Genomic DNA, 51,318 nt, shown 5'->3' on the forward strand with positions numbered 1-51,318 from the left:
GACACCAGTATAAAAACGAGAGACAAAGAAAGCGCGGTGCTAACGTCCTAGTGATGTTAGTCATAAGACCATAAAACGATGGCACCTTTCGCCTGATATTTCACATCAGAAATGTTTCTAACAGGATGAATATTTGGGCTTCGGCATCAATTATTCAGAAACCCAGCCCTTTAGGGCTGGGAGGTTCATTGCCCCAAAGATATGGTGTGCAAATCAATCCATAAGCACCCGAGCGATTTAAATGAAATGAGTAGGGAAGACATGCAAAAGCGCATGTTTGATCGAATTGATGCTAATGGCGATGGCGCTATTACATTTGATGAGTTTAAAGATGCCAAACCACCGAAAGGAAAGCACCACAAACGTCACGAGGCGAATTCTGAACGCCCTGGCAAGCACGAGAGGGCTGATAGTCAGGACAAGCGCATGAGACCGAATCCTGATAAGTTTTTTGATATGATTGATGCAAATGGTGATGGTCAAGTTTCAAAGGATGAATTTAAGAGCTTCGCTGAGAATCATAAAAGACCACCTCGCGATTAATCATTTCCATTCTTAAAACCATGTTACGGCGATGTAGTTCGCCGTTTATTTATCTTTGAAAAATCATGTTTTTATTGTATTCTTTCGTAAATTAACAAATAAATGTGAACCTTATGATTTACGAAGAAATAAAAGAGCATTACATAAACCATGATCTAGTCAGAGGAAATATGTCAATTCTTTTGAATTTTGCTCATATAAAGATGCTGTTTGACTCTCAGCCACCCCATTTAGATAAGTACGCTTTATTATCACCTCTTTTTAGAAGAGCAATTAAAGGTTCTTTAGCCCCTAATTTTGCTGAAGCAGGTATTAAACGAAACCGACCAACTCTAGACGAAAAAAAATCTATATTGAGCCTCTGTGCTAAGGAAAATATTTTCGAACTAGAAATTGAATTTACCTATCAAGGTGAAAAACTAATGATTAATAATACTGATAAATCAGATCAGTATTTTGAACATAATTACACTATGCTTTTCCGATTTTTAGAGTTGGAAGAACAGCTTGATTGGGAAAAAATTACTTGCGAGCAAGCCCATGAGCTTATTAGTAAAGACGCAAAAGAACCGATTTTTTTACTTAGCGATGAAATCAAGGGTAATCTGTTTTTTTGCGACATTACAGCAATTAAGCTCAACGCATTGTGGAAAAAACCGACAGAACTAGATAAGCGCCTAATCGAGTCCTCACCAGAAAGCGTCATACAAGCAATGCGTGAAATTTGTAATGTGGAAACCTTGAAACGCATTATTGCGCGAGCTGAATCCATTGAGTGCGAAAGCAGACTTAAGCGTTAAATGATAAAGAGAAGCCAACGCTTCTCTTTATCAAACTAATCATTCAGACCAAGACTCAGTTTTTTCACTGATTTTGTTAATCCCTCAAATATTTTATCTCGAACATTCTCATTGATATCATCTGGAAGATTGTTCCCAACTAGATCGATAACCTGTCCACAATCAGCAATAAACTCATCCAGAATATTTCTCATAGAGTCCGATAAATACTTCACTAGCCTCGCTGTACCGATAAAATGTCTAGGCTGTATCTGATGCCACTTACGTTTGTATCCGCTACTTGCCTTTATCCCATTGCCAGCTTGATTTTTCTTTCATGAAGTCCTCTACCACCCATAAGAGGGTAGGCTGACATAATGTAGTACAAAGGCGTTAATCGGTACTTACCATGAGGCTCTATGAATAGCGAAAAGTTTTTGAGTGACCATCTATTGCAGCAGTTTTAGTTTTACCCGCAGTCAAGGGTAAAACGTATTTTACCCCCTGTAGAGGGTAAAACACAGCAAGCTGTGAACTTCAATTGGCTTTTCTTCGCTCTCTTTATAAGTGCAGTATATGTGACTTTTAGAGAAAAAAGTCGCACTCAACGACTAAAAGGTTATTATTATGCACTTTTAACCGTGCATCTCTTCAATGATTGCTTTAGTGTGTTCATCAATTAGCTTTGATTCTTCAGGCGTAAGAATGCGGTCAAAGGCATCAAGATAAAACGGACATCGCTTCATCATATCTGATAAGAATGCACGGTACGACTCATCTTTGTTTAACTTAAGCCAGCGACTCTTAGCCGTAACAGCTTCCTCGGTTTCCTTTGTTAGTTCACCGAATTGCGCAATCTCGCTAATTTGAAGTTTGTATAGAGCATCGATTTCACGGTGGTTTACCGTCTTAAGTCGGTACTTTTCGCCATTATCGCGAGTCCAGAATGGTTTTGAATAGAAACTCTTAATGCTATCGCCCATTAAGGTTCCCAGAAGCTCTAACGTTTCATCGCTGGTGTCTTTCTTCAGAATGAACACGTACATATTTTCGACTTCCTCAACCGCCACTGAGCGGAATGCACAGTGATGCTCAAAATCGAATGTTAACTCATTTAAATCAATAACCGAGATGATTGCTGTACGTGATACTTGCTCAGGACTCTCATCAGCAAAAAGAAGATTGTCACGACCAATAGCCACACCACCAAATTCTTTAGACTCAGTTGATTCGAACTTTCGCCAAATATCGTTCATTGGCAATTCTGATAAGCACTGGTCTTTAAATTGCTGGTTGTACGGATCTCGGATTTCAATTTCCTGCTTGTCGATGAATACTGCGATAGTATCTTCATCTAGCTTGTTACCGATTAGTTGGAAACCCATAAAGTCACCCGCTTTAAAGCTATCAGTGACCATCACACCTGTAATGACCAGGTTGCTATGAATTTTACGGATAACAAGTTCAAGTTTAGGAGTCATGATAAATTCCGATTTAATTATTTAATTTATGCTCTTATTATACATACTAACATCTCATAGTCAATAATTATGCGGTATTTTATTTATTTAATTAATCTGTATAATGCTTGTTATCAACAATAAAGGAAAAAAATATGAAAGTTTTAGGAAAAATATCTGATGCAGGCATAAGACCAGAACAAGAAAAGCTGATCCGTGAAGTTCTTAACGAATGCGTTGGTATTTTCATCGTTGCTAGCCCTGGTCACGCTCAAGGTACAGCTCAAGAAACAATTCAATTTCTACTTAATAACTGTTTCTCAGGTGAAAATATCAACATCGAGAAGGTTCAGGGAAGAGACCAAGATGAGTTTGACCGCTCATTCCTAAATTCATTGCGCAATGACCCAGATATTGTCGTGCTTGATGAAATCAAAGGAAGTCAGGAGTTGAAAGCGATGACTGATTCTGCCCTAAGTGGTCATCAAGTATTAACCACTGTTTCGTCAGCTAGTGCATTTTCAGTATTTAAGCGATTGGAAACGCTAGGGGTTGATCGAGAGCTGCTTGGCAATCCACATTTTATCAATGGCATTTTATACCAAATTCCCGTTGATAAGTTGACCCCAGAAAACTCCATTACATTTGAAGAATATCAGAAACGTCCTGAAGCAAAGCAAAAGGTTATTGATTGCGTCAATGAGGTTTTCATGCCTGATGAAATCGCAAACATTCGATTTAGAAAGTCGGACGAAAACAGTTTCAGCAACGAAACATTTTTGATTGCAGAGTATCTTAAGGTAACGCCGAAATTACGAGAAATGATTGCTAACAACAAATTCGATGAGGCTTTAGAACACCATATACAAAACGGCGCTGTATCGATTGATATTGATGGAAAAATGATTTACTCAGGTCTGGAAAACATAAATATCAGTGCGCTTGAAGCAATTAAAAACGGTTTCTGTGATATTCGAGAAATCAATAAAAAACTATCTATTTTTGGCGATCTGGAAAGTGAAGATTAAAAACGGTTTTAATACTGGTGGTTTTGAAGGTGTGCTCTTGTGCATTGGCATTATGCTGTCCTGCACTGTGGGCGCGACAACATTCATAAAATCAGATAGTGAAGCTCAGAATAACAATGAAATTATTCAATCTGTTTCGAATCCAATTGAGTTTGGCTATACGCAAATAGCTCATTCTGATGGATGGGATGAGCAAAACAAGTGGATTGGTGTTAATGTGTATCGAATTGTTCTCAAGCAGGGCGATAAGGTAGCTGTAGGTGATTTTGGTATTCAAGGTATGCCAAACGTACCGAAAGGCTCTGAGAGCGTCGTATGGCGTAGCAAGAGCGATGGATTCCTGGATGATGTAGCCAAACTTTCAGACTTGCCAGAAGCATTCAACATGCTTTCCAAAGGTGAACGGTTCTACAACCTTGATTTCTTGAAGTCGAGCAAATAAAAGTCAAAATGAAAGCGGGGTAGTTAGCCCCGTTTCTTCATCAAGTTTTCGATTGAGAAATTCGGCTTAATGGCATAACACATTGACTCAATATGATTGCACCCCAAATTGTATGCAGCGGCATATCTTGCGCATCTGTTCACATCCTGAAAAACAATCGCTTTGCTTTTTTCGCTATCCAATTCCTGGAATGAACTCATATCAATACCATCGTATGAGACCTTACCCATGATGGTACACATTCCGCCCTTAACCATGCCACCAGAACGCTTTCCCTGACCGCGACTCAATCCCCAATCAATCGTTTTTCTGATAATCGGCAACTGCCCTTGGTTTTTTAGAATGTAGTCAGAATGCTTCTCCACAAATTGCATGGCTTCTTGTCTATTTTTCGATAAACCTAGCACTGGAATTTCATCTGTATTCATTATAATACCGTTACTTCAATCAATAATAAGCCCCACGAGGGGGCTTACTAATCAGTTAGATTTGCTCTTGTTTGTACTCAACCGTGATTTCGTACATTCCGTATGTAAGATCAGGGATCATGTCAACCAACATATTTGGTCGTCCATTCTCACATAGCCATTCAACAATCTGATCGAAGTCTTTAGATTCAAGCTCTTCATCGTCAATACCCGCATCACTCATAACGTCCTGTGTAACGCTATGCGCAATCAGATCATCTTTTTCAAATGACGCATTCTCTTCCGCATACTGACGGAAGAATTCAAGCAACTGATGGTCATGATCTTCTGCGCTTAATGTGTTGTAAACTGAGATGTTATCAATGCCTTCATCTTGACCTTCTGCCTTGTCGGTCTTGATGATAGTGTGAATCGTCACAAAGCGTTTCTCTGGCTCTTGAACTGGCTCTGGCAGAGCCTTAGGCGCGGTTTTGCATTCAACTTCAGTGATGGTGTGATTACCCTCAACACAGCTTAACGACACCACATGCTCAAAAATTGCTTCTTGAACCTCAAGCTCTGAGTTAGAAGAATACTCCAAAAGCTCTGCCACATCTTCATCAGTCAATTCATCAACTGATTTACCTGCCTCATCCAAGAATCGTTCTGCGTAATCAGAGCCTGTCTCATCAATCGCTTCGATAAGCATAGATGCATTAATTGCAAGCGACACGGTATCAGCAAGGTAGCTCAATACGTTAGAGTAGAGTTGTCTCTTAACCTCATCTTCGCTTGATCCTGTTACGGTTGAGCTATCGTCTTCATAAGTGTTCTCATGGCGATAGTTTTCAGTGCCAACCCACATGAACGAAGCGGTTTCAGATTGAGACTCTTCTTTCCAGAACTGTTCTAAATTGTGTTCGTGCTGACCATCAGATCTACCGCCGTGTAAGATCTGTACCATTGCCGCATTTAAGATTTGAGTTCGCTTCTTTTTCAGCGGTGATTGCATTGCGCCTTCAATAGCTGACGCTAGGCGGTTTTCGAATTCTTCTTTAGAAACGTTTAAGATTAGCTTTGACATAATATTAATCCTTATATCGTGACCAGATTTTTATTTCGTGTCTATCTCGTTCCACTTTCAATCCAGTCACTTTAAGAGACTAATATTAAGATTGAATTTGGTAATCAATCGAATTCGCCATTACAGACAATCTGTATGAGATAAAACCAGGCTCGATAAACCTCGACTTCCAACCAGTCAGTGTACAAGCACTGCCAACCAGAAGATGTATATAGTTATACATGGATTAGGCTTGAGAGTCAATATTTATTTTAGTTAAGAGGCGATAAATCGCCTCAGAAACAATGTTTCTTTTCTTCTTGGGCTTTTTCTTTATCTGAAACGCAAAAACCCCGCCGAAGCAGGGTCGTTTTTTCAACTTCACACTTATGGTAGTGACTCTCCAATACCAATATTCTATTGATTCGTAAGCATCTCTGTCAATGATATTTATCAAATAAAAAAAAGAGACGGGGTTAACCGTCTCTCTTTAATTTCTGGTGTCTTATGCTGCGATTTCTAGCTTTTCTTCTGATTTTTCTTCAAGAACAACACCTTCTTTTTCGTCTTGCTTCGCTTTCACTGCAAGCTCTTTCATCATCTGGTCAGCTTTAGCGTTGTGAGTTTCAATCTCGTCAAGCTCAGCAGCCAGTGACAGCAGCTTTTTAGCCATTTCAGCATTCATGGTTAGTTTAACTTCTTGTTCTTCTTCAAGAGCTTCTAGCGTTACCTGTGAAGCCAGAGAAGACACGATATCACCCATGCTGTTTACTTTCTTTGGTGCCAGCTTGATTTTTTTCAGAGCTGATGTGCCAGTTGATTTAGCTGGTTTTTCACCTTTCTGTTTTGCTGCTTTCTTTTCAGATTTAGCGCGAACTTCTTCTTTTGCCATTGCCAGGGCAATATCAGCACCGTGCTTACGAATGTTGTTCCAAGCGTTAGTTGCTGAGTAGTCGCCTGCCTGAATCATTGCTTTAAGCTCCTGAGGGGCTTTTAGCAGTAGCAGGTAGTTGTTTACTTGTGCAGGGGTAGTGGCTAGCTCTTCCGCTACTTGAGTTTGGTTTAGACCCATACCCATCATGCGGTTGTAAGCGTTAGCAAGCTCAATTGCTGTTAGAGGGCGACCTTCCGCAGACTTAATCATGCGAGCAAGCTGGTCTACTTCGTTGCCTGTTACTTCGATAACAGATACCGCTTTCAGATCCACGCCACTTTCAATAGCTTTGTAGATTGCAACAGTACGGTGATGACCTTCTACCACCTTCAAGCGTTGAACGCCATCCACTTCCACAACTACTACTTCGATTGGCGGAACGTACTTACCGTCAGTGTAAGAGCGTACAAAGCCTTCTACGTGTTCAGCATCGATATCACGAACGTTGAAACCTTCTTCAATCCAAAGCATACGAGGATCAGCGTTGAAGCCGTTTACGCGCTTAACATCGATATCTTTGTTGCCACTTAGCTTACGCAGACCGTCTTTAGAAGCCAGTGCTACACCAGTAGCGGTTGCAGTTGCTGTTGCGATTGCTTTTTGAATGTTAGTAGTAGTCATGGTGTGTTCCTTCTTTGCTATTCTTTAATTTAACGCCTTGTGCGTCTTGATGTGTTTAATAATACATTAGTTGGCGGCAGAGTCAAGCATATTTTTAATTATTTAATTAATTTATGCAATAAAAAATAAAAAGTGCCTACACCAGGTTATTAACCATAAAAAAGAGGCAGTGAAATCACTACCTCTTGTCTTTGTTGTAACCGTTTATGCTGCGATTTCTAGCTGTTCTTCTGATTTTTCTTCAAGAACAACACCATCTTTTTCTTCTTGCTTCGCTTTCACCGCAAGCTCTTTCATCATCTGATCAGCTTTAGCGTTGTGAGTCTCAATCTCGTCAAGCTCAGCAGCCAGAGACAGCAGCTTTTTAGCCATTTCAGCAGTCATGGTTAGCTTAACTTCTTTCTCTTCTTCAAGAGACTCTAGCGATACCTGCGTAGCTAGAGAGGTTACGATTGCACCCATACCCGTTACTTTTTTAGGTGCCAGCTTGATTTTTTTCAGAGCTGATGTGCCAGTTGATTTAGCAGGCTTTTCACCATTAGCTTTAGCCGCTTTCTTTTCAGATTTCGCACGAACGTCTTCTTTAGCCATAGCTAGGGCAACATCAGCACCGTGCTTACGAATATTGTTCCAAGCGTTAGTCGCTGAGTAGTCGCCTGCCTGAATCATTGCTTTCAGCTCCTGAGGGGCTTTTAGCAGCAGTAGGTAGTTATTTACTTGGGCAGGGGTAGCACCTAGCTCTTCCGCTACTTGAGTTTGGTTCAGACCCATACCCATCATACGGTTGTAAGCGTTAGCAAGCTCAATCGCAGTTAGAGGGCGACCTTCCGCAGACTTAATCATACGAGCAAGCTGATCTACTTCGTTGCCTGTTACTTCAATAACAGATACTGCTTTCAGGTCTACGCCGTTTTCAATAGCTTTGTAGATTGCAACAGTACGGTGATGGCCTTCTACCACTTTCAGGCGTTGAACTCCGTCAACTTCCACAACTACTACTTCGATTGGCGGAACATACTTACCGTCAGTGTAAGAGCGAACAAAGCCTTCTACATGCGCAGCGTCGATATCGCGAACATTGAAACCTTCTTCAATCCAAAGCATACGAGGATCAGCGTTGAAGCCGTTTACGCGCTTAACATCGATATCTTTGTTGCCACTTAGCTTACGCAGACCGTCTTTAGAAGCCAGTGCTACACCAGTAGCGGTTGCAGTTGCAGTTGCGATTGCTTTTTGAATGTTAGTAGTAGTCATGGTGCGTTCCTTCTATGAGATTCTTTTATTTAACGCCTTGTGCGTCTTGATGTGTTTAATAATACATTAGGTGGCGGCAGAGTCAATATTTATTTTTTAATTATTTAATATTTTTTCTTCCTACTGTCTAATCAGGGTAAATCCGCTCTGAATTGTCTCGCTCTGGCAGGGGTGACACCAAAAGAAAACCCCGCCAGATTGCTCCTTAGCGGGGTTTTAGCATTCACTGAACTAACTTAGTGCTTAGCTCTTTTTATTGCCATAGAAGCTGAAAAACGGCTCCAATGTTTCACTCAGAAGGGATGCTAGTTGAGACTCAAGAACCTCCTGATCCACTTCAGATGTTGTTAAATGCATCTCAATAGGAAACGCATCCTTTGAAGCGTTAAATTCAAGGTATTTCATGCTGTGATCGGACACTTTGATAACCTGAATTTTAGCGTTGTGCTGGATTAGCACTTCAACACACTTACTTTCATTTAGGTCTCGGATGATTTCGCGAGCCAGCAGGCTTAACTCATCAGAATAGATGCCTTTGCGGTTCGCAGACTCAACCGCGCCATCTTCATCGTAGTTGATAAAGCCGATTTTCATGCTCATAACTAATTCTTTCATGGAGACCTCATTCTCAATACATGGTTGTTTTCTACTATACAACTCAATGCACCAAAGTCAATCTATTTAATAAAAATATTGACCGCACTACTGAGAGTTGTATAATTAAATCAATTAAGGGGTTTCCCATAAAAGGTGTAATTTATGACATTAAGCAAGAGAAGTGTTGCCAGCAAAATTCTAATCGCAATTACTTTTTCGGCTGGAATTATGGCTGGAGACTATGTAAGAGCGGCATATTCAGCAATAACCACTAACGATGAGGAATCACGCTACCAAATCTCTCAGGTTGTGGTAGATGAAAGCCTGGCTGATGCCTGTTACTCATTAGAAATCCACTATTCAAGCGCATCTAATGATCTTCACGACATTTCAGCAGAATGCGACACTGGCGATGGTGTTTATCGCGCACGAGAGACAGCGATTTCCAACATCGATTACTCATTAATTGAAGAAATTCCTACGTTTTATAAGGGAATTGAAATTTTGAGTAAGCTCAAGGCAATGCACATTGCTGACTGCTACGGTGCCGAGCGATGCCTTACTGTTCGTGTTGATACTCATGATGAAAAAATGATGGCGTTGATGAATTCTGGCGAACTGGCTGAAAAAATCAATCCGCTACTTGTTCGAATGCAGTTAAGTTCAGATCAGCTTTAAATCCTGACTGGGTTAGACCTATAATACTCAAAATGAAAAAACAAATTGAGAAATCATTATGAGCATTAAACCCAATTCAGAACGAGTTCAGGCTCGCGATAAGATCGTTACTGAAATTGCAGCGATAGAAAAAGATATTGATGACAAAAAACGAGAACTAACTCTTAAAAAATCCGAGCTGAGAGCGATCTGCCCACACGAACAAGGTGTTTGCGGGGCAGGCGTTTTTGTTTGTTCTATTTGCGGCTACGATGATGCTTGAAGCATCAAGCAGGATGCAGCAATACTGAGTATGCCTCATCCTTTCCTGTGATTCTTTGGATTCTAAATTCCATATCATCACTCAAATAAACGAAAACTCGATTATGAAACCATATAGTGAAGAAAGCGTCCCCATCGAATGCTCGCCTGATAAGGCGTAACCTCATAGTCCTAATCTGGCGATGGTTTACGACATAGTTGCTAAAAGATCAAAAAAAGGGGCATTAGCCCCTTTTTATTCTACATCTCAAAAGACGATTCCTGACTTCTCTCTTTTGCCTTCACCCATCGCTTCATGTTTTCGTTCATTTTGGTTGCACGAAGCTCTGGTGTGATTTCTTTTCCTAACAAGTTACCATTAAATAGAACCTGTTGAGCCTGAAGAATGCTCTTAGATATTTCTGTTATGCGACAGTACATTTCACCATCACCATTATCGAAGATCTTTTGAACTGCTCCTTTAAACTTCGCGTCATCTGAGTAACCTGCAATATAATTCGTGCTTACTCTATAAACTTCCTCAAAGTAGGCTTTCCAATTTTGTTGTAACTGATCATAATTTTCAATTAATTGAGATTCCAATTCTTTAACAGCAAGAAATGAGGTTGTCTCAGCTATAATCTCTTCAATAGCATAATGAAAATCTAAGTTTTCATCAGATTTTAGATTTATTTTTCTGTCAAGCAAGTGCATTGTAGAATGCGCGAGTTCATGCATAAACGTTCTGTAATGAAGAATAGGGTTTCTGAACCTTTCAATTTCCATAACAACGATACGGTCTTTTCCTGGGATATACATATTGTGTCTAGTGCTTGATTCGAAAGGGAGTGAGTGATCACTCAAAGCTTTATTAATTTTAGATTGAATTATGCCTACGAGGTCAGCTTCTTTATCAATTGTTTTTTGGAACTCAATTAAGCCTGGTTGACGAACTTTGCTCAACTCACGATATCTAGAAAGAGCAGTCTCTGAAATCACATCTTGAAACTGACTTATTGACCATGCAGGAGTAGACATGTATGTAATACTATCATATGTTTTGATAGATTGGTCTTTAATTTCCTGTTCCGTTGGCTTCTTGCGCTTACCGTCCTCCGATACCCAGCGACTGCCATCAGCAGCAAAGTAAGATGTCCTTACATTAGGAACAAATACGCTACAGATCGATTTGCGACCTTTCATCACAGAAAAGAAGTTAAGCTTCATCTGTTCTTCAACAGATTTATCAGAACTTTCATCAGGAACGAAATCTAGATTAACCAACTTTTCAATGTCAGATTTGGTCACAATAATTGAAGATTCATTCTTATTATTAACCGAGCTATTAATAACCATCTGGTTTTTATAGCCAGTGTAAATGTATCTCTCACCTTTCTCTGCGAATGGAGCAAACTTCTCAGCATACAGCGGCTCTTTAATCCATCTAGGTGGACTATATTGCATTTTGTAGTCTGAGCTAAATGCAGCGCTCCACACTTCCATAATGTCGTTCTTAGCCATTGCTAAGCCAGATTCTGCGTTATTTGTGAATTTACCAATTTCAGCAAGAACCTCACGCGAGAAATTAGTGGAATAAGCATCAACAGAATCAATAGCAACTCTTAGCTCATCAAATAATTTGCTTAGCTTTTCTGGCTCATTACTGTTGGCAATGTCTGTAATAGATCTTTCGCCAAGTTCAAAAATTATAGCCTTCTTCACATCGTCCTTTTTGCCATGATTAGCAAAATGAGATTGAAATGAAGTGAAATCGGATAGATACTCAATGGTTGCTTTATCAATAGCAACATAAACTTTCTTCGTTTTTTTATAGCTTGAGCTAGCTTTACGTGGTGATTTTTTAGTAGTAGCCATTGTCTTTACTTATTATTTTTTGTATTCTCCCATTATATCAACTTACAAAAAGCCAGAAAAGGATTTAATTATTATGAGTAAAGAACAAGAAGATATCGAGCAACAAGAAATGAAGGATTATGAGCAATTACTTGAAATGGGCGTGATTGATGAGATGCCAAATGAAGTCCCGCTTAATTCACAGGAAAAAATTGAAGATATAGCTTAAATAACTATGCATTTGTTAGTTTTAAGCTTATAAAAATACAAATTTAAGCTAAAGAAAATGGTGCAGATTAAAATATAACTGTACCTTTTAAAGCCATTTCCAAATTTACTTAAACTGGGCGTTTTTCATTAAATCAAAAATCAATGAAGTTGATTTAAATAACTTACCGAATATTCCTTTCCTGAAATTACTGCACTAAAGTTACCTGCAAGCAACCTGCATTTTTCAAAATCTGAACTCTCCACAGCATCGCCTTTCACCATTTTGCAGGGTTTGGTGATCTTGTTATAGGAGGATGAATGTTTTGGCACCAAATCATAGTACAAAACAACTTCTTTGTACTTAGAACCCTTTAAAACATCAGAGGGAATCTTAATACAAACTAACGGATCACCAGATACCTGACCAATCATTGGTTTTTCACTATAGCGCTTTTCATTCAAAGATAAAATTGGGAATGGAAATCCAGAACAAGAATTGCTGTATCTCAGATACCTTACCGTTGTGATTGTTTTGAAAGATCCTTGCTTTTCATAGTAATCGTAAGAAGCCTTATCAAAGCTCTCCTGGCTACTGTAATCTTTTCGTACAGGCGCGTTATGAGCAATTTTCGATAATAGCGCAAGATTCATCTCCCTTGCGCTATCAGTAGAGACATTACATCCAGTAATTAATAAGGCTAAAGTGCAAAGTAAAAGTCTTTTCATGTTTATCTTAGCGCGATATAAGCGTCCTCAAATGGGTTTACACCTTAAGCCATTGCCAGCAATGGCAAAACCGATTCTAGTATTCTGATGTGCCTACCCATTCACCTTTTGGGGTAAATGCGTTCCATGTATCACCTGCCACATCGTGACCCGAGAACTCCATTGCCTCAAGTTCAGATGCTTTTCCAATCCAAGTTGCCTCATTATCTTTTGGCATTTCAGTTTCTAGCAGATCGGAAAAAACATGAATGACCTCATCTTTAGGAACTGGACGCATAAACTTGAATGGCTGAGCAACACTGGTCTCATTAACAAACACAATCTCTTGACTTTCATTAACAACCCAGACTTTTTCTGAGTAATACTCAAGGTGCTCCTTAGAGCCAATGCGTTGCTGCAATACCTCTTTTGTGTTTTTGTTAATCAGTTGAACAAACCCAAACATAACGCCTCCTAAAAGATGTGCGCCCGACCTTTTCAGGCGCGTAGTAAATCCGTGTTATTCGTCTTCTTCTTTACAGAATGGACAAGCCTTACATGAAAAGCAGCCAGGACAACCGCAATCATTACCACCACAATCACAGCAGTTGTAATGTTCATGACAGCAATCTCCATTACCATCCATCTCTTCACACATGTTTTCTAGGATTTCACTGATACCTGCCTCTACACGGCTTAGAGCGTCTTGAGTTTTAAATTCAGGTGAAACCATAAGAGTGCCATCAGCGACAGCGCAACTGTAAATAGTCACTTTACCGCTACATCTCTTCAAGTATTGGTTAATCAGTACCAATTTACCTTTACGATTAAGTTCTGGACTTGAAATGGTTAGCTGTAAGTTACTCATAGTATTTCCCCGTGACTTCATGTTTTTAATTATACATATTTAACAGTTAAATTCAATAAATTTGCCTTCTTCCGCTTGAGAGATAATAGCTGTATGAGCTGCGATGAATTTCATAACGAATACCTTTTTTAATTCGATTTAATAATTTAATTATACATGAATTAAATTCAGAGTAAATAAAAAAGACAGCCTCTAGCTGTCTTTCTGTGTTTTTAACTGAAAAATGTGACGCTTATGAGTTACAAGATGTTTTTTTTAACTTGCTTTTTTTACGCCACTTCTCGACAAAGCCATGATTAACAAGTGTGTTGTAGGCAGTAACAGGAATACATAAGTCCTTCAGAGCCTGCTTGATTTCAGCAACTGTTTTACCTTCAAAAATCATCGATTTTACTAAAGGCTTTGCTCTATCGGCTTCACTCAGCCTTCTCCACATTGCTGTACGCGACTTCGATTTCATACCTATTCCTCATCATCATCTTGATACTCTGACACAATCGCTAGAAAGTTTTCTTTCTTGTCAGCAAGGCAGAAGTTTTCGATGAATTTAATCATGATCTCAAATGACTCTTGAGTAACATTGCCTTTTGTACCGAATACGCCGCAATTTAACGGAAGTCCGAGTTTTTGACGAAGCTCTTCGTTTTGCACAGACTCCAGATTTAACCCTCCGAAGTAACATACATCGAAGATAAATTCATTTTCAGAGTCAGACTCATTGTAATACCCAACAACAATCTCCCAATACTTCTCATTACCCAAATCAGCAATGCAGAAACGAGGTAGGGCATCATTGTGCCATGAGAGATCTTCTAGCTGCTCAAGCAAATCCACCAGCTTTTGCGGTACACCTTCGAAGGCATTACGACCAAATTCATAAGCCCAATTTGGCATCATTTGACGCAGAGCTTTTCTTGCTAAATCACTGGCTGAATCCTCAGTCATCGGATTCAACATGATATTGTTTAGCGCCAAGAATCCAATCAGAAGTTCTTTGTCAGCGTTCTCTTCATCGCTGAAGTTAGGATCTACTTCAAGCATGGCTTTTGTCGCAATCATGCGCTTTTCGTTCATAGTTTTACGATGATGTGTACATTTCGACAATGCACTTACTACGATGTCGTACTTACGCTGCAAATCTTCTGTGCGGATTTTCATGACTGCCTCTATCAGTTCGTATCTCATGTTTATGAATATACATCTTTAATAATTAAAAGTAAATAAAAAATTTAAATTAGCAGCAATTAAATTTGTTTATTTATTGTTCTTAAATCGGTATAATCCCCGTAAAATCAATAAATACGGTCAAACTATGAATGAATTTAATCGTGACCCATTTCGCTACAACCTAGACAAGGAAGCGGAATTGGAGGTATTGAGAGATCAGTTGAAAACTCAAAGGCGTGAGCTTTTGAGCTTAAAAGTTCAGCTATTTAAGATGAGAGTTAAGTGTATTGCACTTGATATTGAGAACGCTTGTTTAAAGCTTCAAAATGCTTACCTAACTTTTAGGGTAAATCAGCTAACAAAGCGTAGAGAGAGTTATGAAAGACGATTTTACGCTTAAGCGTTAGTGCCAGATCGTTTCTGGCACTAGAGTTCTTGCTTAAGCTGGAATGCTCGCCCTTAGTAATTAAACACAATCTCACAAGCAAGCTCGATAGTTCGCTCATCATACTCGGTTTTACCCGTTCTAAGCGCATTCTCAGCATCTTCACGAGACATATTAGAGAAGAACATGCAAACGTGGATCGCGTTATTTAGGGACTCTAAATCCACATTAATGAAATCCGAATGGAAGAATAATACATCTAGCTGTGCTGCTTGAATTCGAAAGCTATCAGAGACTTCCTCGATAGCCAGGAAAGCGCCTACCAGGTCGAATCCTGGATTCGAACGTTTTTCAGGAACTAACCCAACAAACAACTCAAAAATAGGGCTAGGCAATCCGCCAATGGTCACACCATTGGTCGCTGCACAGCACTCACAAAGCGCCTCGTTATCAACGAATTTAGCTTCAAAAATTTCCATCTGACAAGAGCAGCGGTCACAGGTAAGCATGGGTAATTCCTAGTTTCTTGATTTGTTTTTATTATACAGGAAATACATTGCAAGGCAATATTTAATTATTTAAAATCACCTTGCGTAGATAGCTACTGTCCTAGTAGCTCTTTAACAGTCGGTCTGTCATCTTCAGCTAAAAAGTGCTTATTGATATCTTCTACACAGACTGCTTCGCAATCTGCGATTAAACGAATGCGATCTTCGGTTAGGTTTAGCCATGCTTCAAGTCGCTTTTCTCGCTTTGAGACTTCCGAATTGTCGATCTGACCATTATTAATAATCCAAGGCGCGGAAATACGGTCAATATCGCAGCCACCAAACAACTGATAATGTAAGTTCAGCAGGTATTTTACCGCATGGTAAGTGAAGGTGAGCGGTCTTAGCTCCATTTGAGCGGTATAGCCTTGTAAGATTTTCACAATATCAGTGGATAGCAAGCCACCATGATCGGTAATCAGCGTTCTCACTTGCTCCATTAATGGATTTTCATTAGGTCGAATCATATTATCCTCTTGACTCTCTGAATACATTTTACCCCTAGTGTCCCATGTCCTGAGACATAGGACAGCCTAGAATTAAGCAGCCTTACCGAAAGTTCTTTTGATTTAATAGTTTAATTATACATGTATAGTAACCAGAGTAAATACTAAGAACTCTATTTTTTTGATTTTAATAATTAAATTTCCTTTGACTTTTATCCTGAGAAATGTATAATTTAACCATAAACTAATAAAGAGAGACACCGCCATGTTACTGATTAATAAAGGTATCAACTTACACACTAAGCGCAACAGCAGCGAAGTTCAAAAGCGTGTATGGTTGGAAGGCAAGCGCTTTGCTAAATACGCGCCTATCGGTATGGGTCTGAAAATTACCGACAATGACGAAGAAATCGTTATTGATTTTGTTGACCCGAACAGCGAAGAAGCGACACGCACAGTTTCTAAGCGTAAAGCTCGTGGCGACTATGTTCCATTGATTGAAATCAATGAGAGTAACTCAGAATTACTAACCAAAATGAGCGAAGACGAAGTTTTGCGCATTGTGGTAAAAGAAAACGGCATCCGTATTCGCGCTAATAAGAACACTGTGGCTAGCCGCAGAAAAGAGCGTGAAGAAAGCATTAAGTACAACGTAGCGAACAACATTACGCTTGATATGGGTTCAATTTTTGCTGGTGGTGGCACATTCGATCACGCTGGACACGAAGGTTTTGAATTATCTGGCTTGAGTACAGTTGTTCGATTTGCGATTGATAACGACCCTGATTGCATCGAAAACTTAGCTACAAATGTGCATCATGTTTTTGATAGCCGCTCAGTTTTGATTGAGTCAGATATCTCCCTTTTGAACGTTGGAAATGGCGCTCTACCTAAGCTAAACCTGCTTAAATTAACGCCTCCATGCACAGACGCTTCAAAAGCGGGAAAAGCAAAAAAAGGCAACAAATTTGAAACCTCAAAAACGGCTCATCTAATCTACTACTACAGCCAGATTATTGAGCGCACAAACCCTGCATATGTGATTGTAGAAAACGTGCCATCGTTCCAAAATGAGGTAAGCTTCCACCTACTGAGAGCACTACTTGAGTCGTGGGAATACAAGATTCATTTGCGCGTAATCAACTCGCATTCAGAAGGCTTTTCACTGGAAACTCGCGAGCGTATGTTCCTTGTTGCCGAGTCTGCGGGACTTGATTCAGGCTTCGACCTTGACCATGTTTGCCCTATCTTTGAGCGCAAAGGTGTGCTTGGTGAAATCTTGGATGATGTACCTCTTGATGATGATTGCTGGAAATCAAAACAGGGACTGATCGAAAAAGAGAAGCGTGACCGTGAAGCGGGTAAGGGCTTCCGTATGCAAATCTTTAACGAAGAGTCTACCTATATCGGCACTATCCGCGCTCAGTACACTAAGTCAGGCAGTTCTGATCCACTAATCAAGCATCCAGAGAAAGACCTGTTCCGACTAATCAACAAGGAAGAACACTGCCGATTAAAGAGCTTACCAGAAAGTTTTGTTGATGGTTGGCCTGAGACGACTGCTCATAAATTCCTTGGCAATGGCTTGGATGGTATGACAGCAAAATCCATCACTTTTGAGCTAGGTCGCTGCATTGGACTACTGAATATCAGAGAAGCAGCAAATAAACAGCTTGAACCACAAGCAGCATAATTTTAAGGCACTCAGTCATAATAGGCTGAGTGCTCCTCTTTTTAGGAGCTTAACACCATGAAAAACACCTTTAATCTAACCATTTTCTTGCCAGAATCAAAAATCGACCCAAGTCAGTATCGTGTCTCACATAACGACCTTAAAAGCGCCTCATTTTCACGCTTGGACAGCGAAGAGGGAAACCCTTGCGCCATCTATCAAGTTGAAATGAATAAGCCTTACAACGCCCAAGATTTAGAGGGTGAGTTTTGCGTAACCCATCCTGAGTATGACGTAATGGGAGTGGATGTTTTTGTTGATGAGTAATCTTTTTAATTAAACAATTAAATTTATATTGACCCGCAACCTTATAAGTGTATAATTGAGCGCATAAAGTTAATTATGAATTTAATTTAGGAACACCATCATGGAAGCAGTTGCATCACCGTATGAAATTGGTAAAAAGGCTTACCGCGCTGGCATTTCAATTCCTGCTCAAGACAAGTCTATTATTAACTGGCTAGCGAAAAACACAACTGGCGAAGTTGGCACCGCAATTGAACCACTAAAAGAGTGGAAAAAGGGCTTTGACGAAGAGCTTGAGTTGGATTTGAAATTGAATTTCCCAGAGAATTTCGACGAATAAATACCAGACAGGGGGCGCATGTTGCCCCTTGTGTATTTGATCCTTATACTGCCTTTTCATCTTCAGGCTCAAGACGATTTAAGGAAAGCTATGTTTGAACTGATTAAAACCTTTGTTCTAGTGATTGTTCCTTCACTCATGTTTAGCCTAACACTTCAGGAATACTTTCAAAGTAAGTTCGAACGACAGTTGTTTGTCGATAGAAAACCACTGTATCGCCTCGCATTAGGTTTCACGGCAAGCTTTCCGATGAATCTAGCCCTTATCATTAACGCCTATTCTCCATCGCATTACAGCTACTTAGAAGCCGCTTTCTTGCTTGCCCTTTGCGTGACTGCAACTACAGCCATTATCATTCGCCGTTACAACAATATTGAGTATTTCGGCACATACTGTGTTCATTACTCAAAGAAACAATCATGCAAAACGGCTACCGTACATTTTACGCCTAGCGTGAATGCCAAGCTTGCTAGAAAAGGTTTTTCCAAACATTCAGAATTCAAAAAGCTGTATCACGACATTCTTTTTGACAGCCTAGATAAGATCGATAGCGATACATCAATCATTACCATTAAATCGCCAATGTTGAGAGCAAGCAGTCAATCAAAAATCGCCAAGGCTTTTAAAGAAGAACCCCGAGTTCTAAGGGTAGAGATAAAAGGTAAGAAAAATCTATTTATCAACCTCTACTATTTTGTATTTCTCTCTTGCTTACTACGAACGCCTGTAAAGCTGCGAGAAGTTTACACGATTAATATCGTACTCAGTCACAATAATAGCTCAGCAATGGAAACTCACAGCGTATAAACTACTCTCGAATAAGATACAGAGTACTAAAGTACTCATTAGACAATTGGCATTTGACCCACTCTTGTATTGGGTCTTTTTTTTATTATTAAATTATTGACTGCGCACCTTATTTGTGTATAATAATCACATTAACCAAATAAAGGAACACCGCCATGAATAACCAAACTTCTTTACTGTCACTGGTTGACAAAAACACACTGGAAGCAAAGATCGCAGAGGCTCGTGAGCACGACCAGATTAGCGGTATGACACCTGCTGTATTTGCATACAAAGACCTTGATGGTGAATTACGTGTAGGTTTTAATTTCCAACCTGTAGGCACTGAAGTTGGTGATCGCTTCCATATTGATCACGGTGTAGGCATTAACCGTAACGAAGACGGTGAGGTTCTTTGGGTGTACTCGCCAGAAGAAGATAAGACAGAAGAGCTAACCGAGCAACAGCGTTCTGATCTTGCTTTTCGCGCTGTACTTGCACACTCAAGCTACGCTGGTGTTGACACGGCAAGCATGAGCATGGAAGAGCAAATCACCGAGCTTATGAAAGGTATGCGCTCTCTTTGTGCAGACTATGGCGTTGATTTTGCCTCATTCTCTAAGGAGCCGTTGACGTTCCCTGACATGATTAATTACCCGATGCCTGAGGTCTTTGCTCAATTAGCCGATCAAGAGGGTTGGGGCTTGTTTGAGTGCGAATCTGGTATCAGTCTTTGTCGAAATGATGAAGCTAAGCTTTTAAAAGACGACAATGAAGCTTGGGACTTTGTGATCCGTCAAGCAATGACAGGCTCAGAATTTCATATCGCTGTTATTGCAGGCATTAAAGAGCAAAATCCTGATGAATACACACTATGGGTCAATGAAAACCGTGTATTTGATAACTATCGCTATCACAAAGAACTTACTAACAACAAAGAGCAAGCGCTCAAAAATTTAGGTTTATAAAATACACGTTTCCCTTAGTCACTAGGCTAGGGGAACCCCCCAAAACTGCACGATAAAATCGAATTATTTTATTTCAAATAGTGTGCTAAAATAAATAAAAATTCAGTTGGATTTCCTACTGAATATTCAATTGAGGAATCTATAAAATATGTTTGCCTTAGAAGAACATTCCCGAACAAGTAAGCTAGAACCGATCTCAGTTTCTGATGTTTTTGATGACATTAAGCTTACCGCTGGTGGAGCAAACCTTGAAGAGCAGGGCTATATTCCGCTAACGGATGAAACCTACAAAACACCCCCTCACTCACTAAAGCTAAACCTACGCTACATGGTAAAGCCTTCTCAGGCTGTTATTGAGCACATGGAAAAGTTTGGTTGCGGATACCCAAAAAGAGCGATTGAAAGTATTGTAAGCTCAATTTCGTTTGCCTACGCTGCGAGTCAAATCAACGTTAAGACTGCGGGAGTAGTGAACCCTGACGAACTAGCTTTATTTAAAGAGAATGCTGAGTTAGTAGGTGATTGCCTTGTAAAAACAGCTTACAAGAAATTTCACGCTTTACACCCTAACTTTTATTTGCGCTCTTGTATCCCGCCAAATGAAAGCCAGTTGTCTAACATCGAACAACATGCCAGAAACCTTTGGATTGCGGTAGGCTTTACCCTTAAGAATGACGCGATCATCAAGGAAGCAGAGAAAGGGGGCTTTAATAAGTTCTACCTAAATCAAGCTCGACTTGATTATCTGAACAAGCATTTCGGTATTGACGTTCCAACCGTCCATAAAGACAAGCGTATCGATAATGACGATTCGTTAACTCTTGGTTAATCTTGCTCTATGAAATTCAGAAGAATGTAATAAAGCCCGTTTTTAAACGGGCTTTTTATATCATTAAATCATCCAGTTTTGATACTCATCGTGCCAAGTCAGTAAATTCCCATGATGCTCAAAAAGGTAGTTTTCGTTAAACTCCCACGTTTCTTTAGCTGTGGAATTTGCCTTAGGAAGTCGTAGCCATGCGCCAAGCAATTCAATAGAACCATTGGTTTTTAAAAGCTCTAGGAATTTCGGGAAAAACTCCTGATGCTCACTCTCATAAAAGCACTCTAGAATCTTTCCATCGCGACTATCACAAATAGCATGAACCACTTTTCGCGTTGGGTGATTTTGACGTTCCTCAAAATCTTTAGTTAGGCGAGTAAATGTTTTGATTGATTGCTCTTTCATGGTGAAATTCCTTGTTATTTAATTATTATATTATACACAAATTGAGTCAAAAGTAAATACCTAAAATTCCACGGAGAATTCAAATAAATTTAATAATTAAATGTTGACTCTAGCGCCTATAAATGTATAATCAAGACATCAAATAAAGAAAGGAACATCGCCATGCAAGTTTACGCTCAAGGTCTTACAGATTACAACCGTCACAGCCTACTACTGGCTTACGAGTTTGACGGTACTCAGCTCGCTATGACAGATTCGAGCATTAATGTGTTCACCAAAAAGCCTAAAGTTGGCGAGTTCATTTTAAGCCGTTGTAAAACTCAAGCGTTTCGCGTAGTACGCCATGCGAAAGCTACCGCTTGTGGTCAAGATGTAACAGTGACATTCCTATCAGAACCGACACCAGTTTCTAAAGAGAATCCTCACGCTGAAGCTAAAGGCGATAAAGGTGTTCAAGTAGAAGTTCACCTGATGCGTGGATGCTGTCATTACATCGAGACCTACTATCTGGCTCGCCCTCGCGGTTTCAAGCTAAACGCACGTCTTCTATAAATAAATTGCCCTCTCCAAGCAGGAGGGGCAGGTTTAACAATCAGTAAGGAACTGACACCATGACAATGACACTACCTCTAATCACAGACATCAACTTAGCTCCAACGTTTGCGACTGATCGAGAGATCGATTTCTGCCCGAATGCGCTTGTTAGCGAAGAGCAAAAAGCTACTATTAATGCTATCTCAGACGCTTATGGGTTCGAGTATCCTGATGAGCTAGTTGATGGCGACCCCCGCAAATTAATTATCTCAAATCAAGAAGTGGACTTCTTAGGCTTCCATAGCGGCAAATTTGGTCTTCTTATGGAATTTGAGCTTGCGTACCTACAACCAGAGTCTCAAGCAGGAATGGCGCGTAATGAGTGCGCTACTGATGCTGAAATCAAGCGCCTGTACGAAGAGCTTTGCAAAGCTTTCAATTCTGAGAAGTGCGAATACGTGAAGAAGTACGATAAGTCTGAATTCTTCTTTACCTACCATGCTGATAACTTTGAAAACAGTTTATGCTTGGTTATCTTTACCCCGTTTGTTGTCGATGGTGCGGTGTATTCATCACCATACGAAAGCAAAACAGCACTGAAAGATATCGTTACAGAAACATTTACATTTCTTAATGAAATCTGGCCGACACTAAACATCGAAGAAGCCGCGTAACATAGCGAATCTAGCAGAAAGGAGATAGGTTTAACCTATCTCCTTTTTTTATTCCGTGAACATTATAAAAAACCCAGTAATTAACTGGGCTTATTCGAACATTCAGAGTTAAGATTTTTCCTCAATTTCTAAGGGTAGCCCCCAATGCTTTTTGTATTCAATCGTATCCCTTAAATCGCCAGAATCAGTGATTTCATTGGGTAATCGCCAGAAATTATACGTGCAGAAAAAAGGCATGAACGGCTCAGTATTATCATTCACCTCATGGAATTGTCGTCCGCTCCCATCGATAGCGGTAAACGGGGATCTATCCAATGCCAATACCTGTACGCGACCATCATCCCAGAAGCGGTCAAGATAGGCGTATTTCCAATCCTCCCCATCTTCATAGCGAACTTGAATTAACTGCCCGTAACGAAGTTTTTCAACTGCAATGTCACGCATTGTCGCGGGTGTGTTTGGGGTATGGTTGCCTTGTAGAAGGACGCGATTAGTCGTTTCATAGCAAGGCAACTTCCACTCCAGATACTTTTCCGTAGGAAATGCCTTATAACCATCGACCCAATCAAATTGCTCATCATCAAGCAAGTGACGTTGACAATCATCACCACCTAGTCGCTCCGTCCATTGAGTTGCGCCATTTGCAATAACATGAATAACTTGTTCTTCCTTGCAGAAGTGAGCGAAATGAGCAAAGCGCCATCCCTCTGACTCACCATTACGCACCATAACCAAATCGCCTCGATTCATCGGTCATATCTCTTTAATTATTAGTTGCTTATGATTATATATTAGAGATGAGTTTAGTCAATAATTTTAAGAATTAAATCTTTACCCAAAATCAGATATGTGTATAATGGAGTCATAAATAAAATTAAGGTAAAGCTATGATTAGTTATAAAGAACGCGTAGTTGCTGAGCTAATTTTTAAGCAGCGAGTACACTCTCTACTCGTGACCCGTATTGAAGACAATGTAATTGAAGTTCGCTGCTCAGGTCGAATTTTCGACGCGAAAGGGAATGGCTTCACATTCACAACGCTAACAGCAAAAAACAAAATTGAAAATTTGGGCGCTTACATCTACACCTATCTGACCCGAACGCTTAAATGGAACAAAAACCTGATGGTGATCCGTGTTGATGGTCAAACTTACAACTTCCACCAATTACACACTCATGCTTCTGGTTCTATGTTCATCGCAAGCGTAAAAAAGAAAAACGGCGTACCTGCTTACACGCGCTCAGACTGTCTTAACAAGGTTTTGTTCCATAGTGGCGCTAACGCACATCATCGCAACACACATGAGCTTACCGTGTTCCTGAATCAACATTTCAACGAGGTTTCTACTATTGCCAAAGCAATGAATGAAATCGGTCTTGAAACTATCCGATTTGAGTTTTTGAACAGTTAGTGAACAAGCAGAATAACTTATCTAAAACTCTGAACATGGCAAAGGCGCTGTACAACAGCTTAGGCAATGAGACTGACTTTGCTAAAAGTCATCGTCAAGTTGGTATGGTAGGTTCGTTTCCTGATGATCGCGCCATCACGCTAAACCACGAATGGTTTCACGCTTAAATCAAACATACCGTCAAGGGGAATCACCATGATTGAATTATCGCCAGAACTGGATATCAAAGGTAAAGTGGTTACTTTTACCGAATCTATGGGGGAAAGCGAATACGACATTCACTCGGGCAAAGATGTTCGTGTCGTTGAAGTCTATCTCGACCACAACACCTGCAAAGAAAAGGGCGGTTGTGACCCAATCACATTACCAATGATTAAGGTTGAGCTGGTGGACGACCCTAGCATTACCTTTAACGCATGGTCTGATGAAGTTGGAAGCCATAAGGTCATCGACATTTTTCACGCAGGGATTAAAGCAGCTCAACCGCTGTACGATAGTTATGTAGGCGTACCTGGCTTACCAGGTTACGATCCAGAAAAGGTTAAAAGCCTTGAGGACTACACAGTCGAAGCTGAAAAGCTTAACCCTTATCAGAAAGGCTCGTGCGAGCATGAAGTCTTTAAAAAAGGCTTTGAGTCCATGTACTTTAAGTAGCCTTAATAAAGAACACAATCAAATTAAAATCCCGAGCTTTTAATCTCGGGATTTTTCATAAAAAACTATAAGTTATAGTGAAGGGGCGTTATCTGACGAAAGCTCAACTTTCTTATCTGCCTTATCCTGGCTTACCATCGCTTCAAAAACCATATCACCTTTTTCTGCTAAATCTGGATTTTCTTTCAAGAAGCAAAGGGCGCTAAGCTCTTTTTCAGCAAGTTTTTTATCTTTACTATTGTGGAACCATAGACCTGATTGAATATCGCGGAACTTATCTTTAAGCTCATTCACCATAAATCCACAAGGAACTTGAGAAAACGGTTTTCTCCACATCTGATCTAGGATTTTATCAACACTTCTAAGCTCAATAAAGTCATTCATCACGTTGCTTGTACCGTCTCCGATAGTAAAGCCAACCTCATGCTTCATCCCATCTGCCGCTGTGTCAAACGCCTTTTTCAGTTCAGATTTTGAAAGGGATTTAACGTATTTATCAGTGAATTTCTCATGTCCATCTGGATGATTAATTGATAAAAAGAAGCTCTGATAATTCACTTTTTCATCAAAGAAACTGCGCTCAAGAGCAGCCTTTCTTTCTCGCATCAAAGTGTCGGTGAACTCTTCCATGAATCCTTGAAACTTATCTAAATCTTTCTTATTGAAAGCAATAGAGAAAATCTCATCAATTCTTGAATGCTGAACGCTCGGTTTTTTATCGCCAAAGTCATGAACGGGTACGATAGCATAATGCCCTTCAGGGAAATGATTTTGTAAAATCGAGTTCAAAGCATCTTCCATCGCCTGCAAATCCAAGTAGGAATCATCATCAGTAAATGCTCTTCTGTGATCGCCATTAAAGGTTTTAACGGTTGTCACGCAATCCAAAATAGGAGCGCCGATCTCGTAAAGTTTGTCTTCGATTTTTTCAATGACCTTGTCAGACTCAACCAAAGATTTTTCAATCTTTTCTTTTTCCGCATCGAGCTTTTCAATCGAGCTTTCCAACAGTTTTTCTCTATCTTCCATTAGCTGATCTACGATTGATTGACCATCCATTACATAAAGGTCATCATAAGATTTAGCCTTGCTTCTTGCTCTTTTCAGCTCTTCTAAGTCCGAAACTAAACTGCGGTGCAATACACCCATCTTACGAAGATATTCATTTGACGATGAGATAGTACCGATGGCTTTTGCCAGCGCGTAATGGAAAGCGTTTTGCTGTGCATTATTTGATTTTGAAACAATATGCCTGTAACCCGTCATTATTGGTCATTCATTTTTTATATTTAAATTATTATATCACCGCTAGGATAAATAAAAAATCAATACAACGAGAAACAATCGAAAACTCTGTCCTCGTAAGAGGGCAGTAAATAAAAGAGCTTCGCTCTCAATAAACGACTGGTCTTTCTTTTCTGCTTCTCAATCTTTTTTACGTTTTTCATGAATTAATAATTGACTCTGAGTCTGATTTAGGTATACTAAGAATATTCCCGATAAGAAGTGTAGCACTAGGGGCTGCATCTCTGGGAATGAGTAAGTAGCGTCAACTCTTTGTTGAACTCTCCCCTATCGCAAGCTAGGGAGGCGGAATCCGCTTCAATAGCTCGGTAAAGCTACGAATCAGACTGATTCTCTCTGCTAAAGGCAGAGAACCCAAAACCAGTTTTTATCAATGCTCATAACCTATAGGGCTTGATGCTGACTAACGCGATAGGCGCATACATTAAGCCAAATAAATAGGAAATGACCATGACTAAAAATATCACTACTCCACATCAAGTTGTCACCGCTGACGTTATCAAGCTGAATGTAAATAACGTTATCGCAATGATCCGCAAACACCTTAAAGTAGGCTGTAAACCTTCTCATGCCCTGGATATCGCTTGCTCTGGTTTTATCAAAGACTATCAAACACTGAAAGGTCTTGCTGACAAAAACTTCTACGTTGCTAAAGCTAACTTTGGTACTCGCAGTAATCCGTTTATTGTTGAGCGCGAGATCGGCTTTTATGATAGTGCTTGGTTTGCTCGTGAAGCATTCGAAGCAGAAGCGGAACAATGTATCGCTGCGGTTGAATGGCAAATTTACTGCAATGGTGAAGCTACAGGTATTCACATTCAGTCCACACCAGTAACAGAGAAGAGAGGTTACACGCTAGTTGTAGAGGTGACGGGCGAAGATGAGACAGACCTTGAAGATGGATTGAATGAAGTGATTAAGAATCTACACTGCTACACTGGTGGCGATAGAGGCGAAAATCGCTCATACAGCTTCACTAAGTACGGTGAGGAATTGGAGCCAAATGTTTTCCCTTACACTTTTGAAGAGGCAATTATCTCTCGTAACGGATGGGTTGAAACCTCTCACATCGAAGATGCGTTAGAAGATACATTTAATAGCGCAGGTGATGATGATAGCAATATCAAAAGTTGGGATGGCGATCTAATGCTTGTGAAGTGGGTGGACATTGAAAATGCTGACGATGAGCTAGATTACGATGATGAATGTTTAGCGCTAGATTCAGATGGCAAAATCGTTCACGAGCTAGAATTCGAAGATATGAAGCAAGCGCTAAAGAACTCCGACGAAAAGCTTCACCTCTGCGTTGTAAAAGACACCAAGTGATAAAGCACGTATAATGACTCAATAGTTTATTCATAAAGCCCGTTCCTGAACGGGCTTTTATTCAATCCCACATTAGAGCACGAACCCGAACCAAAGGAATAAGAGCATGAAAAGCTTAATCGGTGAAAGCGTTATTAACATCCATCGCACAAACCCAATCGTTGGTAAAATCCTCCGATTTGAAGAAGGTGTGAATGGTGGAACTGTGGTTAGATGGGAAGGGCAGAGCTGGGATTCCCACATGGTAACTGATGACTTAGCTCTAGTTCGAGATTGGCCTGTCAGAGGTGAAAACGGTGAGAGCTTAGGGCATAAAAGACTTTCAACCTACAATGTTAATCAAACCTCTGAAGAATCTAACAAGAATTGATTACTTTTTAATTATTAAATTATTTACTTTTGCTTCTCTTTATGTATAATTAACACATAACCAAATGGAGAGAAGCAAATGCGCACTCAAGATGTTTTAAAGCAATTCGATAAAGCTGTTACTGAAGGCTGCTACGGCAAGCCTGATGCGAGCGACCATGCACTTAACGCCTTATTTCACAGTGAGGTCGTTTCAAAATCTATTCAGGATTACACAGCTAATCAAGAAGACTACTTTATCTCAGACAATACAGGACACGATTTTCACAAGTCGTTCCGTGAGTGGGGCGTGATTGCTGATACAAACCTTGCTCTTGCTGTATGGAATCTCCTGCAAGCTTCAAAGCTATTCTGGATCACCATTGATAAAATGATTAAAGCAGACCGTGACAGCGGCATTGTTTTTATTCATATTGGTGACGATAGCGAACTCACCAAAACGAATGACTTGAACGATCCCAACTACGCTTAAGCAGGAAAATATCATGATGACAGGTAGCACAGTAGCCCTAATTGCTAAACTACAAAGTAACGGTTGGCATCACTCAATCAGAAACGTAAATAGCACAGCTTATTGCGTAGACTCGCTTTCAAAAGATGGTGTTACCATCATTGATATTTGTACCATCAAATCACGCCTGGTTGATGGCGTTGAGGTTTCAGAGCGCTTTCTGTCTGCCTATGTCACGACATTTGATCACGATTTTGAGATCGACACTCTAAAGGGTCTATTTCATTGGCTGGAAAGCAAAAATTTCATCGAATCTGAGCACTCTCTCAATGAATCCGAACAATAAGACAGAATCATCCACTCAGTTAGAGTTTGTTGATCCAACAGGTTGGGCTTTATCTGTATTTTGGTTTCTGGGATTGGAAGACGACGAAGAGGTGATCGCGTTCTCTTCTGATGACCGAGTAGTAAACCTTATCGGGGCTATGCGCGTATCATCACCATCATTAGCGGGATGCGGGAGTTCTTTAGGCGGTGTTCTTTGGGAGTTTGAAGAGATTAAGCCCAAGCATGACGGACTGTATGATCTTGTATGCGCATTGCCAGAAGCCATCAAGCAAGAGAAAGCGAGGCGTATTGCAAACAAAATTGCGTGGAAGCGATGGGAAAAGAACGCTATCTCTTTGGGGTATGAACTGACTAGTGAACCCGATTATGCTGATGTAATCCTAGAAAAAGGCTTAAATCAGTTTTTACAAGAGCTGAGGTAGGGCTGATTGAACTCAATCAGCTTCACGACACATGGACACTATTGAACATTTATCCGATTTTAAAGATGAGCTAGCCTTAGTTATCAACACTAAGCTATCGCGCTCATCTTTAAGTTTACGTGCGGTTGCTGCGTCAATCGATGGTGTGACCCCTGCGTTACTCAGCAAAGTTCGAAACTACAAGCTTGACTCTATTACGTCTGACCGACTTATTCTTTTAGTTGGGCAAATTGAGTTATTGCTTGATGGTAAAGTTTCAGGGTTTGACGTTACTTTAAACGAAGCTAAGAAAGAGGTTACAGTGTCCTTTCTTGGTTCAGTATAGCGCTTTCCACATCATCCCCGTATTTCTCATTCACCTTCTCCGCGAGCATAATTACCGCTTGTTCGAAACTTGGCGCTGACACATCCAGATCGTAATCGTGCGTTGTAACAATTTCACCGCTTTCATCCTGGATAAGTCCACCAGCTTCAAGGCAAATAACAGGCGCGTCTCTCTCGCCCAACACGACAACAGATAAAGCATCCTCAAAACGGCTCCTGCGCGTTTCTAAGCGGGTTCCTGCTTTCCAGTCAAGCCCGAGCTGCTTTGCTGTCAAAGAGTCCTTACTGTACGTTGTGGAGCCTTTTACATTGAAAATCTTGTGCTCCATTAAAAAGTACCACGCATCCATAAATTTCATTATTAATTACCATGTTTGATTATTGAGCCTTCACTATAAAGCTGAACTCGATGTGTTATCATATTTTGTATAAATTAATAACAAATCAATTTAGGATTCACGCAATGAAAAACAACAAAAAAGTAAACAGTAGATATCTCAGGATAATGATAATCTGCCTGTTTGCACCTTACCTAATATTCATTTTTGCGAGCATGTTTGAATCAAATATAGGCTGCAAAGGTAAGATTGATTGTCATATGAAGGGAGGCGTAGAAATGCTTCACACCTATGCTGATCGGATAGTCGAAGCAAAAGATAAGTACGTTGATTTACATGGTAATAATCCATCGAAATATGAGCTATTCAGAAGTGTTGACGATTCACGATTATACCGCGTTTTATACAATGGATTTCCATTTAACTCACAAGGAAATGAACAGTGGGATATGGATGAGGAAGGCAGCATTTTTATGGTTTTTAAAGAAGTTAAAATCATCAATCAAGACAGGGATAGTATTTGCGAGCTAATAAATAATTATTCCCGTAAGTTAAAGGAAAACACCTCTAATAAAACCAGACTAAGATGCATAACATTTGACGATTATGCAAAGATTTCAGTTATCGAATAATGAGTAGAAAACAAACTGCCTTATCAGGCAGAATATTCAATTCTTTCTTTGCCCTTACCTTTAGTGTAAGAGTCAGGGCAAATTGAATTAGCTGTCCTTTTTGGCGTATTTCAGAACTTCTGAACGGTAAACTTTTGTGCTGTATCCGCCTTGCTCGTAAGCTAGAGAGCGCACCGTACTCTTATTGCCTTGCTCTACTTCGTTTTCCTTAAGTAGCTCAATAGCGACCTTTTCAGTGTCATACAGGGCAACAATCGTCGTTGCGTATTTACTAATCTTGTTTTTGTAACGCTGCTTAATCCAAAAAGCTGTAGCAACATTTAAAACCAGACCCGTTACAGCAATGAAGGTAAACTGCTTAGGGTTAGTGATCATCACATCAACCACTTTGGTTAACCCATCAATTAAATCATAAAGCATGTTGCCTCCAGGCTTTTCTTAATTCATGTGTTTATTATATATTGGCAGCACCATAAGTCAATAGAAATTTAACATTTTAATTCTTTACCTTTTATCGTATTTATGTATAATTGAGAGTAATCAATTAGATCAACAAAAAAAGAGAATCCCCATGTATATCAATATTCAATCGCTAGATTTTGAAAGCCTAGACCTCTCCAAAACAGAAGGCTTCCTGCTACTTGCAACGATTGAAACAGATCTAATGGTCGAAATTGCACTTTGTGAATTGAAAGAGAAGAACTCGGCTCATGCCCTTGAAATGTCTCGTCTATATCAAGTCGTTTGCCATATTTACAATATCTTTTTCAATGAAATTAACATTAACATCCAGAAACTCAGCCAGTCGTCGCGTTATGTTCAGCCTGCTTGGTCTATGGGTACACAAATTTCACTGGATAAATACGATCACTTACGTACTGAATCAGCAACAAGAAATGCCGCTATCAGACCGTTTTTTGCCGCGCTAAATATTGACTATCCACGTTAATATCAAGAGAAGGAAAGCCACATGCCAAAGACTCAAGAAATTGCCATTCGTTTTGGTTGTTTTATCGTGAATGGGGATGAGAAGACCGCTGAAAGCCGATTGACTCATTTTTTAGAAGTGAAATTCAATGAGCGATTTTCGTCTCATGGCATTTCTATTTCAATGCCAGGATTTGAACGAATCCCACCGCAAACTGATGATGTGAGACCGTCATTCATCCCTAACAACCTATGGTTTGATGTGGTCAGCAACTGCCAGGAATCAGCAATCAACCTGACCCGTGAAACACTCGGCTCAACAGAATTCAAGTCTTTCGCGTCTGAGTATGATATTGAATTAGATTGGTTTGATTTTGAATAATTTTAGTTTTTAATAATTAAATTATTTACTTTTGGTTCTACTCATGTATAATTAAAAGCATCTAAAGAAAAGGGTGCATCTCATGAATGAACAGCTACTAATTGACTATATCAGTAAGAAATTCAATGGCGCTAGCGTAGCCAAAGTCGTCATTGATGATGAGTTTGGTAATGTTACTGCCACTGTAGATGGAAAGACATTCACAGACTGCGGCTTCATTGAAGACTTTGAAAAAGAAGCTCAAACGCAGAATTTGCTATAAGCCCACGTAAAAAAGAGTAAGGAACCGCCATGACTGCCAAATACGCCACTGTAATCGAAGTAAATAAAATCGCTGCAATCGCAGCAATGATTGAGAACAAAGCAACGGTAGAGATCCTACCTACGCTTAATGGTCAACTTGAAGTACTTATCAACAAGGTTCAGTTTGCCATTTTTGATATGTACACTGACGCTTGCGGCTACATCACTCAATTGGCGAATGATGGATTGTCAGAAGAGCAAGAAAGCCTGCTTGCAAAACACCAAGACCTTGTGTTTTTCAACGGTAAAAATGGCGTACTAGTCGATTTTGAAGAAATTGAGCCATTTCTAAGCAGTATGCAGGAGAATCTGAGTCATACCGTTGATCGATACCATGCCCTGATTTGCTTTGATATGAGCAAGCGTAAAATTAACCGCTCAAATCAAAAACGCCTTTTCCTAATTTCAGGTGATAACTTGGCTCATGCCCTTGAAGAATTCAAGAGCACAGATGAATCAAGCGGCTTGGTAGAAAGCGAGCACAGCAATGATTTTGGTGGCGAAGTCATGACTGTTATTTTTGAATGTGAAGCGTAATTAGACGTTAAAAAGGGAGGCTTAACCTCCCTTTTTTGAACTCTTATTGCTGGTGGTTTTCTTCAGCGATAACCTTAGAATAATAAGCCTTTCTTTTTTCAAGGGTGTCAGTTACCTTTAGGTAAGCCACAAGCCATCTAAAATCTTGAACTAAAATGACGTTATCATCATTGAATTTTGAGTATATTTTTTTATATCTCTCATCTTCATATTCATCACAACCGCGATCTTTAATCGTCTCTTTGATTGCTGCAATTAAAGCCTCATGATCGCCAGAATACAAAAGCTTGTTGTTAATTAGATTACTTTCCCTGATATCACAAGACCCCATATAAATCCAAGTGCAAAGCATAAACTGAGCCGTGATTACGGCAAGCGATTTTGTCAAATCCGCCTCATTAAACGTAATCAGCATAAATGCGGTATACATGGTTACAACTAGGGTCGGAAATATCATTAGTAAGTTCTTTTTTTGTGTGACAATATCAGCCACATCCTTTAGAAGATCCGCCTTATCACTGCTTGTATTATTCTCTATTGATTTCATTCGCTATTCCCTATTCATTATTTTTATTCGTTAATAAAATACACCAACCTGCCAGAAGACAAAAGGTGATTGTTTATCACCCACACACAAACCTTCTCTTTTGTGCCTTTTTTAATTAATTTAATTATTAAATCATTTACTTTTAGATTTCTTTGTGTATAATTAAGATAAATAAAGAACACCGCCATGAGGAACGCCAAATGAACAAGATTGAATTAGCGAAAAAACTTTTAGAGTACGCTGTTTATGATAACCACTTCGTTAACCCCAACTATCTTAAATCAGCAAGTTTCTTTGAAGCACTGGAAAATCGCGCCAATGAAACTATGGTTTATGCAAAGGTTTTTTGGCGTGAAAATCGATTCACTTATGCTTGGGGTAAGGGCTTTTTAACTCAAAATGACAGAGAAAAATACCAGGAATTTGTTGAAGAACTGGCTAGCCATATCGAATTCCTTGGGGTTAACAAAGGTAAGCTTACCATCGACTCAAGCGCAGGTTTCGAAAACTCAGCACTTGGTTCTCCGTACACGTACAGCGAGCCTATGAACTTCACTTTTGTACTGAGTGCAGAAAAAGCCTGTGAGTTGTTTGCCGTATTAGAGCAACATTACTCAAATATGGTTCACTCAATCTCACTGATTGAACTATTCAATCCTATTCATGAGCAAGACATTGATTCAATTGTTGAAAGCAAACGCGAACAGGCGAGAGCAGAGATTATCAACAAGCTATCTAAAATCAAGCGCGGATATCTAGCTCATCTACCGTCAGTTTTTGGATTTAGCGTTAATCAGTTACGCAGCGACACATACGATCTTGTGCGAAATGATGTAACCGAACAGTTATACGACAAAGTTGAACAGCTAAACCGCTCAATTCAACAATCTCTGATTGATGCTGGCGTCCTAGTATACGCAGCCGATAATCGTGAAAACGTTCGATTCATGAATAAAGCGGACTTTAAGAAGCACTTTAAAGCTGCTGAACGTAAAGCGCTATACGCTCAAATCCCAGAGCTAAAAGACCATTTTGAGCCTGCAAAAGCTGCTAAAGCTGCTTAAAACCACCCCTCTAAGAGAAAGCCATCATACCGATGGCTTTTTTATATTCTTGCCGAAGAATTTATCCATTAAATACTTAAAATTATTCTTTACCTAGATATACTCATGTGTATAATAGTAAACATTAAATAAAAGACACCATGTAATATCAGGAGCTACCAATGAATATTGGTCTATTTTTCTCGTGGTTTGTAGCCATGTTTATTTTCATGTTTGCAACCTGCAACTTTAAAGGGGATCGCTACGACCTACAGTCAGATGCATTTGCGGTCGCTCAGTTTTCTTTCGTTTTAGCGTTTTTTGGCTTTATGGCTAACGCACCACTAACGCTATCACTTGGACTGTTTATCATGCTTTTGTTAGCAGCCGTAATGGTTGGCGTATATCATATGACGCAAGAAGATTGGTGGAGAGCACCAGTACCACTTCTACTTGTTCTATTGGTGTACACTGTCACTTCAACAGGCATGTTCCGTGCAGAAGCAATGGGTAACTTGATTGCACCAAAAGAGATTGATGCGCCATTATTCACGCAAGTTGAAGATCCTGAATTACGCCTGGTTCCTAAAGAAATCGCATTTAACAAGCAATCAAAAGCTGTGAATGGTCGCCTACCAGACGGATCAATTATTGGTTCGATGTTTAGCCTCGATTTCAATTCCTCTATCATTCAAGTCATTAATGGCGAGAAACACTACGTCACGCCACTCACATGGTCTGGCTTTTGGAAGTGGGCATTGAATGACTATGATGTGATTGGTTATGTGATCTCTAGCGCGACAGAAAGTAATGCAGAATCAAAATTAATCACAAAGAACCCTGATGGTTCAGACATCCAAATCAAACTTACTGCGGGTGGCTTTTTCGGCTCTAACCTTGAACGACACATTTACTCAAAATTTGGCAACGTCCTAACAAGCAACTCTTACTTTGTTCTTGATGACAATATGTACCCATACTACGTTACATACAAAATCAAGCCTGAAGTCGGATTTGATAACTACCTGCCTGATGGAGCGTTTATTACAGACCCTCAGACAAAAGAAGTGACGTATTACGCTCAAGAGGATATCCCTGATTTTGTTGATACCAGCGCCTCAGAATGGGTACTTCTAGAGAATGTTGATAAGTGGGGTAGTTTACGAGAAGGCTTCACTGAATCACTAGGCTCAAAAATTGAACTTAGCGCAACGGAGTTTAATGGTAAAAAAGACCTGTTCTTCATTGATGCCGCGAACACTAAAAACGGGACTGCATTCTTTACGGGAATGGAAAATCCAAAGTCAGCAGGTAAGTCACTATCAGCGATGCTGTTTGTAGACAGCAAGACCCTTGAAACATACATCTATTACCCGACTAAGGAAGCGCAAAGCGAAACAGCGGTACTTGATTCTGTACGCTCAGCACTGGGTAATCTATCTGACAAGTGGTCGCCAACACAGCCAATTCCTTACCGAATTTTTGGTGAAGAAGATGTATGGCTGACCCCAATTGTGACTAGCGGTGGCACTAGCCGTAAAGTTGAGGCTTATGCTTACACGAAAGTGTTCAGTACTGAAAAATCGGTATGGGATAAAAAGCTCTCAAACGCCACTACAAAGCTTTTAACTGTAAGTAGTGAATCAGGTCAAATCTCTAATGAAGAATCGTTAGAGCCTGTTTCTGGAAGCCTGAGAACCATTTACTTTGTAAACGACAATGCTTATCTCACTCTTGACTCACAAACTAAGGTCATTGAGTGTAACCACCAAAGCGTCATTGAATGTCGCGGTGTTAAAGTCGGTCAGTGGTTAGACTTTAAAGCCATGAAGAAATCAGACAAAGAATTTGTTCTGCTTAACTTCACTAAAAACCCACTAGAGCAATAAAACTAAACAGCCTCTCATTATGGGAGGCTATTTTTTCCAACCAGGAAACACAATCATGATCATCAAAGCTATCGCATTTATCTCTGTAGTCGCTCTATTCGCCCTTTACTTCAATCTACAGAGCATCCACACAAAGAACATGCTAGGGCATGACTAAGGGTTATTTGAGCCGTACAGCTTAATTTCAATCGGACACACTATATAAAACCTGAATTTTCGCAGTTCAGGTTTTTTTACGGTTATTTAAAAATAATTCTTGATTGTCCCTTTTTTGTCCTGCATACTAAGACCATAAAAAGGGACAAAGTGGTTCACATTATGTTTTTAAATTCAATCTTAGCAATTGCCAATGTTCGCGTTCGTCTAACACCTTCACTGGTAGAAGACATCTGCAAGCTTGCTGGCACAGACAAATTTTCAAAAGCGCTACCAAACCTGGAAATCGCTATCAAAACCGTTAGCGGCATTCTTGATGATATCAATCGCGGCTGCAAAGTCTACGTGGTCGATGCTGAAGGGAATAAAGGTAAAATTTCATTCGATGTTCAATGCGCACTTGGTGACGACGAAGAAGATGAGAACGCAACTGTGCGTAATCGAATCACGAAAGGTCTAGCAAACGACATCATTACGCTCGCTGAGCGCATGGGCTTTAAACGTAAGGATGGGAAAGCAACAACCATTTCCAACGCACTGCCATATCTACATGCAGCAATCATCATCGCTGAAGACCTAAAAGAAAGGCTTGATAACGGGACTAAGTTCTACTTAGTTGAACCAAACGGTGAAAAATACATTATGCGTTTTTTTCAATAAAGCAAGATAGGACATTAAAAGCGCACACGATGGAAAATTCAGAGACCCGAGGCAGAGGAACCAATCGTTAATCCCTTGCTCTGCAAGGGCAATATCAATAGGTCGTCTTGTTTCTTTGGTTTTTACATGCTGGTTATCAAAATGGCGCTACGTAATTACAACCGTGAAGATCTAACGCAATTCGCGCTAGATTACTTCCTTAACTAACAGCAGAGAGTAGATACCATGAAATCTCATGCAACCATTACTATCAACACATCCATTAATGGCATCGACCCTCATAAGTTTGTGGTAAAACATCCATTCTTATTTGAATGCCAGTATGAACATTCACACGTAGAAAACGGTAAAACCCAATACGTGTTTAATCTTACTGTAGACACGACCCAAACGTTAGACGTTAAGCGTCAGGAAGTCACTGTAACTCACCCTGATTACGAAGTGAAAAGCCAGGATGTTGATGTTAAGACCAATAAACAGGTTTACCTTGTGATTTGGCATACAGATGACAATGAAGCCCGTAGCTCTCTGGTTGAGTCAATTGATGCTCATAGCGCATGGGGTAAGGTAGCTACGGATTACGAAGCTAAATACGGTCTTTCTGAGGATGAGGATGTTTACCTCGAACACGTTAAGTCTCTGGCTGAATTACACGAAGAATCAGGTATCGCCTTGGTCAAGGCTAACTAAGTCCAGTAACTAACTCAATTCATACTGATAATAAGGGCTGCTTTGTGCAGCCTTTTTTATTGAATTTAATAATTAAATACTGTACTTCACCACTAAATTGTGTATAATTAAAAACATAGAGAGTTAACGCTCTTACTAACCTAAAAGGGGAGTGGTTATGCTTCAAAGAAAGTGCTGTCATTGCGCCACAATCATGCATGTTCAATCAGACTTTTGCTCAGAAAAATGCAGTGATGAGTTTGATGAGTACATGAAATCAGAAATGGGTTGCTCTGATACTCAAGAGCAAGCGGAATCAAACGAGGAAGCATCATGAGCCGAGTTAAACTTACAGTAGATACCGTGGATATGGTTCATGTCGAAATTGACGGGATCGACGCGGGGGTTTTCGATAACATCGACGGAGGGAAATACTCTTGGTTCCCATGTCGAACAGATCAGCTTTCAGGCAATCACATTATCGAAATTGGCAAGGCTCTGAATGAATACAACAAACAGCAAAACCAACCTGTTTAAGTGTAAAATTTAAGCCTAAACCCATAATGACGTAATCATTTTTATTTGCTTAATTAATTAAATTGTTTATTTCGATTTTTGTTTGTGTATAATTTCAGCAAAATGACAAATAAAAATAAGCGAATGAACATGAATTATATAAAAACTCTAATACTTTTTGCATCGGTACTCATACTTTCTGGCTGCGCTGACTCTATGAGCTTTCAGCAAGCCAGTGAAGCAACCCAAGTAGGTTTTTTCTATGGGTTCTGGCATGGAGTCATCGCGCCGTTGGCATTCATTATCTCGTTGTTTGATGAAGATGTCGCGGTATACGCCATTTACAATAACGGTGCATGGTACGACTTTGGTTACATTCTTGGCATAGGTGGTTTTGCAAAAGCATGTGATGAAGGAGTGCAAAGCAAATAGGACTAAAGCATGAAACTGACAAAAGCGCAATCAAATCAGCTAAATGACACCAAAATCGCGGGAAGATAGCGCTCGTATAACAAAAATGCTAGCGCGTAGCTCCGTCCTTTAGGTCGGAGGAGCGAGCACTACTTGGAGTCACGTTTAAGCTTTTCTTCGCAGGCTTGCTTTACCCAAGCCGCGAATGGTGTTTTGCCTCTAGCTTTGTTAATTCGCTCTAGCAGGTCGCCAAAGCGTATTTGCTTTCTGTCTGTATTATCGCGTTTCTTCTCTTGCAATGGTACGTACCGTTAGTTAATATCTGGTACGTACCTTATCACTGAGTTGTTATCGTGAAAATAGAAAAAACCTACAAATTCAAATTAGAACCAACGTCAGAGCAAGCTGAAAAACTGGCTCAAATGGCGGGGTGTGGACGTGTGGTTTTCAATGATAGCCTTGAGTATGTTCTTAACATCATTAAAAAATCAGTGACAATCACGGACAAAAAGGTGCTTTATAAGCACCTCAATGATTTAGCTTTCAAAGACCGCAAGTTGCTTAAAAAGTCTTTTCCTAATTCTGCTTTTTTAAACAAACAATTAACGTCATGGAAAAAGCTCAATCATCGGTTATGGTTAGATAATGCGTTTACGGATTGTTTGCAGCAGCGCCAGCGTGATTTTGTCAAAGCGTTGGATGAATGGTCGAAAGGGAAGCGCGGATTTCCCGTATTTAGGGCACGAAAAATTGCTCATCACTCAACAATGCGGTTTCCTGCACCTAAAAAACAGATAAGCATTCAAAATAAGCACATTAAATTACCTAACGGTCTTGGCTTGGTTCGTTACCGAAACAGTCAACCTGTTATTGGTGAATTGCGCAACGCTACCGTATCGCTTAATGCCGTTGGTGAGTGGTATATCTCTATTATGTGTTTGGTTGAGATTGAGCTACCAACGCACGTACAGGGTGAAATGACAGGTATAGATATGGGTATCGCCAAGAACATGACCTTATCCACTGATTTTTGTGGAAATGAGGGTGTTTTTGAGGGTATCCATTCTTTCAGGGCTTATCAAGATAAGATAGCCATCGAGCAACGCAAATTATCTCGAAAGGTGTTGGGTTCAGAGAACTGGAAGAAACAAAAACTCAAAGTAAGCAAGCTGCATCAACGCATTGCCAACATTCGCAAAGACTACCAACATAAAGCTACATCTGAAATCAGCAAGAACCACGCAATGGTTATCTGTGAAGCTTTAAAAGTTGCAAACATGAGCAAATCAGCAAAAGGTGACAGCGAAAATCACGGCAAGAACGTAGCCGCTAAATCTGGGCTGAACAAGTCCATTCTAGATCAAGGTTGGCACGAATTACGCCGCCAGCTTGAGTATAAGATGCGCTGGAAGGGCGGGATTTATGGAGAAGTAAATCCACGCAATACCAGCCGTGAATGTGCTTCCTGTGGTCATACTGAAAAGGAAAACCGCAAAACTCAGGCAGAGTTTATTTGCCAGTCCTGCGGTCATTCAGATAATGCCGATAAAAACGCTGCTAAAGTGATCTTAAATCGCTATTTACGCGAGTTAGAACAAGCGGCATAAGCAATTAATCAGGTTCGGGCAGAGCCGTAGCGTCTGTGAAGTGAATTGCATTAGTGATCAGCAGCAGAAAGTTGATGATAGAGTGATTTGTCATCGCCTGTATTCAGGAATCACCGTCCTTCAGGGCGGTGAGCATGTCAATGAAATATGTTAAAGCAACTTTGGAAGAAAAAGGGCGAATTCTCGCCCATGTATTCGAATGCTTTCTCTTTCTTCTCGCTTTTCATTCCTATCGGTAATTCGAACCAAATAAGAAATCGGGAATACAGCAGTTCGGGCAGTACAGCGCATTACCCACGCGATAAGGATGATTGTCTGGTACTAAATGAATTACCATGCTTAACCCTCCTTATTGCTTCCGTTGCGTTAATGAATCCATTCAATAACAGAGAAACTACTATTAAAACCAAGCTTATGCAGTTCATTTCTAACCTTGTCTTTTGCAAGGCTATCACCCCAATATTCTTTGTTGATTTGCGTTTTCTCAAACTCAACAATTCGATCATGACGGTTGTCTTTATGGCGAGTTTTGCATGATACTTTTGCACCTGTTACATAAATTGCCGTTTCCATATCGATCCCCTGTTTTTCCGTTACCAACTTACATTAACCCAAAAGGGAACATGAAAATATCCTTTTTATATATAAACGAATAAATTCCTATGCTCCCTTTCGCATGAAATTTGTCAGCTTATAGTTGCGCGTCACAAGCGTTGCAGCAATCCGAGTCATCAAGGCAATCATAACGACCACCAGACAGATCTACTGAACCATTCGACTCGAAGCACTCGTCTTTACCTTCATACTGACCAGAAACAACAACATCATCGTCATCGTCTTTACTCACATATGTGCGACTAACGCTATCTTCCTGAGTTAGATCAGCAAAGCAGTTTGGGCATCGAGGCTTATCATCATCGACCCACACACCTTCTGGACTCATCAATACAGGCTTAAATGCCGATTTCATGTAGTCTACCATTTCAGGCTTGTCTGAATTCGACCAATGCTCAATTACCTCATGCATTTGACGTTCGGTACAGTAGTATTCAGCCTGACCACTAGAACGTAAACAAAACGCATGATATCGCTCAGCATTAACAATTTTGAAGCTGTGAACAAGATAAGCCCACTCCCATTGAGTAAGAAATAGGGAGGCTGAAAGCCATACATTCCCATTATTTACGAATAAATCAACAATATACTCACTGCCGCAAAGGTCTTTTTGTTCTGAACCATGCATCTTCAGATCACTAATAAGGTATTCAGCACCTAAAATAGAAAAACCATAGAGAGTTTCTTTATATCGCTTTTCAAGAACTTCACGAGCATCCTGGCTTGGATGAATGTAAATCGTATTTTTTACATTAAAAGTAGCGACCTTTTGTTCAATAGGGGTTAGCGAATCAGTTTTCATGGTGCCTCTTAAATGAGTAGTTAACTTTTATGTTTTCATTATACATAAACAGCAACAAGAGTAAATGTATTTTTTAATTATTAAATTATTGACTGTCAGATTAATGAATGTATAATTAATTACAAGTTAAAGAGTTCAACCATTGGGTATTCAAATGACTGAAGAAAACAAAGAATTACTGCACAAGCATTTTCGCATGGGACGCGGCAAGTACCGTCTTATCAGTATCTGGTCAGCGCCATCAAAAGCAGTGCTAGAATCAAACCCAATGGGCTACAACAAAATGATGGCTGAGCGCCCAAAATGCTGCAACATGGTTTGTGACCACTGCGGCACAGGGATTATTCATCACTTTATCCTTGAAGATGAAGACAAAGAGCGATTTAGCGTAGGTTCAAGCTGCATTGAAAAGCTCGGTCAATATGACTTAGTGACTGCCGCTCAGAAGATGGAAAAAGAGCGTCAACGTCAATTACGCCAGGAACGTGCAGAGAAAAAACGTGCGGAACAACACGCGAAGTACGAAGCTGAAATTGAAGAGCAGCGTAAAAAGAACGGCGGACTAACCGATCATGAAGTGTTGATTGAAGAGCGTAAGCAGCGTGAACTGGATAACAAAGAGAAATACAGCGAACTGTCAGCTCCAATCGTTGCGCTTCTTGAAAAGGCTGGTGGCAATTTCTGTTCTGATATGGCTGACAACCTACGAAACGGCTCTATTCCTTCAGGTGGCGCTAAGAGAATCGTTATCGAAGTAATGACTAAACAGCACACTGGTGCTCGTAAGAACAGCAAAGCTTACAATGCCGCACATCCAGAAATGGAAGCGTTGTTTGAGTCGGTAGAGGCTGAATTCAAAGTCATTAGTGAAGCGCACTATGCTTACCTGCATAAGTCATTTGGCTTCAACTCATAAAAACTTACACCCAATTCTGTTATATGCCCTATAAAAAGGGCATTTCATAATTCAATTTAGGAATTTAAACCCATGACAACTTTAACCTTAAATGAAAAACTCCTTACGGTTCTAGCCGCTCTTAAAGCAAAGCAAAAACTAGCCGTTATTGAATGCTCTATTGATGGTTTCTCAAGTGACTGGCGCAAGGTTTTGAAAGATTACTTTTTCAAACAGCTTTCAGATGAGCTAATTGAAGAGGTTGGATTGAAGAAAAATGAGTTTTGCCTAATGGCAGTTGAGCGCTTAGAAATCCCTGAAGAGTGGATGTTCACTAAGAGCACAGAACTAGATCAGTTCAGCTTCTCTTACTAAAAACAATGCAAATAATTAGAGCCGCACTTAGCGGCTCTTTTAATGCTTAATAAAGGATTGTTTTGCTAGAGTCCTTACGCAGCAACGGATTCACGCCTAACCTCATCCTCTAACGATTCACCCATAACAATCTCGAAATCAGTGAACAAGGCGATAGGTCTAGATGCTCGACCTTGCTTTTCCACACGAACAAAACCTTTAGAAGAAAGCGATTTGATTGTGTGAGACAAATTGCTAATACTACGACCACTAAGCTCTGCAAGCTCAGTAAGGTTATTAGGCTTTTCTCTATCCATTAGGATAAGCAGCTCTACATTTTCTTTGCATAGTAGCTGAGAAACGGCTGATAAAGATGCAAACCAGAATTTAGGCGTATTCTCTTTTTGCTTAGCCACTCCTTTTACAACATTAATCATGTGCTTACGGATTAAATCTTCTGACATAACACCGATGCGAGCTTTCATAATTTACCTTCTCTCAATTACAGCTATCGTTTTATCTATAGCCTCAAAAAAATCTTCAAGGAGCTTCTGGCAACTTTCAAATTCATACGGAACTCCCTTGTCACTAGCCGTTCGATGCTTATGATCGTACTCTTTGCGCTTTCCAGAGTATTTCGACCTTTTGGGAGGTTTTATACCATGAGCATTGTCGAAGCCAAGGATTCGCGTCCCATACTCATTGTGCAATGTGAGGTTATATCTAATCCCATGAGGTATATTCTCACTTTTTGCAACGCTCCAAGCCTCAATCTTCCACCAATACCCATCATCTCTAACCATCGTTTGACCGTGAAAATCAAGAAGAATATCTATGCCGTTATCATCCATACAACCCCTTACTTATGACCTAATCATAATATAGTTTTCCCGCTTTGTAAAATTTCAATCGAAATTCCTGTTTGGCTCTTACAAAACAATAAGATAGCTACATATAGACTAAACAATAACTGCCACTATATCAATTATAACCAGATGCAAAAGAGCCGCTTTCTCTTGCGGCTCTTGCTTTGAAATTGCTTGTGGTTGTTATGGCTGCTCAGAAAGGTAGCTGTCAAGCGCTTCACTACCTCCAATTAGCTTACCACCTATAAACACCTGCGGAACTGTAGTCGCGCCTGTAATCGCTCTTAGGCTCACTGTGGTGGCATCCTTACCCAAAACAATCTCTTCGTACTGCAAACCCGCATCAATCAGCGCTTGCTTTGCTTTTACGCAGAAAGGGCAGCTAGGCTTTGTGAATACCGTGATCGACTGTGCAACCTTGTAGTCTGGGGCAAGGTACTTAAGCATAGTATCCGCATCAGACACTTTGAATGGGTCGCCTGGCTCATTAGGTTCAATAAACATTTTCTCTATTACGCCATCTCGAACCAACATTGAGTATCTGTGCGAACGCATTCCAAATCCTAAGTCGCTTTTTTCAACTAGCATTCCCATGCCTTTTGTGAATTCGCCATTACCATCAGGAACAACTTTAATGTTATCCGCTCCCTGATCCGCTTTCCAAGCGTTCATCACAAACGTGTCGTTAACTGACACGCAAAGAATATCGTCAACGCCATGCTCTTTAAAAACAGTGTATAGCTCCGCGTAACGGGGCAAGTGCGAGGAACTACATGTCGGTGTAAATGCACCTGGCAAGCTAAATACGATGACGGTCTTACCTTTAAATAGGTCATCAGTGGATACATTTACCCATGCATCACCTTCACGAACAGGGAATACTACGTGTGGCACAGATTGTTTTTCTTTGGACTCAAACATTACTATTTTACCTTTTAATTGATTCTATTTTATTGGTTTACCATTACAGTATCCCAACTAATAAATCAAAGATAAATTCGATTGATTCTATCAAATCGATTGCTCAGACCTATTAATCACCATGCCATAAGAGTAATTTGAGGTTTATTTACTCAATTTTTGCGTGTAAAATTCACAAAAAATAAAGGAATAAACAATGAATAATGAAGATTTTTTCAATCAATTAATGAACTTTTCCACAACGCCAGATACCATATTCTCACTATGTGGCATCACATTACTTGCGGGTTTCGTTTATATGTTACTCAAAGTCATTGTCATACTATTTTATAGCTTTAACAACGCCCCTGAAGAAAGCAACGCTAAGTTCCCTAGCGTATGGATGCCAATTCAAACCGTATTCCTCATGCAACTAATCATAGGTGCAATGAAATTCAGCAGTCAGGATGAGCGATACACGACCATAGGCAATGTGTTTGGCTCAGCGGTTCAGGGCTATCAGGTAGCAGGGCTTTTCATAGCGGTAGTCATCATCTGCCTTGCCATTTCTTTAGCATCTGATGTAAAAACCTTTTTCCAATCCAATAAAAACGAAAAGCGAGCTTAAAAGCTCGCTTGTATTTTTATGGGGTCGGTAAATCAGACTTCGTATTTCAGTACCGCATTTCCATCCTTCATTTCCATTGAAGTAGGGTAAACGCGATCACCATCAAACCATAGTGTTAATGAGGTCTCACTTGGCACCTCTTCAAGCTCAGGAATCATTTCAGCAGCCAACATAGGATCTTGATTTGAGTTTGCCTTGCCCTCTGAATCAAAAATCACATTTAATTCAACAATCTTACTGCTCTCAATTAGGCTAGTGTCCACCATGTATACAGGGTGGTTGGCACTTGAATAGGGTACGTTGGCGTGTACCTCATTCGCGTCATTTTCAACTAAAAATGAGACGAGATCTGAGACATTAATGGACATACACTTTCCTTTTCATCGTAAACAAATAAACTTTTACTTTTTAATGACTCAAATATATATTAATAACATTAAAAGTAAAGAGTATTAATGATTAAAATTGTAGTTAGTCCACCTGTTTTCCTGGTTCTGAATTTGCTCGCTTGATAAGGACTAGCTCGCCCTTGTTAAGCTGACCCCAGTAATTACCGCGCTTGTCATGCACTCGGTAACGCCAATTAACCGCATACTCAGCATTACCGAACAAAAATCGCTCACCCGTTTTTTTAATCTCAATAAGGTCGCCCTCATTGAAAGCGACCTCTTCTCTTAGAAAGTTAGGATTTTTCATTAAACCTAACCTTGAGCTTCGATATTATGCGCAGCCCATACCGCTAAGGCTTGCAACTGCTTTGGCGAGAAATGACCATCGAGATGCACTTTTCCTTTTTCAAAGTCACCCACATCAAGCTCGCTATCCGCTTCCCTGTCAAAGTGAATGAAGTTATCAGAGCCTTTTAACTCAGCATCTGACACAACGGAGCATTCATTTTTCAGGATGGCTACAGCCTCATCATAAGTCATGTTTTCCATTCCAATTCCCTTTTAGCTATTAGCTGCAATGATTTCTTCAAGTTTACACTTAATCAGTTGATTAAGTGATGGTTCAATTGGCTTCTCTCTGTCACTTAGCTGTTCTTTCAGCTTGTTAATGGCGCGAGTACGGTTTTTCTCACGAGTATTGAACAAGTAGTTAAGCGGTTTCGGTGCCGCTTGAAACGCCAGGGAGATACCAAAGCCTACCAGATCGCAAATATGCGGTGCGCTCAGCTCCAGTTTTTTCAGGTACTCTTGAGCCATGAGAGGGGTAAGCTCTTTATCCATCACTGATTCAATCAGGGTGTGCAGAGCCGCTTGAGTCGAGTGCTCATTCTGGAAATTATCGACATGTAGGAACACATCGAATGCCTGCTGATTGTTCTCGACAATCAGCTCAGGAATAATTAAGTTAATTTGCATAAGCTACTCAGTTCACTTTATTTATTGACAGATTTTACCATAAATATCATTAATTTACAATATATCAAGCGTAATGATTATCATGAACCAATAGGTAAATGAGAGGGTAGAGCGACCCACTTATTGATCGCTCTCAATACATTACTCGTTATCCATCTCGATTTCGTAGAGCATATCAAGCGCATCCTTGTCGAAACCTTCTGCCACCAGCGTATCCATATTGGTATCTGGCTCATTGAAAAGGCGACATAATGCGTTGTGGTACAGCTCAATCACATTATCATTGACCTCAAGACTTAAACGCTCCAATACCTTGCGGATAACCTCGGTTTCTTGCTTATTAACGCTCATAAAGTTTCCTTTATTGATTTGATAACCTTTGATTATTATTATACATAAGCAAGGTCAAAATGCAATAATTTAATCATTAAAAACTCACAATCGCTGAGCATGTAGCCCAGCGGTTTAGTAGAGCAATTTTAATCGCAAGGGAACGCTGATAGGGCTAGGCGTATTTTTCTAGCAAATCTGCAAGCGCACCATTTTGTTTGTACTCTTTGAGCTGTTCAAAGCTAATCTGAGTACCACCAAGATCGGAGGTGTTATTCAAGCAGCTAATCGCATTAAAACCAAGTTTGTGCTTGCGTAGGTAAATGTATGCCTTAGAAAAGGATAGTGGTCGAGAAGAATCCTTTAGGTAATCATCTAGCACACTAAGGAAAGATTGCTTAGAGAAGCGGTAATCACCTTTTAACTCAGTCTCAAAAATCGAAATGATTTCATCGATGTCAGATTGAGCCAGCTTTGTTACGTCCAAAACTAGCGGTAGAGAAAGATATGAGCGATCCATTTTCCAAGCCTTTTAGTTGGTTATTCATGTATTTCTTATTTTCTATTATACATGAATGAAGTCACTGTACAATAATTTAATTATTAAAACTTATTTCTTGCCATCATTGAAATGTCAGTGAAATATCAACGAAGTACACCCTAATCAATCCTTAATAATCCTACAACTTTATTGACTGTTTCATGTGAAATTGGTAACTTGTTACCGTTCTCTATGCGATGTGTGAAAGAAAACATTGTTTGAACATGGTCACTGACCTGCCGCTCTCACTATGGCGAAACAAACTAATGAAATACCCAACTTAAACAATTGCACCTTTCACCATGTGCTTTTGTTGGTAATGAGAGCAACCAAAAGAAAAAGCGCGAAAAATTGAAGGATGACAATATGTTTTATTCCAAGCAGCAGCTTAATCAGATCACTGCTCTAGTTTCTAATGCCTTGCAAACAAACCTATCAAAAACACGCCATAAGATTGCTCAGCAAACAGGGCATAAGAGTTATGAAAGTCTTTATTCCACTTTGCCTGATAAAGAACAATCATCAAAGCCAGCTCTTCAAAGGGATATTGAATATTTTCCTAAGAACTACCTTTCACGCTTAACCGAGTTTGAGTACCCAACTCTTGATCGCAGTGAAATTGCTGAAATCAACGTGCTTACAACAAAAGACATTCAATTACTGTTTCAAGGGTTCATTTTTAGAGATCCTGATTGGGCGCTTAATAAGCTCGTGGTTGAAAGAATCCCATTGTACTACGATAACTATGAAAATCTTGATGCTGATAGCGTTTCAATCATGAGTGCGACCATTTTACCTGTCAATCATATTGCTCATGATGGTTCAAAACCCGTTTCTCAGATTAAACATGGACGGGAACACTATTACGGAACTTTTGCCCAGCACTTAAAATCTTCATTGGTGTTTAATGATAAAAACATGCTTCTGTCAAATCGTGATTTCTGCCAGGACTTGATTCTTTTTGGTTCAATTAAACAGTACAATTTCTTCTGTGAAAACCCTGAAATTGTTGTTAAGCACGAACTAGAAAACGAGTTACTTGTAAGATACATCGCTGAGCTAACCTATTCATCCACTTATGAAAAAGGCTCGATGTTGAGCTTTGGTTACGACATTAGAATTTTTGACGCGTACAAGAACGGCGAGACGCAGTTTTCTGGTGATATGGATAATCCTGCTAGTATCAACCATATCTCTCATCTATCTTCTCTCGCTGTATTTATGCCGCGTGATACAGAATGGAATATTTACCTTGAAGAAGAAGTTTTTTCGACGCTAAAGACACCGCCTGTTGATTTGTGTGATACGGAATTCTTTACACTATTTATGAGCGCCTTAGATGAGAATACTTCCCATTATTTTACTAACTTACTATTACCTCTTAATGGTGAAGAGTATTTCGGCAGATACGAACAATCATATCAGGTACATGCGCTATTCGATAAAAGCTACACCCCAGAAAAACAAGAAGTCGCTGTTCTCTATCATGGTAACTGGGTAGTTCAAATGCTAAGTAAAGTCTTTAACAGCTCAAATTTCTCTACCGACATCGGATTCATTCTTGATTTGTTAGAGGCTTTGGAAAAAAACAAGCTCGATGTTGATAACAACAAAATCACCGAATTCTTATGCTCAACGTTAACAGATAGAACTTTTATTGAAAGCAGCGATTTCTTTTTCTCATTGGACATTAAAGCAGATCTACCAGAACATTTTGCGTTACCAATCATTTCATATTTGGCTTTTAACGTATGCGAGGTACATCTTACTCATGTCTGGAACAATCAGAAACGGATTCAACACTTACTCTCTAATCTGGATGATCGGGTGCTGGATCTTCATTTCGATTTATCGCTATACCTAGAGCCTAACGATTATGACAATGACAATACATCTGAAGAATTGATTAAGCACAAATCAGCCCGTTCAATGCTAATTCATACTCTGAAAGTACATAACCAGCGAGCTGGCAAATAGCAGTTGCTCTCGTCTCATGGCAATAAAAAAGAGAGAAGGGGAAGCCTTTCTCTCTTAACTGCTCAATTAGCTATCTATCACGCCTTACGAGGCTTAACCAACTTCAACTGCCCGATACCCAGCTCACCTCCATCAAATGAAATGCAGAACTGCACACCGATTGGAACCGTGTATTGTTTAAACATACTGTTATTCATAATTAAGAATCTTACAGGCTCTTCTCTAAGATGATTAGGCAGAGATTTCAAAGTCTCAATGGCTTCCTTCCAGTATAGGATTGGGTCAGCAGCCGCATTCATTGTTGTTGCAACTTGGTCGAACCAATTCATCTGAGATTCGTAATCAATAAGGTAAGAGGAAATAGTGATTACACCTTCATTCAAAAGCATATCGGAACAAACTAAAAGCTCTTGATTTTGGTTTGGCATTAACGCACTGTTTGTCAGAAACACAGGCTGATCTTCAATCCCTTCACCCATCTTGATAAGGTCGTTATAGGTGAACGAACCAAAGTTATTGTGCATTGATTGAATACACCGCTGTAAGCGAGACTCTTCAGTAGGAGAGACGCACGATAGGATCTCGCTATTAAAGCTCAGAAGTCGCACTTTGCTCTTGCTAAGGTCAATAGTTTTGCTGAATTTGCCATCAACCCATAACGTCATAGAGTTTCTTGAAATAGACGCTTCAAAGGACACATGGTCGAGATACCCATCAGGTAATTGCTCATCACTATGGACGGTAATCACTTTCCCCTTAGAAAGCGCCGTTGCAGCAGTGCATACGTGAAGCTCAAAACCATTATCCATATTGTATTGAAGGTGATTTACAACGAATTCCTCATTACCCACAAGCACAGAGAAACAATATTCTCTATCATGCTCTGACTCTTCGATGAGGATGGTCATCATGCAAGAAAGCAATTCGAGAGTGATGTCATACGGATCATACTCATAAATACCAGCTTCAGTTCGGCACTCACTCTCAGTAAATTCGAACACTTCAGGAAGCTGCATAGACTCAACGAAGCTCTTTTCTGTCAGCTTTCCAGAGGCTTTCACCAGGCTAGCACTCGCCGCGTTTGTGGATGAGAACCCAAATAGCTTAGAGGCAATGACTTGCCCTTCAGACAGGGACTTGAGAGACAGACTTGTCATTAAACGCTTAGAAAGCGTTTTGAATGCATTTACATACATAGGGATACCTTAATATCTATGAAACGATGCCTGCTACCAGCTTCAAACACCGCATCAATGAAATTAAGATACAAGTGGCTTGATAAATATTAATTGAGATTTGGGACGCGGTAATCCGCTATAAGGTAGCTATCCTGCGTTTCTCAATGACGCTGATATAAGACTACCACAAGCCATGATTTATTACTATGAAATAATCTCTAAACAGTAAAATAATCGATATATATATCATACACTTTCATTTATTATCTATTTTTGATTAAAACGTATTGACTCTGCGCACTATCTATATATAATGGGCTTATCGTTGAGAAAGGCACTGCAAACGGGCAGATAGCTGGCAACGTAGGTTCAGAATCCCCTGCCACCTTCATAGGCAAAATTCGTAGCAGTTAATCACAATTTTTAAATACATAATTTTCTAATGGCGATTAACGACAAATCACTTAAGAAGGTAGAGTGTCCGACACTTTAAAAGTTAATTGCTGATTGTGGAGAATTACCATGTTTAAAAATGCAGATCACGCAAAGAAAGCGACTAAATCAATTTTCGATTTCTCTAAAGCTAACCCTAAAGCCAAACTCTCAGAGTTCCGCGAGTTCCTGGCTTCTAAGTTAAGCTACAATACGTTCCATGACCTCCTAAACAACGTCTCTGCACCTCAAGAGGCGAAAGAAATTCCGCTTTTAGGATTGCTCTCTGGTGATTACGCCGTACAGGTAAATAACACATCATTTGGCAGAGTCTTTATCATGCCTGACTCCATTGTAATTAATTATGATGTTGAGATTGATAAGAATGGCTTGTTTACTGATGAAAAATCACTAACGATTCCCCTAAGCCACATCAATAAAGCGAAGATTTTTGGCTCAAAGGTATTCCTG

General features: G+C 39.9%; 75 protein-coding genes (1 of these 75 only partly in view). 42 read left to right on the top strand and 33 right to left on the bottom strand.

The window, feature by feature from the left end; all coding sequences use genetic code 11:
* Positions 1–261: 261 nt before the first annotated feature.
* Complete coding sequence (locus R7Q39_RS10400; protein ID WP_318076056.1) at positions 262–543, top strand: EF-hand domain-containing protein; 282 nt, start codon at positions 262–264, stop codon at positions 541–543.
* A gap of 113 nt (positions 544–656) precedes the next feature.
* Positions 657–1,343: a hypothetical protein gene (locus tag R7Q39_RS10405; RefSeq protein ID WP_318076057.1), complete on the top strand. Its 687-nt coding sequence runs from the start codon at positions 657–659 to the stop codon at positions 1,341–1,343.
* 614 nt (positions 1,344–1,957) lie between these two features.
* Here the strand turns inward: R7Q39_RS10405 and R7Q39_RS10410 are convergent.
* The gene (locus tag R7Q39_RS10410; protein ID WP_318076058.1) at positions 1,958–2,803 is read right to left on the bottom strand and encodes a hypothetical protein; all 846 of its coding nucleotides are present in this window, start codon (positions 2,801–2,803) and stop codon (positions 1,958–1,960) included.
* Between the two features lie 134 nt (positions 2,804–2,937).
* Here R7Q39_RS10410 and R7Q39_RS10415 point away from each other — a divergent pair, with 134 nt between their 5' ends.
* Positions 2,938–3,810 (top strand): ATPase, T2SS/T4P/T4SS family, encoded by an 873-nt coding sequence (locus R7Q39_RS10415; RefSeq protein ID WP_318076059.1) that lies wholly within the window; start codon positions 2,938–2,940, stop codon positions 3,808–3,810.
* Positions 3,800–4,252, top strand: a complete 453-nt coding sequence (locus R7Q39_RS10420; RefSeq protein ID WP_264400182.1) for a hypothetical protein — start codon at positions 3,800–3,802, stop codon at positions 4,250–4,252. Before R7Q39_RS10415 ends, R7Q39_RS10420 begins: the two co-directional genes overlap by 11 nt.
* A 23-nt stretch (positions 4,253–4,275) precedes the next feature.
* Here R7Q39_RS10420 and R7Q39_RS10425 read toward each other — a convergent pair whose 3' ends face one another.
* From R7Q39_RS10425 to R7Q39_RS10445, 5 genes are all read right to left on the bottom strand, one after another.
* Positions 4,276–4,680 carry a hypothetical protein gene (locus tag R7Q39_RS10425; protein WP_264400181.1) on the bottom strand — a complete coding sequence of 135 codons (405 nt, stop codon included), beginning with the start codon at positions 4,678–4,680 and terminating at the stop codon, positions 4,276–4,278.
* A 55-nt stretch (positions 4,681–4,735) separates the two neighbouring features.
* Positions 4,736–5,743: a hypothetical protein gene (locus tag R7Q39_RS10430; protein ID WP_318076060.1), complete on the bottom strand. Its 1,008-nt coding sequence runs from the start codon at positions 5,741–5,743 to the stop codon at positions 4,736–4,738.
* Positions 5,744–6,227: 484 nt separating this feature from the next.
* Positions 6,228–7,277, bottom strand: a complete 1,050-nt coding sequence (locus tag R7Q39_RS10435; RefSeq protein WP_318076061.1) for a hypothetical protein — start codon at positions 7,275–7,277, stop codon at positions 6,228–6,230.
* Positions 7,278–7,481: 204 nt separating this feature from the next.
* Entirely contained in the window at positions 7,482–8,531 is a 1,050-nt protein-coding gene (locus tag R7Q39_RS10440; RefSeq protein WP_318076062.1) for a hypothetical protein, read from the bottom strand.
* Between the two features lie 243 nt (positions 8,532–8,774).
* A complete protein-coding gene (locus R7Q39_RS10445; RefSeq protein ID WP_318076063.1) occupies positions 8,775–9,146 on the bottom strand; it encodes a hypothetical protein in 372 nt (123 codons plus the stop codon).
* A gap of 144 nt (positions 9,147–9,290) precedes the next feature.
* Here R7Q39_RS10445 and R7Q39_RS10450 point away from each other — a divergent pair, with 144 nt between their 5' ends.
* Both R7Q39_RS10450 and R7Q39_RS10455 read left to right on the top strand, forming a co-directional pair.
* Positions 9,291–9,806: a hypothetical protein gene (locus R7Q39_RS10450; protein ID WP_318076064.1), complete on the top strand. Its 516-nt coding sequence runs from the start codon at positions 9,291–9,293 to the stop codon at positions 9,804–9,806.
* Positions 9,807–9,864: 58 nt separating this feature from the next.
* Positions 9,865–10,068 (top strand): hypothetical protein, encoded by a 204-nt coding sequence (locus R7Q39_RS10455; protein ID WP_318076065.1) that lies wholly within the window; start codon positions 9,865–9,867, stop codon positions 10,066–10,068.
* Between the two features lie 239 nt (positions 10,069–10,307).
* On the opposite strand, the gene R7Q39_RS10460 is transcribed toward R7Q39_RS10455, so the two are convergent.
* A complete protein-coding gene (locus R7Q39_RS10460) occupies positions 10,308–11,921 on the bottom strand; it encodes a zincin-like metallopeptidase domain-containing protein (protein ID WP_020330708.1) in 1,614 nt (537 codons plus the stop codon).
* A 73-nt stretch (positions 11,922–11,994) separates the two neighbouring features.
* On the opposite strand from R7Q39_RS10460, the gene R7Q39_RS10465 reads away from it, so the two are divergent.
* Positions 11,995–12,129 carry a hypothetical protein gene (locus tag R7Q39_RS10465; RefSeq protein ID WP_020330707.1) on the top strand — a complete coding sequence of 45 codons (135 nt, stop codon included), beginning with the start codon at positions 11,995–11,997 and terminating at the stop codon, positions 12,127–12,129.
* Between the two features lie 140 nt (positions 12,130–12,269).
* On the opposite strand, the gene R7Q39_RS10470 is transcribed toward R7Q39_RS10465, so the two are convergent.
* The 7 genes from R7Q39_RS10470 to R7Q39_RS10500 all read right to left on the bottom strand — a co-directional run bounded on the left by R7Q39_RS10470 (position 12,270) and on the right by R7Q39_RS10500 (position 16,250).
* A complete protein-coding gene (locus R7Q39_RS10470) occupies positions 12,270–12,836 on the bottom strand; it encodes a hypothetical protein (protein WP_318076066.1) in 567 nt (188 codons plus the stop codon).
* Positions 12,837–12,912: 76 nt separating this feature from the next.
* Positions 12,913–13,281: a hypothetical protein gene (locus R7Q39_RS10475; RefSeq protein ID WP_318076067.1), complete on the bottom strand. Its 369-nt coding sequence runs from the start codon at positions 13,279–13,281 to the stop codon at positions 12,913–12,915.
* A gap of 54 nt (positions 13,282–13,335) precedes the next feature.
* Positions 13,336–13,683 carry a hypothetical protein gene (locus tag R7Q39_RS10480; RefSeq protein ID WP_085762255.1) on the bottom strand — a complete coding sequence of 116 codons (348 nt, stop codon included), beginning with the start codon at positions 13,681–13,683 and terminating at the stop codon, positions 13,336–13,338.
* A 232-nt stretch (positions 13,684–13,915) separates the two neighbouring features.
* Positions 13,916–14,143 carry a hypothetical protein gene (locus tag R7Q39_RS10485; protein ID WP_053314610.1) on the bottom strand — a complete coding sequence of 76 codons (228 nt, stop codon included), beginning with the start codon at positions 14,141–14,143 and terminating at the stop codon, positions 13,916–13,918.
* A 2-nt stretch (positions 14,144–14,145) separates the two neighbouring features.
* Positions 14,146–14,841 (bottom strand): hypothetical protein, encoded by a 696-nt coding sequence (locus R7Q39_RS10490; RefSeq protein WP_318076068.1) that lies wholly within the window; start codon positions 14,839–14,841, stop codon positions 14,146–14,148.
* A 468-nt stretch (positions 14,842–15,309) separates the two neighbouring features.
* Positions 15,310–15,744, bottom strand: a complete 435-nt coding sequence (locus R7Q39_RS10495) for a hypothetical protein (protein ID WP_318076069.1) — start codon at positions 15,742–15,744, stop codon at positions 15,310–15,312.
* A gap of 92 nt (positions 15,745–15,836) precedes the next feature.
* Positions 15,837–16,250: a hypothetical protein gene (locus tag R7Q39_RS10500; protein WP_318076070.1), complete on the bottom strand. Its 414-nt coding sequence runs from the start codon at positions 16,248–16,250 to the stop codon at positions 15,837–15,839.
* Between the two features lie 244 nt (positions 16,251–16,494).
* On the opposite strand from R7Q39_RS10500, the gene R7Q39_RS10505 reads away from it, so the two are divergent.
* The 6 genes from R7Q39_RS10505 (at position 16,495) to R7Q39_RS10530 (ending at position 21,130) form a co-directional block, all read left to right on the top strand.
* The gene (locus tag R7Q39_RS10505; protein ID WP_318076071.1) at positions 16,495–17,922 is read left to right on the top strand and encodes a DNA cytosine methyltransferase; all 1,428 of its coding nucleotides are present in this window, start codon (positions 16,495–16,497) and stop codon (positions 17,920–17,922) included.
* A 57-nt stretch (positions 17,923–17,979) separates the two neighbouring features.
* Positions 17,980–18,228 carry a hypothetical protein gene (locus tag R7Q39_RS10510; protein WP_085762264.1) on the top strand — a complete coding sequence of 83 codons (249 nt, stop codon included), beginning with the start codon at positions 17,980–17,982 and terminating at the stop codon, positions 18,226–18,228.
* 100 nt (positions 18,229–18,328) lie between these two features.
* Positions 18,329–18,547 (top strand): hypothetical protein, encoded by a 219-nt coding sequence (locus R7Q39_RS10515; protein ID WP_318076072.1) that lies wholly within the window; start codon positions 18,329–18,331, stop codon positions 18,545–18,547.
* Between the two features lie 90 nt (positions 18,548–18,637).
* Positions 18,638–19,354: a hypothetical protein gene (locus tag R7Q39_RS10520; protein ID WP_318076073.1), complete on the top strand. Its 717-nt coding sequence runs from the start codon at positions 18,638–18,640 to the stop codon at positions 19,352–19,354.
* Positions 19,355–19,509: 155 nt separating this feature from the next.
* Positions 19,510–20,301, top strand: coding sequence for a hypothetical protein (locus tag R7Q39_RS10525; RefSeq protein WP_318076074.1), 792 nt, complete (start codon positions 19,510–19,512; stop codon positions 20,299–20,301).
* A gap of 148 nt (positions 20,302–20,449) precedes the next feature.
* Positions 20,450–21,130: a hypothetical protein gene (locus R7Q39_RS10530; RefSeq protein WP_020330687.1), complete on the top strand. Its 681-nt coding sequence runs from the start codon at positions 20,450–20,452 to the stop codon at positions 21,128–21,130.
* A 63-nt stretch (positions 21,131–21,193) separates the two neighbouring features.
* Here the strand turns inward: R7Q39_RS10530 and R7Q39_RS10535 are convergent, their stop codons facing one another.
* Positions 21,194–21,529, bottom strand: coding sequence for a hypothetical protein (locus tag R7Q39_RS10535; RefSeq protein WP_318076075.1), 336 nt, complete (start codon positions 21,527–21,529; stop codon positions 21,194–21,196).
* A gap of 162 nt (positions 21,530–21,691) precedes the next feature.
* On the opposite strand from R7Q39_RS10535, the gene R7Q39_RS10540 reads away from it, so the two are divergent.
* Both R7Q39_RS10540 and R7Q39_RS10545 read left to right on the top strand, forming a co-directional pair.
* The gene (locus R7Q39_RS10540; RefSeq protein ID WP_085762268.1) at positions 21,692–22,081 is read left to right on the top strand and encodes a hypothetical protein; all 390 of its coding nucleotides are present in this window, start codon (positions 21,692–21,694) and stop codon (positions 22,079–22,081) included.
* A 59-nt stretch (positions 22,082–22,140) separates the two neighbouring features.
* The gene (locus R7Q39_RS10545) at positions 22,141–22,737 is read left to right on the top strand and encodes a hypothetical protein (RefSeq protein WP_318076076.1); all 597 of its coding nucleotides are present in this window, start codon (positions 22,141–22,143) and stop codon (positions 22,735–22,737) included.
* Positions 22,738–22,845: 108 nt separating this feature from the next.
* On the opposite strand, the gene R7Q39_RS10550 is transcribed toward R7Q39_RS10545, so the two are convergent.
* Positions 22,846–23,487 carry a hypothetical protein gene (locus R7Q39_RS10550; RefSeq protein ID WP_318076077.1) on the bottom strand — a complete coding sequence of 214 codons (642 nt, stop codon included), beginning with the start codon at positions 23,485–23,487 and terminating at the stop codon, positions 22,846–22,848.
* 137 nt (positions 23,488–23,624) lie between these two features.
* Here R7Q39_RS10550 and R7Q39_RS10555 point away from each other — a divergent pair, with 137 nt between their 5' ends.
* From R7Q39_RS10555 to R7Q39_RS10565, 3 genes are read left to right on the top strand one after another with little or no spacing between them, the layout of a single operon-like run.
* Positions 23,625–24,149, top strand: a complete 525-nt coding sequence (locus R7Q39_RS10555) for a hypothetical protein (RefSeq protein WP_318076078.1) — start codon at positions 23,625–23,627, stop codon at positions 24,147–24,149.
* Positions 24,149–24,316, top strand: coding sequence for a hypothetical protein (locus R7Q39_RS10560; protein WP_318076079.1), 168 nt, complete (start codon positions 24,149–24,151; stop codon positions 24,314–24,316). The genes R7Q39_RS10555 and R7Q39_RS10560 overlap by 1 nt, the downstream gene beginning before the upstream one ends.
* Positions 24,317–24,344: 28 nt before the next feature.
* Entirely contained in the window at positions 24,345–24,803 is a 459-nt protein-coding gene (locus R7Q39_RS10565) for a hypothetical protein (protein WP_020330680.1), read from the top strand.
* A 72-nt stretch (positions 24,804–24,875) separates the two neighbouring features.
* Here the strand turns inward: R7Q39_RS10565 and R7Q39_RS10570 are convergent, their stop codons facing one another.
* Positions 24,876–26,069 carry a hypothetical protein gene (locus tag R7Q39_RS10570; protein ID WP_318076080.1) on the bottom strand — a complete coding sequence of 398 codons (1,194 nt, stop codon included), beginning with the start codon at positions 26,067–26,069 and terminating at the stop codon, positions 24,876–24,878.
* A 489-nt stretch (positions 26,070–26,558) separates the two neighbouring features.
* Between R7Q39_RS10570 and R7Q39_RS10575 the strand changes: the two genes are divergently transcribed.
* The 6 genes from R7Q39_RS10575 (at position 26,559) to R7Q39_RS10600 (ending at position 29,349) form a co-directional block, all read left to right on the top strand.
* Positions 26,559–27,434 carry a hypothetical protein gene (locus tag R7Q39_RS10575; RefSeq protein WP_318076081.1) on the top strand — a complete coding sequence of 292 codons (876 nt, stop codon included), beginning with the start codon at positions 26,559–26,561 and terminating at the stop codon, positions 27,432–27,434.
* Between the two features lie 106 nt (positions 27,435–27,540).
* The gene (locus tag R7Q39_RS10580) at positions 27,541–27,804 is read left to right on the top strand and encodes a hypothetical protein (RefSeq protein ID WP_053313942.1); all 264 of its coding nucleotides are present in this window, start codon (positions 27,541–27,543) and stop codon (positions 27,802–27,804) included.
* A 78-nt stretch (positions 27,805–27,882) separates the two neighbouring features.
* On the top strand, positions 27,883–28,275 hold the full coding sequence (locus R7Q39_RS10585) for a hypothetical protein (RefSeq protein WP_318076082.1): 393 nt from the start codon (positions 27,883–27,885) through the stop codon (positions 28,273–28,275).
* A 13-nt stretch (positions 28,276–28,288) separates the two neighbouring features.
* On the top strand, positions 28,289–28,600 hold the full coding sequence (locus R7Q39_RS10590; protein ID WP_318076083.1) for a hypothetical protein: 312 nt from the start codon (positions 28,289–28,291) through the stop codon (positions 28,598–28,600).
* Complete coding sequence (locus R7Q39_RS10595) at positions 28,584–29,024, top strand: hypothetical protein (protein WP_318076084.1); 441 nt, start codon at positions 28,584–28,586, stop codon at positions 29,022–29,024. The genes R7Q39_RS10590 and R7Q39_RS10595 overlap by 17 nt, the downstream gene beginning before the upstream one ends.
* 31 nt (positions 29,025–29,055) lie before the next feature.
* Positions 29,056–29,349, top strand: coding sequence for a hypothetical protein (locus R7Q39_RS10600; RefSeq protein WP_045592416.1), 294 nt, complete (start codon positions 29,056–29,058; stop codon positions 29,347–29,349).
* On the opposite strand, the gene R7Q39_RS10605 is transcribed toward R7Q39_RS10600, so the two are convergent.
* Positions 29,321–29,707, bottom strand: a complete 387-nt coding sequence (locus tag R7Q39_RS10605) for a hypothetical protein (protein WP_318076085.1) — start codon at positions 29,705–29,707, stop codon at positions 29,321–29,323. The two genes, R7Q39_RS10600 and R7Q39_RS10605, sit on opposite strands and share 29 nt — an antisense overlap.
* Before the next feature lie 104 nt (positions 29,708–29,811).
* Between R7Q39_RS10605 and R7Q39_RS10610 the strand changes: the two genes are divergently transcribed.
* A complete protein-coding gene (locus tag R7Q39_RS10610) occupies positions 29,812–30,318 on the top strand; it encodes a hypothetical protein (protein WP_318076086.1) in 507 nt (168 codons plus the stop codon).
* A gap of 87 nt (positions 30,319–30,405) precedes the next feature.
* Here R7Q39_RS10610 and R7Q39_RS10615 read toward each other — a convergent pair whose 3' ends face one another.
* Entirely contained in the window at positions 30,406–30,738 is a 333-nt protein-coding gene (locus R7Q39_RS10615) for a hypothetical protein (RefSeq protein ID WP_053314495.1), read from the bottom strand.
* A 151-nt stretch (positions 30,739–30,889) separates the two neighbouring features.
* Here R7Q39_RS10615 and R7Q39_RS10620 point away from each other — a divergent pair, with 151 nt between their 5' ends.
* From R7Q39_RS10620 to R7Q39_RS10635, 4 genes are all read left to right on the top strand, one after another.
* Positions 30,890–31,267 carry a hypothetical protein gene (locus R7Q39_RS10620; protein ID WP_045592420.1) on the top strand — a complete coding sequence of 126 codons (378 nt, stop codon included), beginning with the start codon at positions 30,890–30,892 and terminating at the stop codon, positions 31,265–31,267.
* 21 nt (positions 31,268–31,288) lie between these two features.
* Positions 31,289–31,627, top strand: a complete 339-nt coding sequence (locus R7Q39_RS10625; protein WP_318076087.1) for a hypothetical protein — start codon at positions 31,289–31,291, stop codon at positions 31,625–31,627.
* An 82-nt stretch (positions 31,628–31,709) separates the two neighbouring features.
* Positions 31,710–31,889, top strand: coding sequence for a hypothetical protein (locus tag R7Q39_RS10630; protein ID WP_021486225.1), 180 nt, complete (start codon positions 31,710–31,712; stop codon positions 31,887–31,889).
* A 29-nt stretch (positions 31,890–31,918) separates the two neighbouring features.
* A complete protein-coding gene (locus R7Q39_RS10635; protein ID WP_318076088.1) occupies positions 31,919–32,467 on the top strand; it encodes a hypothetical protein in 549 nt (182 codons plus the stop codon).
* A gap of 43 nt (positions 32,468–32,510) precedes the next feature.
* Here R7Q39_RS10635 and R7Q39_RS10640 read toward each other — a convergent pair whose 3' ends face one another.
* Complete coding sequence (locus R7Q39_RS10640) at positions 32,511–33,014, bottom strand: hypothetical protein (protein ID WP_318076089.1); 504 nt, start codon at positions 33,012–33,014, stop codon at positions 32,511–32,513.
* A 200-nt stretch (positions 33,015–33,214) separates the two neighbouring features.
* Here R7Q39_RS10640 and R7Q39_RS10645 point away from each other — a divergent pair, with 200 nt between their 5' ends.
* The 7 genes from R7Q39_RS10645 (at position 33,215) to R7Q39_RS10675 (ending at position 38,379) form a co-directional block, all read left to right on the top strand.
* Positions 33,215–34,078, top strand: a complete 864-nt coding sequence (locus tag R7Q39_RS10645) for a hypothetical protein (RefSeq protein WP_318076090.1) — start codon at positions 33,215–33,217, stop codon at positions 34,076–34,078.
* A 161-nt stretch (positions 34,079–34,239) separates the two neighbouring features.
* A complete protein-coding gene (locus R7Q39_RS10650) occupies positions 34,240–35,946 on the top strand; it encodes a hypothetical protein (RefSeq protein WP_318076091.1) in 1,707 nt (568 codons plus the stop codon).
* Positions 35,947–36,264: 318 nt separating this feature from the next.
* Complete coding sequence (locus R7Q39_RS10655) at positions 36,265–36,762, top strand: hypothetical protein (protein ID WP_318076092.1); 498 nt, start codon at positions 36,265–36,267, stop codon at positions 36,760–36,762.
* A 225-nt stretch (positions 36,763–36,987) separates the two neighbouring features.
* A complete protein-coding gene (locus R7Q39_RS10660; protein WP_318076093.1) occupies positions 36,988–37,452 on the top strand; it encodes a hypothetical protein in 465 nt (154 codons plus the stop codon).
* 157 nt (positions 37,453–37,609) lie between these two features.
* Positions 37,610–37,768: a hypothetical protein gene (locus R7Q39_RS10665; RefSeq protein ID WP_318076094.1), complete on the top strand. Its 159-nt coding sequence runs from the start codon at positions 37,610–37,612 to the stop codon at positions 37,766–37,768.
* Positions 37,765–37,968 carry a hypothetical protein gene (locus R7Q39_RS10670; RefSeq protein WP_318076095.1) on the top strand — a complete coding sequence of 68 codons (204 nt, stop codon included), beginning with the start codon at positions 37,765–37,767 and terminating at the stop codon, positions 37,966–37,968. Before R7Q39_RS10665 ends, R7Q39_RS10670 begins: the two co-directional genes overlap by 4 nt.
* Before the next feature lie 129 nt (positions 37,969–38,097).
* Positions 38,098–38,379 (top strand): hypothetical protein, encoded by a 282-nt coding sequence (locus R7Q39_RS10675; protein ID WP_038128423.1) that lies wholly within the window; start codon positions 38,098–38,100, stop codon positions 38,377–38,379.
* 128 nt (positions 38,380–38,507) lie between these two features.
* Here R7Q39_RS10675 and R7Q39_RS10680 read toward each other — a convergent pair whose 3' ends face one another.
* A complete protein-coding gene (locus tag R7Q39_RS10680; protein ID WP_119298832.1) occupies positions 38,508–38,657 on the bottom strand; it encodes a DUF3950 domain-containing protein in 150 nt (49 codons plus the stop codon).
* 54 nt (positions 38,658–38,711) lie between these two features.
* Here R7Q39_RS10680 and R7Q39_RS10685 point away from each other — a divergent pair, with 54 nt between their 5' ends.
* Positions 38,712–39,965 carry a transposase gene (locus tag R7Q39_RS10685; RefSeq protein WP_318076096.1) on the top strand — a complete coding sequence of 418 codons (1,254 nt, stop codon included), beginning with the start codon at positions 38,712–38,714 and terminating at the stop codon, positions 39,963–39,965.
* Between the two features lie 366 nt (positions 39,966–40,331).
* Here R7Q39_RS10685 and R7Q39_RS10690 read toward each other — a convergent pair whose 3' ends face one another.
* Positions 40,332–40,538: a hypothetical protein gene (locus R7Q39_RS10690; RefSeq protein WP_318076097.1), complete on the bottom strand. Its 207-nt coding sequence runs from the start codon at positions 40,536–40,538 to the stop codon at positions 40,332–40,334.
* Between the two features lie 118 nt (positions 40,539–40,656).
* Entirely contained in the window at positions 40,657–41,382 is a 726-nt protein-coding gene (locus tag R7Q39_RS10695; RefSeq protein ID WP_318076098.1) for a hypothetical protein, read from the bottom strand.
* Between the two features lie 154 nt (positions 41,383–41,536).
* On the opposite strand from R7Q39_RS10695, the gene R7Q39_RS10700 reads away from it, so the two are divergent.
* Entirely contained in the window at positions 41,537–42,298 is a 762-nt protein-coding gene (locus R7Q39_RS10700) for a hypothetical protein (RefSeq protein WP_318076099.1), read from the top strand.
* A gap of 72 nt (positions 42,299–42,370) precedes the next feature.
* Positions 42,371–42,652 (top strand): hypothetical protein, encoded by a 282-nt coding sequence (locus R7Q39_RS10705; RefSeq protein WP_045592441.1) that lies wholly within the window; start codon positions 42,371–42,373, stop codon positions 42,650–42,652.
* Between the two features lie 74 nt (positions 42,653–42,726).
* On the opposite strand, the gene R7Q39_RS10710 is transcribed toward R7Q39_RS10705, so the two are convergent.
* The 3 genes from R7Q39_RS10710 to R7Q39_RS10720 form a co-directional block, all read right to left on the bottom strand.
* A complete protein-coding gene (locus R7Q39_RS10710) occupies positions 42,727–43,116 on the bottom strand; it encodes a transcriptional regulator (protein WP_318076100.1) in 390 nt (129 codons plus the stop codon).
* 3 nt (positions 43,117–43,119) lie between these two features.
* The gene (locus tag R7Q39_RS10715; protein ID WP_053318254.1) at positions 43,120–43,482 is read right to left on the bottom strand and encodes a DUF6516 family protein; all 363 of its coding nucleotides are present in this window, start codon (positions 43,480–43,482) and stop codon (positions 43,120–43,122) included.
* Between the two features lie 198 nt (positions 43,483–43,680).
* On the bottom strand, positions 43,681–44,418 hold the full coding sequence (locus tag R7Q39_RS10720; protein WP_053318255.1) for a glutathione peroxidase: 738 nt from the start codon (positions 44,416–44,418) through the stop codon (positions 43,681–43,683).
* Positions 44,419–44,614: 196 nt separating this feature from the next.
* Here R7Q39_RS10720 and R7Q39_RS10725 point away from each other — a divergent pair, with 196 nt between their 5' ends.
* Complete coding sequence (locus tag R7Q39_RS10725) at positions 44,615–45,025, top strand: hypothetical protein (RefSeq protein WP_053318256.1); 411 nt, start codon at positions 44,615–44,617, stop codon at positions 45,023–45,025.
* Positions 45,026–45,057: 32 nt separating this feature from the next.
* On the opposite strand, the gene R7Q39_RS10730 is transcribed toward R7Q39_RS10725, so the two are convergent.
* The 6 genes from R7Q39_RS10730 to R7Q39_RS10755 all read right to left on the bottom strand — a co-directional run bounded on the left by R7Q39_RS10730 (position 45,058) and on the right by R7Q39_RS10755 (position 47,239).
* The gene (locus tag R7Q39_RS10730) at positions 45,058–45,393 is read right to left on the bottom strand and encodes a hypothetical protein (protein ID WP_053318257.1); all 336 of its coding nucleotides are present in this window, start codon (positions 45,391–45,393) and stop codon (positions 45,058–45,060) included.
* A 103-nt stretch (positions 45,394–45,496) separates the two neighbouring features.
* The gene (locus R7Q39_RS10735) at positions 45,497–45,721 is read right to left on the bottom strand and encodes a hypothetical protein (protein ID WP_053318258.1); all 225 of its coding nucleotides are present in this window, start codon (positions 45,719–45,721) and stop codon (positions 45,497–45,499) included.
* 5 nt (positions 45,722–45,726) lie between these two features.
* Positions 45,727–45,963, bottom strand: coding sequence for a hypothetical protein (locus R7Q39_RS10740; protein ID WP_053318259.1), 237 nt, complete (start codon positions 45,961–45,963; stop codon positions 45,727–45,729).
* 12 nt (positions 45,964–45,975) lie between these two features.
* Positions 45,976–46,389 carry a hypothetical protein gene (locus R7Q39_RS10745; RefSeq protein WP_318076101.1) on the bottom strand — a complete coding sequence of 138 codons (414 nt, stop codon included), beginning with the start codon at positions 46,387–46,389 and terminating at the stop codon, positions 45,976–45,978.
* Between the two features lie 141 nt (positions 46,390–46,530).
* Positions 46,531–46,740, bottom strand: coding sequence for a hypothetical protein (locus R7Q39_RS10750; RefSeq protein ID WP_053318261.1), 210 nt, complete (start codon positions 46,738–46,740; stop codon positions 46,531–46,533).
* 154 nt (positions 46,741–46,894) lie between these two features.
* The gene (locus tag R7Q39_RS10755; protein ID WP_053318262.1) at positions 46,895–47,239 is read right to left on the bottom strand and encodes a hypothetical protein; all 345 of its coding nucleotides are present in this window, start codon (positions 47,237–47,239) and stop codon (positions 46,895–46,897) included.
* Positions 47,240–47,626: 387 nt separating this feature from the next.
* Between R7Q39_RS10755 and R7Q39_RS10760 the strand changes: the two genes are divergently transcribed.
* Positions 47,627–49,237 carry a hypothetical protein gene (locus tag R7Q39_RS10760; protein WP_318076102.1) on the top strand — a complete coding sequence of 537 codons (1,611 nt, stop codon included), beginning with the start codon at positions 47,627–47,629 and terminating at the stop codon, positions 49,235–49,237.
* Positions 49,238–49,314: 77 nt separating this feature from the next.
* Here R7Q39_RS10760 and R7Q39_RS10765 read toward each other — a convergent pair whose 3' ends face one another.
* Positions 49,315–50,433: a hypothetical protein gene (locus R7Q39_RS10765; protein WP_318076103.1), complete on the bottom strand. Its 1,119-nt coding sequence runs from the start codon at positions 50,431–50,433 to the stop codon at positions 49,315–49,317.
* 504 nt (positions 50,434–50,937) lie between these two features.
* On the opposite strand from R7Q39_RS10765, the gene R7Q39_RS10770 reads away from it, so the two are divergent.
* Positions 50,938–51,318, top strand: partial view of a hypothetical protein gene (locus R7Q39_RS10770; protein WP_318076104.1) — the beginning only. 573 nt of this gene lie beyond the right edge of the window; 381 of the gene's 954 nt are visible here — the first part of the coding sequence; the start codon lies at positions 50,938–50,940; the stop codon falls past the right edge of the window.

Origin of the sequence: Vibrio sp. 947 (assembly GCF_033339115.1) — a bacterium.
GTDB lineage: Bacteria > Pseudomonadota > Gammaproteobacteria > Enterobacterales > Vibrionaceae > Vibrio > Vibrio alginolyticus.

Excerpts from the sequence above, each read along its gene's own strand:
- R7Q39_RS10640 (WP_318076089.1), bottom strand. The coding sequence starts at position 33,014 with ATGAAATCAATAGAGAATAATACAAGCAGTGATAAGGCGGATCTTCTA.
- R7Q39_RS10605 (WP_318076085.1), bottom strand. The coding sequence starts at position 29,707 with ATGAAATTTATGGATGCGTGGTACTTTTTAATGGAGCACAAGATTTTC.
- R7Q39_RS10415 (WP_318076059.1), top strand. The coding sequence starts at position 2,938 with ATGAAAGTTTTAGGAAAAATATCTGATGCAGGCATAAGACCAGAACAA.
- R7Q39_RS10525 (WP_318076074.1), top strand. The coding sequence starts at position 19,510 with ATGAATAACCAAACTTCTTTACTGTCACTGGTTGACAAAAACACACTG.
- R7Q39_RS10565 (WP_020330680.1), top strand. The coding sequence starts at position 24,345 with ATGATTGAATTATCGCCAGAACTGGATATCAAAGGTAAAGTGGTTACT.
- R7Q39_RS10615 (WP_053314495.1), bottom strand. The coding sequence starts at position 30,738 with ATGCTTTATGATTTAATTGATGGGTTAACCAAAGTGGTTGATGTGATG.
- R7Q39_RS10505 (WP_318076071.1), top strand. The coding sequence starts at position 16,495 with ATGTTACTGATTAATAAAGGTATCAACTTACACACTAAGCGCAACAGC.
- R7Q39_RS10510 (WP_085762264.1), top strand. The coding sequence starts at position 17,980 with ATGAAAAACACCTTTAATCTAACCATTTTCTTGCCAGAATCAAAAATC.
- R7Q39_RS10515 (WP_318076072.1), top strand. The coding sequence starts at position 18,329 with ATGGAAGCAGTTGCATCACCGTATGAAATTGGTAAAAAGGCTTACCGC.
- R7Q39_RS10660 (WP_318076093.1), top strand. The coding sequence starts at position 36,988 with ATGAAATCTCATGCAACCATTACTATCAACACATCCATTAATGGCATC.
- R7Q39_RS10535 (WP_318076075.1), bottom strand. The coding sequence starts at position 21,529 with ATGAAAGAGCAATCAATCAAAACATTTACTCGCCTAACTAAAGATTTT.
- R7Q39_RS10700 (WP_318076099.1), top strand. The coding sequence starts at position 41,537 with ATGACTGAAGAAAACAAAGAATTACTGCACAAGCATTTTCGCATGGGA.
- R7Q39_RS10655 (WP_318076092.1), top strand. The coding sequence starts at position 36,265 with ATGTTTTTAAATTCAATCTTAGCAATTGCCAATGTTCGCGTTCGTCTA.
- R7Q39_RS10695 (WP_318076098.1), bottom strand. The coding sequence starts at position 41,382 with ATGAAAACTGATTCGCTAACCCCTATTGAACAAAAGGTCGCTACTTTT.
- R7Q39_RS10705 (WP_045592441.1), top strand. The coding sequence starts at position 42,371 with ATGACAACTTTAACCTTAAATGAAAAACTCCTTACGGTTCTAGCCGCT.
- R7Q39_RS10555 (WP_318076078.1), top strand. The coding sequence starts at position 23,625 with ATGATTAGTTATAAAGAACGCGTAGTTGCTGAGCTAATTTTTAAGCAG.
- R7Q39_RS10595 (WP_318076084.1), top strand. The coding sequence starts at position 28,584 with ATGAATCCGAACAATAAGACAGAATCATCCACTCAGTTAGAGTTTGTT.
- R7Q39_RS10400 (WP_318076056.1), top strand. The coding sequence starts at position 262 with ATGCAAAAGCGCATGTTTGATCGAATTGATGCTAATGGCGATGGCGCT.
- R7Q39_RS10500 (WP_318076070.1), bottom strand. The coding sequence starts at position 16,250 with ATGATTCGACCTAATGAAAATCCATTAATGGAGCAAGTGAGAACGCTG.
- R7Q39_RS10760 (WP_318076102.1), top strand. The coding sequence starts at position 47,627 with ATGTTTTATTCCAAGCAGCAGCTTAATCAGATCACTGCTCTAGTTTCT.
- R7Q39_RS10520 (WP_318076073.1), top strand. The coding sequence starts at position 18,638 with ATGTTTGAACTGATTAAAACCTTTGTTCTAGTGATTGTTCCTTCACTC.
- R7Q39_RS10610 (WP_318076086.1), top strand. The coding sequence starts at position 29,812 with ATGAAAAACAACAAAAAAGTAAACAGTAGATATCTCAGGATAATGATA.
- R7Q39_RS10590 (WP_318076083.1), top strand. The coding sequence starts at position 28,289 with ATGATGACAGGTAGCACAGTAGCCCTAATTGCTAAACTACAAAGTAAC.
- R7Q39_RS10460 (WP_020330708.1), bottom strand. The coding sequence starts at position 11,921 with ATGGCTACTACTAAAAAATCACCACGTAAAGCTAGCTCAAGCTATAAA.
- R7Q39_RS10580 (WP_053313942.1), top strand. The coding sequence starts at position 27,541 with ATGAAAAGCTTAATCGGTGAAAGCGTTATTAACATCCATCGCACAAAC.
- R7Q39_RS10585 (WP_318076082.1), top strand. The coding sequence starts at position 27,883 with ATGCGCACTCAAGATGTTTTAAAGCAATTCGATAAAGCTGTTACTGAA.
- R7Q39_RS10485 (WP_053314610.1), bottom strand. The coding sequence starts at position 14,143 with ATGAAATCGAAGTCGCGTACAGCAATGTGGAGAAGGCTGAGTGAAGCC.
- R7Q39_RS10475 (WP_318076067.1), bottom strand. The coding sequence starts at position 13,281 with ATGTTTGGGTTTGTTCAACTGATTAACAAAAACACAAAAGAGGTATTG.
- R7Q39_RS10410 (WP_318076058.1), bottom strand. The coding sequence starts at position 2,803 with ATGACTCCTAAACTTGAACTTGTTATCCGTAAAATTCATAGCAACCTG.
- R7Q39_RS10635 (WP_318076088.1), top strand. The coding sequence starts at position 31,919 with ATGACTGCCAAATACGCCACTGTAATCGAAGTAAATAAAATCGCTGCA.
- R7Q39_RS10570 (WP_318076080.1), bottom strand. The coding sequence starts at position 26,069 with ATGACGGGTTACAGGCATATTGTTTCAAAATCAAATAATGCACAGCAA.
- R7Q39_RS10755 (WP_053318262.1), bottom strand. The coding sequence starts at position 47,239 with ATGGATCGCTCATATCTTTCTCTACCGCTAGTTTTGGACGTAACAAAG.
- R7Q39_RS10425 (WP_264400181.1), bottom strand. The coding sequence starts at position 4,680 with ATGAATACAGATGAAATTCCAGTGCTAGGTTTATCGAAAAATAGACAA.
- R7Q39_RS10670 (WP_318076095.1), top strand. The coding sequence starts at position 37,765 with ATGAGCCGAGTTAAACTTACAGTAGATACCGTGGATATGGTTCATGTC.
- R7Q39_RS10620 (WP_045592420.1), top strand. The coding sequence starts at position 30,890 with ATGTATATCAATATTCAATCGCTAGATTTTGAAAGCCTAGACCTCTCC.
- R7Q39_RS10495 (WP_318076069.1), bottom strand. The coding sequence starts at position 15,744 with ATGCTTACCTGTGACCGCTGCTCTTGTCAGATGGAAATTTTTGAAGCT.
- R7Q39_RS10725 (WP_053318256.1), top strand. The coding sequence starts at position 44,615 with ATGAATAATGAAGATTTTTTCAATCAATTAATGAACTTTTCCACAACG.
- R7Q39_RS10430 (WP_318076060.1), bottom strand. The coding sequence starts at position 5,743 with ATGTCAAAGCTAATCTTAAACGTTTCTAAAGAAGAATTCGAAAACCGC.
- R7Q39_RS10540 (WP_085762268.1), top strand. The coding sequence starts at position 21,692 with ATGCAAGTTTACGCTCAAGGTCTTACAGATTACAACCGTCACAGCCTA.
- R7Q39_RS10575 (WP_318076081.1), top strand. The coding sequence starts at position 26,559 with ATGACTAAAAATATCACTACTCCACATCAAGTTGTCACCGCTGACGTT.
- R7Q39_RS10750 (WP_053318261.1), bottom strand. The coding sequence starts at position 46,740 with ATGAGCGTTAATAAGCAAGAAACCGAGGTTATCCGCAAGGTATTGGAG.
- R7Q39_RS10545 (WP_318076076.1), top strand. The coding sequence starts at position 22,141 with ATGACAATGACACTACCTCTAATCACAGACATCAACTTAGCTCCAACG.
- R7Q39_RS10435 (WP_318076061.1), bottom strand. The coding sequence starts at position 7,277 with ATGACTACTACTAACATTCAAAAAGCAATCGCAACAGCAACTGCAACC.
- R7Q39_RS10735 (WP_053318258.1), bottom strand. The coding sequence starts at position 45,721 with ATGAAAAATCCTAACTTTCTAAGAGAAGAGGTCGCTTTCAATGAGGGC.
- R7Q39_RS10650 (WP_318076091.1), top strand. The coding sequence starts at position 34,240 with ATGAATATTGGTCTATTTTTCTCGTGGTTTGTAGCCATGTTTATTTTC.
- R7Q39_RS10765 (WP_318076103.1), bottom strand. The coding sequence starts at position 50,433 with ATGTATGTAAATGCATTCAAAACGCTTTCTAAGCGTTTAATGACAAGT.
- R7Q39_RS10470 (WP_318076066.1), bottom strand. The coding sequence starts at position 12,836 with ATGAAAAGACTTTTACTTTGCACTTTAGCCTTATTAATTACTGGATGT.
- R7Q39_RS10625 (WP_318076087.1), top strand. The coding sequence starts at position 31,289 with ATGCCAAAGACTCAAGAAATTGCCATTCGTTTTGGTTGTTTTATCGTG.
- R7Q39_RS10710 (WP_318076100.1), bottom strand. The coding sequence starts at position 43,116 with ATGAAAGCTCGCATCGGTGTTATGTCAGAAGATTTAATCCGTAAGCAC.
- R7Q39_RS10480 (WP_085762255.1), bottom strand. The coding sequence starts at position 13,683 with ATGAGTAACTTACAGCTAACCATTTCAAGTCCAGAACTTAATCGTAAA.
- R7Q39_RS10445 (WP_318076063.1), bottom strand. The coding sequence starts at position 9,146 with ATGAAAGAATTAGTTATGAGCATGAAAATCGGCTTTATCAACTACGAT.
- R7Q39_RS10550 (WP_318076077.1), bottom strand. The coding sequence starts at position 23,487 with ATGAATCGAGGCGATTTGGTTATGGTGCGTAATGGTGAGTCAGAGGGA.
- R7Q39_RS10450 (WP_318076064.1), top strand. The coding sequence starts at position 9,291 with ATGACATTAAGCAAGAGAAGTGTTGCCAGCAAAATTCTAATCGCAATT.
- R7Q39_RS10745 (WP_318076101.1), bottom strand. The coding sequence starts at position 46,389 with ATGCAAATTAACTTAATTATTCCTGAGCTGATTGTCGAGAACAATCAG.
- R7Q39_RS10715 (WP_053318254.1), bottom strand. The coding sequence starts at position 43,482 with ATGGATGATAACGGCATAGATATTCTTCTTGATTTTCACGGTCAAACG.
- R7Q39_RS10690 (WP_318076097.1), bottom strand. The coding sequence starts at position 40,538 with ATGGAAACGGCAATTTATGTAACAGGTGCAAAAGTATCATGCAAAACT.
- R7Q39_RS10440 (WP_318076062.1), bottom strand. The coding sequence starts at position 8,531 with ATGACTACTACTAACATTCAAAAAGCAATCGCAACTGCAACTGCAACC.
- R7Q39_RS10490 (WP_318076068.1), bottom strand. The coding sequence starts at position 14,841 with ATGAAAATCCGCACAGAAGATTTGCAGCGTAAGTACGACATCGTAGTA.
- R7Q39_RS10600 (WP_045592416.1), top strand. The coding sequence starts at position 29,056 with ATGGACACTATTGAACATTTATCCGATTTTAAAGATGAGCTAGCCTTA.
- R7Q39_RS10740 (WP_053318259.1), bottom strand. The coding sequence starts at position 45,963 with ATGGAAAACATGACTTATGATGAGGCTGTAGCCATCCTGAAAAATGAA.
- R7Q39_RS10630 (WP_021486225.1), top strand. The coding sequence starts at position 31,710 with ATGAATGAACAGCTACTAATTGACTATATCAGTAAGAAATTCAATGGC.
- R7Q39_RS10675 (WP_038128423.1), top strand. The coding sequence starts at position 38,098 with ATGAATTATATAAAAACTCTAATACTTTTTGCATCGGTACTCATACTT.
- R7Q39_RS10465 (WP_020330707.1), top strand. The coding sequence starts at position 11,995 with ATGAGTAAAGAACAAGAAGATATCGAGCAACAAGAAATGAAGGATTAT.
- R7Q39_RS10530 (WP_020330687.1), top strand. The coding sequence starts at position 20,450 with ATGTTTGCCTTAGAAGAACATTCCCGAACAAGTAAGCTAGAACCGATC.
- R7Q39_RS10730 (WP_053318257.1), bottom strand. The coding sequence starts at position 45,393 with ATGTCCATTAATGTCTCAGATCTCGTCTCATTTTTAGTTGAAAATGAC.
- R7Q39_RS10665 (WP_318076094.1), top strand. The coding sequence starts at position 37,610 with ATGCTTCAAAGAAAGTGCTGTCATTGCGCCACAATCATGCATGTTCAA.
- R7Q39_RS10405 (WP_318076057.1), top strand. The coding sequence starts at position 657 with ATGATTTACGAAGAAATAAAAGAGCATTACATAAACCATGATCTAGTC.
- R7Q39_RS10720 (WP_053318255.1), bottom strand. The coding sequence starts at position 44,418 with ATGTTTGAGTCCAAAGAAAAACAATCTGTGCCACACGTAGTATTCCCT.
- R7Q39_RS10645 (WP_318076090.1), top strand. The coding sequence starts at position 33,215 with ATGAACAAGATTGAATTAGCGAAAAAACTTTTAGAGTACGCTGTTTAT.
- R7Q39_RS10455 (WP_318076065.1), top strand. The coding sequence starts at position 9,865 with ATGAGCATTAAACCCAATTCAGAACGAGTTCAGGCTCGCGATAAGATC.